General features: G+C 44.8%; 33 protein-coding genes and 2 pseudogenes (2 of these 35 only partly in view). 12 read left to right on the top strand and 23 right to left on the bottom strand.

What is annotated here, in order from left to right; translation table 11 throughout:
• From tssF to IJ23_RS12430, 12 genes are all read right to left on the bottom strand, one after another.
• On the bottom strand, positions 1 to 1,438 hold the 5' portion of the coding sequence (gene tssF / locus IJ23_RS12485) for a type VI secretion system baseplate subunit TssF (protein ID WP_033906410.1). The gene continues 311 nt to the left of window position 1, outside the view; the window shows 1,438 of its 1,749 coding nt (coding positions 1-1,438); its start codon is at positions 1,436 to 1,438; the stop codon falls past the left edge of the window.
• Positions 1,439 to 1,448: 10 nt separating this feature from the next.
• Positions 1,449 to 1,859, bottom strand: a complete 411-nt coding sequence (gene tssE / locus IJ23_RS12480; RefSeq protein ID WP_033906409.1) for a type VI secretion system baseplate subunit TssE — start codon at positions 1,857 to 1,859, stop codon at positions 1,449 to 1,451.
• Positions 1,860 to 1,920: 61 nt separating this feature from the next.
• Complete coding sequence (gene tssC / locus IJ23_RS12475; protein ID WP_005373378.1) at positions 1,921 to 3,396, bottom strand: type VI secretion system contractile sheath large subunit; 1,476 nt, start codon at positions 3,394 to 3,396, stop codon at positions 1,921 to 1,923.
• Positions 3,397 to 3,404: 8 nt separating this feature from the next.
• Positions 3,405 to 3,911, bottom strand: a complete 507-nt coding sequence (tssB, locus tag IJ23_RS12470; RefSeq protein ID WP_005373381.1) for a type VI secretion system contractile sheath small subunit — start codon at positions 3,909 to 3,911, stop codon at positions 3,405 to 3,407.
• Positions 3,912 to 3,937: 26 nt separating this feature from the next.
• The gene (tssA, locus tag IJ23_RS12465; protein ID WP_033906408.1) at positions 3,938 to 5,512 is read right to left on the bottom strand and encodes a type VI secretion system protein TssA; all 1,575 of its coding nucleotides are present in this window, start codon (positions 5,510 to 5,512) and stop codon (positions 3,938 to 3,940) included.
• Positions 5,499 to 7,499, bottom strand: coding sequence for a serine/threonine protein kinase (locus IJ23_RS12460; protein WP_033906407.1), 2,001 nt, complete (start codon positions 7,497 to 7,499; stop codon positions 5,499 to 5,501). Before IJ23_RS12460 ends, tssA begins: the two co-directional genes overlap by 14 nt.
• Before the next feature lie 237 nt (positions 7,500 to 7,736).
• Complete coding sequence (locus tag IJ23_RS12455; RefSeq protein WP_033906406.1) at positions 7,737 to 8,681, bottom strand: hypothetical protein; 945 nt, start codon at positions 8,679 to 8,681, stop codon at positions 7,737 to 7,739.
• On the bottom strand, positions 8,674 to 9,666 hold the full coding sequence (locus IJ23_RS12450) for a DUF2169 family type VI secretion system accessory protein (protein ID WP_033906405.1): 993 nt from the start codon (positions 9,664 to 9,666) through the stop codon (positions 8,674 to 8,676). Before IJ23_RS12450 ends, IJ23_RS12455 begins: the two co-directional genes overlap by 8 nt.
• Complete coding sequence (locus IJ23_RS12445; RefSeq protein ID WP_005373407.1) at positions 9,647 to 10,966, bottom strand: hypothetical protein; 1,320 nt, start codon at positions 10,964 to 10,966, stop codon at positions 9,647 to 9,649. Before IJ23_RS12445 ends, IJ23_RS12450 begins: the two co-directional genes overlap by 20 nt.
• A gap of 94 nt (positions 10,967 to 11,060) precedes the next feature.
• Complete coding sequence (locus tag IJ23_RS12440; protein ID WP_005373409.1) at positions 11,061 to 11,543, bottom strand: hypothetical protein; 483 nt, start codon at positions 11,541 to 11,543, stop codon at positions 11,061 to 11,063.
• A 2-nt stretch (positions 11,544 to 11,545) separates the two neighbouring features.
• Positions 11,546 to 13,624 (bottom strand): type VI secretion system Vgr family protein, encoded by a 2,079-nt coding sequence (gene tssI / locus IJ23_RS12435; RefSeq protein WP_005373412.1) that lies wholly within the window; start codon positions 13,622 to 13,624, stop codon positions 11,546 to 11,548.
• Positions 13,625 to 13,696: 72 nt separating this feature from the next.
• A complete protein-coding gene (locus tag IJ23_RS12430; RefSeq protein ID WP_005373415.1) occupies positions 13,697 to 14,215 on the bottom strand; it encodes an Hcp family type VI secretion system effector in 519 nt (172 codons plus the stop codon).
• A 456-nt stretch (positions 14,216 to 14,671) separates the two neighbouring features.
• Between IJ23_RS12430 and tssH the strand changes: the two genes are divergently transcribed.
• Together tssH and IJ23_RS12420 are read left to right on the top strand one after the other, a co-directional pair.
• Complete coding sequence (gene tssH, locus IJ23_RS12425) at positions 14,672 to 17,350, top strand: type VI secretion system ATPase TssH (RefSeq protein WP_033906560.1); 2,679 nt, start codon at positions 14,672 to 14,674, stop codon at positions 17,348 to 17,350.
• The gene (locus IJ23_RS12420) at positions 17,337 to 18,968 is read left to right on the top strand and encodes a sigma-54-dependent Fis family transcriptional regulator (protein WP_033906404.1); all 1,632 of its coding nucleotides are present in this window, start codon (positions 17,337 to 17,339) and stop codon (positions 18,966 to 18,968) included. Before tssH ends, IJ23_RS12420 begins: the two co-directional genes overlap by 14 nt.
• Before the next feature lie 119 nt (positions 18,969 to 19,087).
• Here the strand turns inward: IJ23_RS12420 and IJ23_RS12415 are convergent, their stop codons facing one another.
• The 4 genes from IJ23_RS12415 to IJ23_RS12400 all read right to left on the bottom strand — a co-directional run bounded on the left by IJ23_RS12415 (position 19,088) and on the right by IJ23_RS12400 (position 37,358).
• Complete coding sequence (locus IJ23_RS12415) at positions 19,088 to 23,833, bottom strand: OmpA family protein (RefSeq protein ID WP_033906403.1); 4,746 nt, start codon at positions 23,831 to 23,833, stop codon at positions 19,088 to 19,090.
• A complete protein-coding gene (locus IJ23_RS12410; RefSeq protein WP_033906402.1) occupies positions 23,833 to 24,912 on the bottom strand; it encodes a hypothetical protein in 1,080 nt (359 codons plus the stop codon). The genes IJ23_RS12415 and IJ23_RS12410 overlap by 1 nt, the downstream gene beginning before the upstream one ends.
• 3 nt (positions 24,913 to 24,915) lie before the next feature.
• The gene (locus IJ23_RS12405) at positions 24,916 to 26,628 is read right to left on the bottom strand and encodes a hypothetical protein (RefSeq protein ID WP_033906401.1); all 1,713 of its coding nucleotides are present in this window, start codon (positions 26,626 to 26,628) and stop codon (positions 24,916 to 24,918) included.
• A 767-nt stretch (positions 26,629 to 27,395) separates the two neighbouring features.
• Positions 27,396 to 37,358, bottom strand: a complete 9,963-nt coding sequence (locus IJ23_RS12400) for a tandem large repeat (RefSeq protein WP_033906400.1) — start codon at positions 37,356 to 37,358, stop codon at positions 27,396 to 27,398.
• 253 nt (positions 37,359 to 37,611) lie between these two features.
• On the opposite strand from IJ23_RS12400, the gene IJ23_RS12395 reads away from it, so the two are divergent.
• Positions 37,612 to 38,586, top strand: coding sequence for a peptidoglycan DD-metalloendopeptidase family protein (locus IJ23_RS12395; RefSeq protein ID WP_033906399.1), 975 nt, complete (start codon positions 37,612 to 37,614; stop codon positions 38,584 to 38,586).
• 311 nt (positions 38,587 to 38,897) lie between these two features.
• Here the strand turns inward: IJ23_RS12395 and IJ23_RS12390 are convergent, their stop codons facing one another.
• From IJ23_RS12390 to IJ23_RS12370, 6 genes and pseudogenes are all read right to left on the bottom strand, one after another.
• Positions 38,898 to 39,473 carry a hypothetical protein gene (locus IJ23_RS12390; protein WP_033906398.1) on the bottom strand — a complete coding sequence of 192 codons (576 nt, stop codon included), beginning with the start codon at positions 39,471 to 39,473 and terminating at the stop codon, positions 38,898 to 38,900.
• A 544-nt stretch (positions 39,474 to 40,017) separates the two neighbouring features.
• A complete protein-coding gene (locus IJ23_RS25820; protein ID WP_372061284.1) occupies positions 40,018 to 40,158 on the bottom strand; it encodes a hypothetical protein in 141 nt (46 codons plus the stop codon).
• Between the two features lie 87 nt (positions 40,159 to 40,245).
• Positions 40,246 to 40,476: a mechanosensitive ion channel domain-containing protein gene (locus tag IJ23_RS25815; RefSeq protein WP_373924676.1), complete on the bottom strand. Its 231-nt coding sequence runs from the start codon at positions 40,474 to 40,476 to the stop codon at positions 40,246 to 40,248.
• 221 nt (positions 40,477 to 40,697) lie between these two features.
• Positions 40,698 to 41,348 (bottom strand): annotated as a pseudogene (locus tag IJ23_RS12380) (sodium:calcium antiporter); the annotation flags it as partial.
• 316 nt (positions 41,349 to 41,664) lie between these two features.
• Positions 41,665 to 42,444, bottom strand: a pseudogene (locus IJ23_RS12375) (IS5 family transposase).
• 132 nt (positions 42,445 to 42,576) lie between these two features.
• Positions 42,577 to 44,445 (bottom strand): fructose-specific PTS transporter subunit EIIC, encoded by a 1,869-nt coding sequence (locus tag IJ23_RS12370; protein ID WP_033906397.1) that lies wholly within the window; start codon positions 44,443 to 44,445, stop codon positions 42,577 to 42,579.
• A gap of 267 nt (positions 44,446 to 44,712) precedes the next feature.
• Between IJ23_RS12370 and IJ23_RS12365 the strand changes: the two genes are divergently transcribed.
• Both IJ23_RS12365 and IJ23_RS12360 read left to right on the top strand, forming a co-directional pair.
• Positions 44,713 to 45,015, top strand: coding sequence for a PTS fructose transporter subunit IIB (locus IJ23_RS12365; RefSeq protein ID WP_005463048.1), 303 nt, complete (start codon positions 44,713 to 44,715; stop codon positions 45,013 to 45,015).
• A gap of 8 nt (positions 45,016 to 45,023) precedes the next feature.
• Entirely contained in the window at positions 45,024 to 45,800 is a 777-nt protein-coding gene (locus IJ23_RS12360) for a PTS sugar transporter subunit IIA (protein ID WP_033906396.1), read from the top strand.
• Positions 45,801 to 45,834: 34 nt separating this feature from the next.
• On the opposite strand, the gene IJ23_RS12355 is transcribed toward IJ23_RS12360, so the two are convergent.
• Positions 45,835 to 46,677, bottom strand: a complete 843-nt coding sequence (locus IJ23_RS12355) for a helix-turn-helix transcriptional regulator (protein WP_029802624.1) — start codon at positions 46,675 to 46,677, stop codon at positions 45,835 to 45,837.
• A 385-nt stretch (positions 46,678 to 47,062) separates the two neighbouring features.
• Here IJ23_RS12355 and IJ23_RS12350 point away from each other — a divergent pair, with 385 nt between their 5' ends.
• From IJ23_RS12350 to IJ23_RS12320, 7 genes are all read left to right on the top strand, one after another.
• Positions 47,063 to 48,970, top strand: coding sequence for a PTS fructose transporter subunit IIABC (locus IJ23_RS12350; protein WP_033906395.1), 1,908 nt, complete (start codon positions 47,063 to 47,065; stop codon positions 48,968 to 48,970).
• A 76-nt stretch (positions 48,971 to 49,046) separates the two neighbouring features.
• Complete coding sequence (manA, locus tag IJ23_RS12345) at positions 49,047 to 50,279, top strand: mannose-6-phosphate isomerase, class I (RefSeq protein ID WP_033906394.1); 1,233 nt, start codon at positions 49,047 to 49,049, stop codon at positions 50,277 to 50,279.
• A 233-nt stretch (positions 50,280 to 50,512) separates the two neighbouring features.
• Positions 50,513 to 50,953, top strand: coding sequence for a PTS sugar transporter subunit IIA (locus tag IJ23_RS12340; RefSeq protein WP_009697925.1), 441 nt, complete (start codon positions 50,513 to 50,515; stop codon positions 50,951 to 50,953).
• 11 nt (positions 50,954 to 50,964) lie between these two features.
• Positions 50,965 to 52,365 carry a fructose-specific PTS transporter subunit EIIC gene (locus tag IJ23_RS12335; RefSeq protein ID WP_005453038.1) on the top strand — a complete coding sequence of 467 codons (1,401 nt, stop codon included), beginning with the start codon at positions 50,965 to 50,967 and terminating at the stop codon, positions 52,363 to 52,365.
• A 121-nt stretch (positions 52,366 to 52,486) separates the two neighbouring features.
• A complete protein-coding gene (locus IJ23_RS12330; RefSeq protein ID WP_152560924.1) occupies positions 52,487 to 53,785 on the top strand; it encodes a glycoside hydrolase domain-containing protein in 1,299 nt (432 codons plus the stop codon).
• Between the two features lie 47 nt (positions 53,786 to 53,832).
• The gene (locus tag IJ23_RS12325) at positions 53,833 to 56,538 is read left to right on the top strand and encodes a GH92 family glycosyl hydrolase (protein WP_033906392.1); all 2,706 of its coding nucleotides are present in this window, start codon (positions 53,833 to 53,835) and stop codon (positions 56,536 to 56,538) included.
• A 72-nt stretch (positions 56,539 to 56,610) separates the two neighbouring features.
• Positions 56,611 to 57,671, top strand: partial view of a GH92 family glycosyl hydrolase gene (locus IJ23_RS12320; protein ID WP_033906391.1) — the beginning only. 1,396 nt of this gene lie beyond the right edge of the window; the window shows 1,061 of its 2,457 coding nt (coding positions 1-1,061); it begins with the start codon at positions 56,611 to 56,613; the stop codon falls past the right edge of the window.

Below are 57,671 nucleotides of genomic sequence, written 5' to 3'. Positions count from 1 at the left end.
AGTCGTAAGTCGAGAGCAACACTTTCAACACATCGATATTGGCCAAAGACAAGTAGTTGAGCGACATGTTGGCAATCAACTGCCATTGAAGTTCACCATTAACCTGAGGACTTACTGACTGTGTTGGCTTAGTAATGTTTTTAAACGTCGCATACGTTGGCGATTTGTGCGTCGCGTACGTGATGTCCCCTACTGACAGGCGCTCCGCTAAGTCCGCGTTACTGCATTGCAGTTTCATCAATACGGTTTCAGTCCCTAAATCCGCGATGTCGCCATTGTGAGTATGGAATGAGATATAGCGCTCTAACCCTCTTCCGCTTACTCGCTCGCCCACTTTGGATTTGTAGAACTCTCGCTTATCACGCTGGTTGATTTGGTGCTCAAACGATTCAAATTCAATCAGTGGTTTTCGGCGACGCTCGTCTTTACTCCAACTCTCCACTTGCTCAATGGAATAAACCTCGTAATGCTCCTGAGTGTTACTTTGTGGACGCACCTTGTACTCGTTTCGTCGATGCTCTAAACGGATTGGATCGCCGTCTTTTTCAAACAAGTTAACCGCAGGTGTGCAGTGCAACCTTAAGTGTTTATCTTTAAGCACCACCTCTGAAGGCAAAGCACGCTTAAAGTGGAATTTGATTTTGACCGTACTGCGCTGTGGAATGCCTTTTAGCCACTCTAAGCCTTTAATGTCGAAGAACATGAACTTATCTGGCAAAGAGAAGAATTCTTGCAGCAAACGGTAGCCTGCAAAGGAGTTTTTGCTGTAGGGCAACAGCGCCTCGTCCTCTTCATGCCCGACTGGCTTAACGTATTCTGGCCCTAAACGATGTTTGTAGCCGCCACCAACATCCAACTCGAAGTAATCTAGATAACGGAACAGCCATAAGAAGACAGTGCGAGTAATATGAATCTCACCATGCAGGTGCAATCGCAGCGTGTCTAAACCTATCCGAGACAGCTCAAGGCCATGCTCCGTCGATAACGTTACATCAATCATCGAACTGGTGCGGCTGTTAGTTTGTTCAATGTTAGTAATCGTAATTGGGTATAGATTGACGTCATAACAAGTACGGAACAAACACTGCGTGCCTTCTACCTGCTCGCTAGCCATTTCCGCACCACGTTTCACCACGGTTTTCTCAGTAACACTTCCGGTATGCGGTTTTAGTTCGCTAATGCACAAAGACGGGATCGAACGCATGTAATGTGGCCACAGCAAAGTCATCAGAGATTGCGTTAGCTCAGGAAGTTCATCGTCAATCTTTTCGCGGATGCGTCCGGTCAAAAAAGCAAAACCTTCCAGCAATCGTTCGACATCTGGATCAAAAGTTCCTTCAGAGAGAAAGTGAGTTAACTTCGGATGATATTTGGCAAACTCACTACCCGACTCGCGTAAATACGTGAGTTCATCTTGAAAGTATTTACTGTTACTCAAGTGGCACCTACTAAACGTTAAATTGGCCGTCGGTTCCCATGTAGACATCGATCGACATTGGGACTTTACCGCCGTTATGGGAAACTTCGCCGCGAATACCAAAGCCGAGTTGTAATGGATTATGGTGGTCTTCACGGTAATGAACCTCGACATTAAACAGTCGGGGCTCAAAGCGTTCTATGGTTGACGTGATGTTTTTTTGAATATGGCGAACGAGGTTTGTGTTGTTAGAAAGTACGTCGTTAAAATCTGGCAGACCATACTCATTGTCGATCATTGCGTTGCCGGAGTGCGTATTCAACAAGTCAGCGAGATGCGAGTGAATGGATTCAATCAAATGCTTATGAGACACCACTTTCTCGTAGCAGTTTTTTGGTTCTCCTAGCTCGATCCGCTCTAAAAGACGGTAACCTTTTTCCATATGCGATCCTACGAAAAAAGCAGCCAGTCTTCACTGGCTGCTTGATGGTTTCAGTAATGGGTTATTGGTCTAGCTTACCAACTAGAGACAAGTCGAAGCTTGCGCCCATGTACTTGAAGTGAGGACGTACAGACATCGATACTTTGTACCAGCCTGGATCGCCTTCTACGTCTGATACTTCAACCTTCGCAGCACGAAGCGGACGGCGACCACGAACTTCCGCTGGCGGGTTCTCTTGGTCAGAAACGTATTGACGAATCCACTTGTTCAATTCGATTTCTAGGTCAGAACGCTCTTTCCAAGAACCAATTTGCTCACGCTGTAGCACTTTGATGTAGTGCGCTAAACGGTTGATAATGAACATGTAAGGAAGCTGAGTACCTAGCTTGTAGTTCATCTCGGCTTGTTTGCCTTCCGGCGTATTCGCAAACACTTTCGGCTTTTGAACAGAGTTTGCAGAGAAGAACGCCGCGTTGTCAGAACCTTTACGCATGGTTAGCGCAATGAAGCCTTCTTCTGCTAGCTCATACTCACGACGGTCAGAAACCAGGATCTCGGTTGGGATCTTAGTCTCGATTTGACCCATAGCTTCAAAGTTGTAAACCGGTAGATCTTGTACAGTACCACCGCTTTGAGGACCAATAATGTTCGGACACCAACGGTACTTAGCAAATGATTCACTGATCTTAGACGCCATCGCGTACGCTGAGTTGCCCCATAGGTAGTTATCATGGCTGTCTGTCACTTGCTCATCGTAGTCAAACGCCTTAATTGGGTTATCTTCTACAGAGTAAGGCGTACGTAACATAAAGCGAGACGTACATAGACCTAGGTAACGTGCATCTTCGTGCTCACGCAGACCACGCCATTTCGCGTACTGTGGACCTTCGAATACAGACTTCAGATCTTTTAGGTTTGGCAGCTCTTCATAGCTGTCTAGGCCAAAGAATTTAGCCGATGCCGACGTGATGAATGGTGCGTGAGACATTGCGCCTACGTTCGCCATGTATTCCATCAGTTTGATGTCAGGCGAAGAGGCAGACATAGCGTAATCACAAATGACGGCGCCAACAGGTTTACCACCGAACTGGCCGTATTCACGTGTGTAGATTTGCTTGTACAGGCCAGACTTCACCACCTCTGGAGCGTCTTCGAAGTCATCAAGAACTTCGTCTTTCTTCGCAGAGATCAGTTCAATTTGAATGTTCTCGCGGAAGTCAGTGTGATCAACCAGGTACTTAAGGCCACGCCACGTTGATTCAATCGCTTGAACTTCTTCGTTGTGAAGAATTGCATCAACTTGCTTAGACAATTTTTGGTCGATTTCAGAGATCATCAGATCAACCAGAGATTGGTCGACTTTCTCTGTGTTCGAACTGCTTAGTAGCTCACTGATGAATGCTTCTACGCCGCGTTTTGCAACGTCAAAACCTTCATCACTTGGCTTTAAACGTGTTTCGTTAAGAATGCTATCCAGAAGTGAGCCTGATTCAACTAAGGCTGCTTCTTGTTCTGGCGCTTGTGCTTCTGCAGACATGATATCCCTTACTCTTCTTTCGCGTCTTGGTCGTTGCCAATGCTTAGTTCATCCAACAGTTTCTTTCTCGCTTCTTCATCTTGAAGAACCGATGCGATCTTCTTACGGAACGCAGGCACGTTTCCTAGAGGACCTTTAAGTGCAACCAAGGCTTCGCGAAGCTCAAGTAGGCTGTTTAGTTCAGGTACACTTTTCGCGATCGCTTCAGGTGAGAAGTCCTTCATGTTTTGGAACGTCAGATCAACACCAATCTGGCCGCCTTCTTCATCAGAAAGACGGTTTTCAACGTTGACTTTAACGTTTGGAGACATGCCCTCTAGCACTTCGTTAAAGTTGTCTTTGTCGATGTTAATTGGAGTACGTTCTTCAATTGGTGTCTCATCTGCACGCGCAGTAAAGTCGCCAACTACCATCATGCTTAGCGGCAGCTCTACGTCTTCTTGCGTATCGCCAGTTGCTGGAACATAACGGATATTAATTCGCTCTTTAGGAGCCACCGAGCCGTCACGTGACATAATTCGTTCCTTATCTAACTCTTTAATTAGTCGTAAATTGCTTTCCACTCTTCATACTTCTCAGGTAGAAGATCCTTGCTTCCAAATAACCGATGGAGTGTTTTTCGAATTAGGTCTTCTAACTGTGACGATAAGTGGGGTTCCCAGCTCGCGAGATTAAACGCTTTTTGTACTTCCCACCCCTTCTCAAGATACGGTAAACACAACGGGTATAATCCAACAGACTGGTAAGCTGCTATCAATTGTAAATACAGCATGAACTGCCCTCGTCCCGAGCTATCCAGCTCAAGTTTGTGGGCAAGCTCTGCGGCACATTCCCCTAGATTTTCTAGAGTGATATCCTCCATTGGCAGCGAGTCTTCCTGCGAAATCACAACCGTTTGAACAACGGGTTGAGAAGTCGAAGAAGTAGTATCTTGAGTCGATAACCAGCTCAAGGTCGCTTCATCTGCAAATGGTATAGAATTCTTAAATGAGAGGTGCTCGATGCCCTCTAGCGATTCAACAAAACGCGTCACTTCTTGTTTCACAGCAAGCGCTGCATCATCAAAGCCCAAGTTATTAAGCATCGAATACACGAAGTAATGGCCCGTCAGCCAAAACGGCGCATCCGTTAATGTGCGCTCCAAACGCTTAATGGTGTCGATGTCGCTTTCTTGTTCAGCTTTATCTCGGTATTCCGCTTGTTGATCGGACGACACTGCCAAGCTCAAAGGCGTTTGATTATTTTGGTGGTCGGGTAGACCATCAATGTCATCCCAAGTCAGATGACGATAAATCCGGTAAGCCAGCGGATCACTTGGGTTCGCATGAAGCATGACTTCCGCAACCTTCTTCAAGGTGCGCTTAGAAGCCGTAGGCGAAGAGAAGTCCGTATCGACATCGACTTCTTTTGCTACCGCTTTCTTAACTGGCGCAGGTTTAGGGGCCGGCGGAACCGCCTTCACCGGTGCGGTTTGCACTTCATTCTGCGCTGGCGTTTCTTCGGCAGCAGACTGCGTAGCTGGTGCAGGCGCCGCTTGTTCAACGTTAACGACTGCATCATCGCTCTGCTCATCAGCCGCCGCTTGTTGAGATAAAACATTGAGTTGAGTGCGAATCTCAAAGAAATCCGCTTCTGAGTCTTGGTAAACCTCGTCGTACTGGCGCTGCACTTCTTCAATAGTCGAAATGCAGTTTGATACCAAATCCCATGACTGAGCGCTTTCCGCTAACTTGCTGCTGACCAGTTTAAACTGATGGTTCAACCATTCGACCGCGCCATCTCGACCCCGCTTTCGCGAAGGATACAATTCAACGCCAAAGCGACTTAACGCCTCACTAAGCAGCTTTAGACCTTGTTCAAAGCCTTGCAGACCAAACTCTTCTGTTAGCGCGCGAACGAGGTAACAAATGGCTTTTAAGTCTTTACTGTGGTGCTCTAGAACTTCAGTCGCGTGCGTTTTTACCACGCTCCAATCTACTGTTTCGCCAAACAAGGAACCGAATTTCTTCACTTCGGACTCCATCATTTCGTAGCAAAACTCGTAACGGGCATCGTTTCCCACTGGAGATTCATCAGAAATAGGATTAAGCAGACGATCGATATCAATGTTGGACAAAATTCACGTCTCCTTCAGTCAAGTAATCTCTCAACGCACGCGCTACCGCAATTGCGCCATTTGCTGGCTTAGATAATCGATGGCTCTGCTCAATCGCATCTGACGCCATGCTATCTAGAATTTTCGTGATTTCTGTAAATTTACTTGGTGCATTCCGTTCTAAATCGGCAAGGGATTCATGTAGCTTTTGTTTGTCGTAAACGGATTGCTCCATCACGGTGCTAAACAAAATAAATTCGCTTCTTGCGACGATTAAATCCTTTATTTTTTTGTCTAGTTCTGGCGTATTACCGAAGTAGGCTTTGGCTAATTCGGCTTCTTCAATTGCTTTGGTGTAAAAGTGCGCCTCTGCATGTTTATCGATGGAGTCATTAATATTTTCCATCACAGCCTTTGGTAAGATTTGGTTGTAGAAATAGGCTTGTGACTGGTTTAACAACCATGTCTCTTTCATTTCATTTTCTGCGAGCTTAGCTTCACCATCTAAAATTAAGCGAGCAATCTGCTTATCTCGACTGCCAGCTATGGCAGATACTTTCATGGAATCGATAGACGCGACATTTAACCCAGACATCACTTTAGTCAACGCCTCATCCGCATATGGAAACAGAGCACCGTCACTAACAAGGGTTTCTCGCAAGGTGACAAGCTCCTTACGTAATTCGACTAATGCCATTGGTAAGCCATCCGCTAACGATTGATACGACGTTAACTGAGCCTGTTTTTCTTCATATAAATTCGAGAGGCTTAACTGCTGAGCTTGATATGCTGTTCGATAAGCTACTGTCATATCAATACTCTGAGTAGCTTGAGACAATTCTTCTTTGATTTTCCATGGAGGCTGAGCCAAAAAAGAAGCCGTTTCAGAGGGCGTAATAACGTGAGTTACAGTAGTGACACCTCGGGAAAAAATGGCATCCAATTGATCTTTATTCTGTTGATACAAATAACTTCCTGCTGTTGCCAGCACACTCAACACTAAGCTCGCCTCTAATATTTTAAAGCGACCATACGCCGTTTTATCATTTGGCTTACAGTGTGTAAGCAGCAAGTCCGCGTTACGCAAGCTACTGAAAATTGGTGCGTTAGAATTTGAGCTAATTGATTGCGTATCGATTCGCGCTAACTGTTGAGCAAAAGAAATAGCGGTATAGCCATGCCCTCTTGGTTTGTTGATGACTTCTTTCAGCAATTTCCAAATATGAGCCGGGATCAAAGCCGGACGCTTTCGATCTTTTAACTGCTTATTCCAAGCATCACCAAATATTGATCCTAAAAATAGGTGTCCAGCGAGCAAAGCGAGAGAGTAAACATCATCTTGCGGTTCCGCGATGCCAGTTTCTATATAAAGAGGGGAAGCGTAGCTCAAGCTTGCTTCTGCGTAAGGTTCTGTCTCTCCAATGTAACGAGCAGCGCCGAAATCAATGAGCTTAACGTAATCGCCTTCACTCACTAATACGTTAGATGGTTTAATATCAAGATGGCAGATACCTCTTGTATGCATAAACTCTAGAGCGCCAGCGAGTTGATACACCAACCAAGCGATGTGGTCGTGGCGGAAGCCTTTAGAAGAATGACGCTCCATTTTTTCTGCCAGTGATTCACCTTGGATCCACTCGTACATCAAATATGGGCGTTCGAATTCGTTGCCGATTTTTACAAAGTTAGCCACGCTAGGGTGTTGAGAAAGCTCCAGCCTGCTCGCTTCGTTAATCAACATTTTGCTCGCAAATTCTGGCGAGTCATCATTGATAACTTTGCAACAGATTTGCTTCTCTGGCTGCCCTTTTTTTGCAAGATGGTAAACCGTTGTCTTACCATTTTTAGAAGGAAGCTTGTCTAATACATCAAACTGTGAAAAAAGCACGTACTCAAGCTTCGGCTTATTTTTTTCTGCTAGCCTTTGCTCATTCAGTTTCTTTTTCTCAATAGCTTTAACAACCAACTGATCGATATATCCTTTGGCTGTACTCTGATTATTAGACACTTAGTACTCTTTCATAGAATAAATATTATTAGAGTTGAATAATATTTTCTTGAACGTACTTGTATCAAGGTTGGTATTTAAAACAAACAGTAAGCCTATTATTTTAGTTATTATTACTAACTTATTAGACCTTTTTACTTACGCTTTCACTGCATGAGTTATACGCTTTTTCGTGTTACAAACTTCAACCTAATAATATGAGTATATTTTCATTGCCATTTGATCGATGAGTGCCCACTAACATTGCAGTAATTGGAGAACTCCTTTGTCACCATGAAAGTCGAACATTAACAATGTAGTTGGTTGCTTAAAGTGGTGCTCTCTGACCGCAAAGGCAATTAAAGCGAGAGAAGAACAACTACCCATTGTGCCCCACAACTCATTGATAAGCTGCGGTTGTTCTGGGTTCGTGAATCGTTCTGCTTTCGCCCCCAGAGCAAAGCCGTAATCTTCCGAATGCATGCGCAGGTTCGTCATATCGGAATACACTTCACCAAATGAATCGAGCTTTTTACTCGCACGTTGAACAAGTCGAAACATGCCTCTTCGGTCTGAAGTGTTTAATTCCGTATCAATGTAGCCAAGCTGCGCTTGAGGCTTAAGTTTCAATGTTTCTACGGTGTTTTTTCGACAAAGAATTAAACCCGCCCCACCCTCGCTCGGAATAACGCCCCATGGATTATTGGTACTCATTACCATCGCATCGTCGATGAGTGTTTGCATCGAACTCACCAAGGAATCGACACTGATACACATCATAGCATCATATTTATCCAATGATTTCATGGCCTGGAGAACGAAACTGGGCCCACTGGCATGAACAGCATTCACCACAGAGAGAAATTCAGCATAGTTACTTTCACCAAGCCATTCTTGCACCTTTACTAGTGAAACAGACGCAGGCACAGCTATAAGCAAAGGTATTGGTCTCAATGAACGTGGTAACTGTGCTAACAATGAATCAAGCAAGTGGGTGATTAACTCACACGTTTTCTCAAACTGCTCACTTTCTTTGGTGTATTCGATTTTGGCGTAAGTAAAACGCTCGATACCATCATCCCCTACACATTGGTCGAATCTTCCTAAATCAGCATACGAAACTGCACTAGCAATATCTAAATTCATACCGGTTGGCGTCATCACTTCCATCCCTAGCACGTAACGGCCTGTTGAATTATGCATGCTCGCTTACCTCTTCCAACTTAGTGATCGATGTCGACACCAACAAATGCTCCTTGCCCTGACAAGGAAACGCAGCCGTGTAACTGATTGATATAGTTTTCTTTTCCGCATCAACGAATAAGGTGTACATCGCCATATCAGCTTGATAACTTTGACCTTTAAACGTCGCGATCGCACGGTATTTTTCTTTAGGAATTCGAAATGAAAGCGTGTCATCATGACAAAAACCACTCATCATCAAACGCTCCCCCCCACGAAGAAAGCCTTTGCACTGTTGATCAATAGGCGCGCTTTGGAAGAACCGCTTATCAAAATCGAGTGGCAACATTGGCTTGCGATTCTCAATCCAATCGTCATCGAACGTGCCGGCCAGCTTCTGGCGCGCCTCAAAGAACGGAGGCACTGGCCCGAACCCCGCAACGCGTAGTTTTTTCGCGGCGGCACTCCAGTCCTCTCGGGGATAAAAAATCGAGGGCACTTTCTGTTCAAGCAATTCTTTGTTGGAGTCGGCAACCCCACCACCTATTCGGTTACGTAAATCACCGCCTACCGCGCAAGTGTAATCAATGTCTTTTTCAATAAATGGGACTGGATTGCTCAGCGTGATACTGCCAGCATGCTCAACCCATACGCGATCCCCGTGAATAGCGAGAGTCTTATCGATATGACCATCAATCAACACACGACACTCTTGGTATGTCACTGGCTTTTTCGCGTAGCTGCGCGCTTTGCCGTAAACAAGCACATCTGTATTGTCTTTGGTATACGCAAACTCGTGGTCAACTTTCATCGCAGAGAAACCTTCTTCGCCCAAATATTGGGGATCATCAAAGATTTCACTTTCACCTAATTCGTGCCAAACCACACCATCGAATTGCCAAGTACGTTTAGCGACCACAACCCACACTTCATCGCCGTTTTCGTCACGTTGAAAACGACCTTTAAGTGATAGCTCAGGGTGCGCCTCAATATCCCATAACTGCATTGCTATTCCTTAAGTTGAATCGTTCGCTCGCAGAAGGTGCGGCCTTTAAATTGTTAAAGTTCCAGTCTTGTTGATGAATCGGCATTGCCATATCCCAAGGCACGTAGGCTCTGGATTGAATACAGATTTGGCGCCATAGCCAGTCGCGGAACAGCACATCAACGTTAGAATCTTGCATCGCAGCTAACGTAGACTCGAAGCTCAATGCGTAACCCAAGCGGCTTGGTAGATTTTGGATATATTTTTCATCTTCCACCCACTCATTGAGCAGATCGACGATCTCTTCCCATTCATACTCGACACCAACATCTTGGGGAGTCAGAGGAAGAAGCTTTCCGTAGACGACATACAAGGCATGAAGCCAAATTTCACCTTCAGCTTCCTCCAGACTTTCCAAGTGCTCGATGATTTGGGGCACCAGTTTCCAATCACCACTCAGCGCAAAATCAACAGGTGCTAATGAAGAAGAGATATCAAACGCCTCAAACTCTTTTAACTCAAGCAACTTGGCATAAGTGAGCACTTGCGCTGATGGTAATCCATTTGGTTCGATGCCAAAGCACTGACGGAACCAAGTGCCTCTGTCACGTTTGGTAATCAAACGTTCAAATAGATATTGTTCGCTGCCTGCATTGTCATTGAGCCAATCAATCCCCTCTTTCACGTCTTGTAAAGCGAGCAGTGGCAAAGCAACATGAGAGCTAATGATGCTGGCTTTGTGCCAGCGCTTGATGAGAGAAACACTTAATGTTTGACGTACACGTAAGCATTCAAAGTAAAACGCACTGGATGTCGCATTACCCTCAATAAGCTCCGAAAGCGTGCTATCCATAGATTCAACCGGAGATTGTACGGCAATGACCATTGCGGTTTTAGCGTCAATATCTTCGAGTAAAATCAAGCCGCACAAAAGGTTATCCAACTCTGAGCCCAACTCGCCCTGCAGCATCAGCCAGCTGTAGATTTCTGGCTCTTGGCCTCTTAATTGATGAATCAAGCCCGGTGCTAATCGATAAAACGACAAGTAGACCTGCTTGAGCTCTTCAATTTGACGTTCAATAAGTTTGAGATACTCCAACTCACGACTTGGATAACCCCTTTTGTGAATTTGAACTCGCTGCCTGATTAAAAACCCGATACTTTCAGAAGCAATGGACAGCTTTTCATTACAGAAATCCAGCCATGTTACTGGCAACTGGGAAAGGTCATTCACAGCGCGCTCAGCTTTTGCTAACGCACCTTCGACTTCTTGATTGGTTATGGGTGCCTTTAGGTGCTCAACACCGATTCTTTGTCGCATCTAGTTATCCGTTATTAGCGTGCCATAACGCGATTGCAATTAGTTAATACAAAGTAATTAGCTAACTCGACGTAAATTAGCTAATGCTAGGTAATTAGTTAATTGCGATCGTTCCGCCTTGAATTTTTTGTGCTTTTTCTGCTTGAGAAGTGACATACTTTGCTTTAGTGGTAATTCGTCCATCGCGCCCGCTATAGCGAGTTTCTGTCTCACCACTTTTGACTACCAACTCTTGTTCTGTCTCGATAACCATCTTCTTCGCTCGCAATACAAACTCGTCAGAGTCATCCAGAATGGAGAAGAGAATGTCCGTCACAAGAGGCAAGCTTAAGTCGTCGTTCAAAAACTCAACTCGACAACTTAATCGATTATCGATAGCCATTTGCAGTTCAGAACGACGAAAGCCACGTCCTAGTCTCGCAGTGAGTGGCTGCTTAAATGGGTTACCATCAAAATCAACTCGCACACTGCCCATAGACTCATTGATAGCCACTATTCTTCCAAAACGCGAAAAGCAAGCCGTTGATTCGGCTTGCTGCTCTGATATTACTTCTGTTGTAAGAGGTTGTTTTTCCATTGTTAGTTAACCACTACGTTGCCACCTTTCACGACGACTTTGTCACTGCCTTCGATCGTAATAGCCGAGCCTGATAACTTTATTGAACCATCACTGTTCATCACTAAAGAGGAGCCACCCGTTTTCAATACAATCTTGTCGCCACTGATAATTTGCGTTGCACCATCAGCTTTATAAGCGGTGTTCCCTTTCACTGATACCGTTAAGTTGCCACCAACCGTCTGGTTATCATCCGCACCAATATCTGAACTCTTAGACGCACCGATAGTAAGGTTACTGTTTTCGCCTATATCTAAGTCATCATTTTTACCGATCTTAGTCGTACGGTTATCACCAATTTCTAAGTCAGAATTGTTTTTCACATACTGGGCTTCGTTCGCGTTGTATGTGACGGTAACGTCTTGCTCGACTGTCTCGGTAAACGTACTGTTTACCTGTGTCGTTTTATGCCCATGAATGGTTTCTTTATGGTCACCATGAACTTCATTCGTTTGGTGACGTGCAACCTTCAAGAATTCATCTTGACCGATATCACGGTAACGGTTGTTGAGCACCTTGGTCGACATGTCTTTTTGAGCGTGAATATAGACTTCTTCTTGGTTCGCTTCGTCTTCAAAACTCAACTCGTTGTAACCTGTTCCTTTGTGCGTTTGCGTGCGGAACGTGGTACGAGTTTTGTTTTCTGGCAAAGAGTAAGGTGGGAAATGCAAACCGTTGTAAACTGCGCCCGTAACTAACGGACGATCTGGATCCCCCTCAAGGAAAGTTACTACGACTTCGTGGCCAATACGCGGCAAATAAACTGCGCCCCATGTTGGCGCCGCCATGGATTGGCTTACACGAATCCAACAGCTTGAATGCTCGTTGTTATCACCGTAGCGATCCCAATGGAACTGTACTTTCACTCGACCAAGCTTGTCGGTGTAAATCTCTTCACCTTCTGGTCCTACAACAACCGCCGTTTGAGGGCCATCAACCACTGGTGCTGCTAGTTTAGGCGCTTTAAACACCACATCACGTGGAATACATGAGAACTGGTTGTAGTAAGTGGTTGGCATACCACTCGCTTCATCTTCATGCACTTGCGGATCTTGACCTGTGTGCATTACAGACAACATAAGGTAATCGCGGTTAATCTCAGAACGCGGGTGGTCACTGACGTTAAAGCTGTAACCAGATGCTAAGCGCATTACGTCACTCGTTGCTTCCACTTGTTGATTATCGACTATGTGTTCCGACATCCACTCCGTGGTTCTCACCTGACCCATCAGCGGGTCAACGTATCGTCCAGGATAATCAAACTGCTTGAGATCTTGGTCTAGCTCGCCAGCCTGTGTCATCTCTTGTGGAATTTTAGGGTGTTCGTAGTTGTAATCTGTGTACGTAACCTGTCCTGTTCTAACGCGGTTAACTAACTCGAGATCAGAGATATGTTCGCGATCGGCAACACCGCCACCATCGGCATGATAAACAATCGGCCCAATGTAAGAAGCATTTAGTGGCGAGCTTATCAAAGGTGCAATCGCGTCATTACTGTCGACAATGACCATCGTATGATTTGAATCGCTATGGTCAAAGTAATACCACATACCGTGTTCAGCCATCATACGCTGCACGAAGTGCAAGTCAGACTCACGGTATTGCAGAACGTATTCTTTTGGAGGATAAGTACCCGACACTTCAAATCGGTAATCGGTGACTGCCCCATCATCGAGTACTTCTGTGATGATGTCTTGCGCTGACTTTTGCTGGAAAATACGACAATCTTGGCGCTGAGATAAGAACCAAGCTTGAGGAACCAAGACTAATTGATAACGAGAAAAACGACGCCCAGTCCCTAAGTAACGAACTTCATTCACCACTCCGTTGAACACACGCGCAGCCCCAACACCTTGTCCGTAAAGTGTCAATGTTCCTGCTTTACGTATTAACTCATCGAACGAGATATCTGGATCAAGTGAAAGTAATGAGAGATTGATGTGGAAAGGCTTAGATAACTCTTCATGAACATGAAAGCTCTCAACCCGAAATTCATGCCCACATCCAGGCACTTCAAATTTAAATTCTACGTCATTCACCATATCTTTTACCTGATACAAATAATCGAATTAGGGCCAACAATCGTTGGCCCTGAATCTTTACGCGACGAGCAATTAAGCTTCGCGTGGAGCACGCCAGTCGTCGTTACCCGCAGTACCACAGTTTTCGTGAGTTACTTCGATCGCACGGTAAGTGAACTTAAGCACTTCTTCTGTCACGCGGTCAGCTGTTGCTGCGTCTTGACAGTGGTTCATACGAGTTTGGATATCGACAAGTAGCGCATCAATCAATTTGATTGAGTAGTAGTGCTCTTGTTTACCTTGAACTGAAGTGCGGTAGAAGCGGATCACACACTCAGGAAGTTTTTCGCCAGATACTAGTGCGTTGAATAGTAGTGGAGATGAGCGATCTTGAACTTTAGTTACAACAAGTGGACGGTGTACACGTTGACCAGTTGGCTGACCACTTTGTGGATCACGTGGAACAGTTAGCACGTGATCAAGTTCTTGTACTAGGAACTCATCAACGTGAGCTTCTTGCCATGTGTTACCTACTGAATCTGCAGAGTAAGTATCTTTAGTAATATGGCCTTGAGTCTCACCTTGGATAGACATATATGCTGGAGTTGGCATCGCTATTTCCTTTTCTAAAATCTGTTTTGTTTAAATCACCAAATCGCTTATCACCGCGACTAGTTGGTATAATCAAAGTCCGTGCCAACTTTAAAAATCAAACAAAAACAACAACTTAAGCAATTCCAGACATTGTTCACTAATATATTGAGTACAATTTATTGGATAAAAAACCAAAAAGTTGGATTAAGATAATAATAAATTGTTCTAACTTTAAAAAGTGAAAATAACCATATAAAACCGTGTAAATAAAGTCATTAAAACTAATAAATCCGACACTTTTACTATCAATTAATTTAGAATAACAACGCCATTAAAATAACCACAAACATTAATGTCACAATAATCATTAAAAATAACCAACAAACGATAGTCAAAATATCTTGATAAAAAAAGAACGCAATTACTTTTAGTATAATAGCCGCTACCTCTTTTCCTCTAAAGAATAAAATGGCTATGATAAATATAAACCTTTCTTCATTAATTCAGCGTCTACACCCGATTGCAAAAGTAGCATTAGAAGACGCCGCTGCACTTGCAGTCTCTGAAAAAGCAAACGAAGTTCAAATTGAGCATTATTTACTGAGTCTATTAGAAAGGCCAAATAGTGATTTTGACGTCTTATTAAGTCATTTTGATTGTTCTGAGAACTTATTAAGACAATCGGTTCGATCCACACTCGACACCAACGCCAAAGGAAATGGCAGCAAACCTGTTTTTTCTGCGTTATTAATCGAATGGTTACAAGAAAGCTGGCTGGTTTCTTCTTTAGATCTATCCGAAACACAAATCCGCTCTGGTGCCCTACTCCTTACTCTTGTTAGCAACCCTCTCCGTTACGGCCAACATGGTTACGCCTCTATCCTTGAATCGGTAAACCCTGACAGCCTTAAGCGTAACTTTGCAGAGCTAACAAGCCAATCTATTGAGGCGCAAGTTGCTACTTCAGAGAAAACACAAGCTCGTGAGGATGGCTCAGCACTGAGCAAGTTCACAACAGACTTCACTGGTAAAGCACGCAAAGGCGAAATCGATCCTGTTTTCTGCCGCGACCAAGAAATCCGCCAAATCGTGGACATTCTTGCTCGTCGCCGTAAAAACAACCCTATTGCTGTTGGTGAACCGGGCGTTGGTAAAACCGCAGTAGTAGAAGGCTTGGCACTTAAGATTGTACAAGGTGACGTACCAGACAACCTCAAAGGTGTTGAGCTTTACGGGCTAGATATGGGTCTTCTGCAAGCTGGTGCAAGCGTAAAAGGTGAATTCGAAAAACGCCTAAACGCGGTATTGGATGAAGTGAAAAACTCGCCAACCCCTATCATTCTTTTCATCGATGAAGCACACACCCTTGTTGGCGGTGGTAACCAAGCGGGCGGCAGCGACGCGGCAAACTTGCTAAAACCAGCCCTAGCGCGTGGTGAAGTGAAAACCATCGCCGCAACAACATGGTCGGAATACAAGAAGTACTTCGAGAAAGATCCTGCCCTTGCACGTCGTTTCCAATTGGTGAAACTCGACGAACCGTCTCCTGAGCAAGCAGCATTGATCATTCGTGGTCTGCGCCCAGCATACGAGAAGTCACACAACGTTTACGTGCGTGACGATGCTATCACTGCTGCGGCAGCACTTTCTGCTCGTTACATCTCTGGTCGTCAACTGCCAGACAAAGCGATCGATGTACTAGATACGGCGTGTGCTCGAGTGAACATCAGCCTTAATGCCATTCCTGCTTCTGTTGAGACTCTGCAACAAGAACTTGCAGCTCAACAGCGCGAGCTTGAAGCACTTGAGCGTGATGCTCTGCAGCAAACTGGCGACAAGCACAGCCTTGCTAACATTCCAGACCTAAAACTGGCAATGGAAACAACGAAAGAAGAGCTAGCAGAACAAGAAGCGCAATGGCACAAAGAAAAAGAGCAGATCCAAGAGATGATTGCTCTACGCTCTCGCTTACATGAACTGGTCTTTGGCGAAACAAATGAAGAAGAGCTTGTTGCAGACGAAGATTCAGAACAAGAGCAAGACGTTTCTCCATATACAGAAATGGACGAAGAAGCCGTTCGCATTGCAATTTCGGCCTGCCAAGAGCAGCTAGATGTAATCCGCAATGGCAACCCACTGGTTCACTTTGAAGTGGGCCCAGATGAAGTCAGCCATGTGATCTCGGACTGGACTGGTATTCCAATGGGTAAGATGCTTCAAGACGAAGCAGAAACCACGCTAAAACTGAAAGAAAGCCTAACACAAAGCATCAAAGGCCAAGAATACGCTATCGATGCACTGTCTGAAGGCATTCAAACTGCGAAAGCTGGTCTAGGTAACCCAGACGCACCAACAGGCGTATTCCTGCTGGTTGGCCCAAGTGGCGTGGGTAAAACCGAAACGGCTCGTGCGATCGCTGATCAAATGTTTGGTGGTGAGCGCTTTATGACGACCATTAACATGTCTGAGTTCCAAGAGAAGCACACGGTATCTCGCCTAATCGGTTCACCTCCGGGTTACGTAGGTTACGGTGAAGGCGGCATGCTGACAGAAGCGGTTCGTCAACGTCCATATTCTGTTGTTCTTCTTGATGAAGTGGAAAAAGCCGACCCTGAAGTGTTGAACCTGTTCTACCAAGTGTTCGACAAAGGCACGCTGAACGACGGCGAAGGCCGCACAATCGACTTCAAGAACACGCTGATCATCATGACCAGTAACCTTGCGACGCATGAGGTCGAATCTTTGGTTCATCAATCCAAAGACATCGATGCAAACATCATCGCAGAAGCTATTCGCCCTACTTTGAACCAACACTTCAAGCCGGCGCTGTTGGCACGTATGTCAGTACTACCATTTGTTCCGCTGTCTGATGAAGCAATGACAGAAATTATTCACCACAAGCTGAACAAAGTTTCTCAGCGTCTACAGAGCCATCACAAATTGTCTCTGAGCTACGAAGAAAGCTTGGTTGAGTTCGTACTAGGTAACTGTCGCCTTGCTGAAACGGGCGCGCGTAACATCGACGCGGTCATCAACCGTCAGTTGCTGCCGCAACTATCGACTCAGCTATTAGTGCATGACAAGGATGATTCACATACGCAAATCGAAGTGTCTGTCGATGAGCAAGGAACACTAACCTATGCGTTCAGCTAACCATAGCGAACTTAGTAACGCCCTACTTGCGATCAGTCAGTCTTTGGCTGATCGCAGCCAGCTTACCCAAACGTTGGATGCTGTGTTGACCGCTGCGAGACAAATGACCCTCGCAAAGCACGGCATCATTTACGTTTTGGACCAAACTGGGCAGGCGTTGATTCCAAGTACCGCTCACCATAACGATAAAACGATTGTTTCCCACCCTTGGGAAGCATTACAGTTAGACTCAGCCAGTGAGAACGACCCATTTAACTTTGCCATTCGTAATGGTGAAGTGGTGTTGATTAACGAGTTGTATAAGTACAACGGCTATGACTGCGAAAGCATCTATCAAACTGAGCAGACACTGGGATTAAAAAGCGAGAACTTATTGGCTTGGCCTTTGATTGATAGCGAAAGCAAAACCATTGGACTGTTAGTCTTACTCGATTTAAGTGTTATCGACAATGAAGCTGCATTGACTGAGTTTTGTCGTATGGCCGCGAGTAATATTCGCCAAGCTGTGTGGTTAGAGCAATACGGGCAAGTAATAAAAAATCTCAATGCCGACAATCAAGCCCTAGTGCGCGAGAACACTCAGCTCAAAAAACGTACCCAGAAAGCCTATCAAGGTCCTATTGCAGAGAGCGAAGAAATGCTCAATGTCTTGAATCGTCTTGATAAGGTGCTATCTCTTCCTGTCGACGTTCTGTTGCGTGGTGAAACGGGCGCTGGTAAAGAAGTGATCGCGAAATACATTCACGAAAACTCTAATCGTTCAGAACAGCCTTTGATCGTTCAGAACTGTGCGGCTATTCCAGAGCAGTTATTGGAATCTGAGCTTTTTGGGCATAAGAAAGGTTCATTTACGGGCGCAGACAAAGACAAAGTCGGTTTGTTTGAAGCAGCCAACGGCGGCACGCTTTTCCTAGATGAAATTGGCGATATGCCAATGCTACTGCAGGCAAAGTTACTGCGTGTACTACAAGAACGCAAAGTTCGCCCTATCGGTACCAGCAAAGAGATTGAGGTGGACGTTCGCGTTATCGCGGCAACACACTGTAACCTTATGCAGCAAATCAAAGATGGCGGATTCCGTGCCGACTTGTTCTATCGCTTGAATGTATTCCCGATTACATTGCCGCCCCTGAGAGCCCGTAAGTCGGACATTATTCCCCTTGCCGAACATTTCGTGCAACACACCACCAACACGCTAGGTTTGCCGCAAGCGCCAGGGTTAAGTGCCAACGTACGTAAACAGCTGCTTGCCTACCAATACCCAGGGAACGTGCGTGAGCTTAAGAACATCATTGAGCGCTCGGTGCTACTGTCCGATTTTGAAACCATTACTCACATTGAGTTTGGCGAACAAATCCCAGAAGATGTACCAAGTATCGACATGAAAGCAGCTTCACCTACCCCAGAGCAACCTGCTTACGAGCAGCAAGCACAAGCGGATTTAGAAGACGTTTCAAAGAGCCTTAAGGACGTTGTCAGCCAATACGAGCGCACAGTGATCATCGATTGCTTAAATGCTTGCAATTGGCACACAAAGAAAGCAGCTGAGCAATTGGCACTTCCAATGAGCACACTCAACCATAAAATGAAGAAATACGATATTTCTGCAGCTGGTTAAGCGAGAAGCGAGAAGCGAGAAGCGAGAAGCGAGAAGCGAGAAGCGAGAAGCGAGAAAATCTTACTTCGGTTTGCATTGATAAGAAAAGAAAAACCGCCCGAAGGCGGTTTTTTTATTTGTTATTTTGCCTGTAAAAGAGCGATTTCCGGAGCATTAAGAGAAGACGCTTGTTTCTTTATCCAGTTCTCAACATATCGTTTCTGCTCGTTCTGTACCTCTAGGTTTTTCCAGTGCAAATGATTCGCCTCACTTGTCGGCTTTTCCTTTTCAACCGTTTCTATCCATGGCTTACCCGTCATGAAGTCTTTCACCGCAGGAACTCGAAGCTCAAACTTCGGTAGTTCATAACCTTCACTCGTATCCATTTGTTCAAATGAAGCCAACTCGAGTCTGATAGGTTTTAGATCATTACCATCTAAAACATCACCAAAAGGTCTTAAACCATTAACTAATTTGCCTGTAGGCGACACATAAGAGTAATCAAAACGAACGATATAAAGGTGTTTTTTCTCGCTTGAAGTTAATAAACCGGAGAAATTAGCGTCATTCTGATCAATAAATTGAACGGCGCTTTGCTCCAGACCTGTAAGCTTAGTAGCGTCGCTATCGTCAAGGTCTAGATCAAAAACGGTTCTTGTTTCTATTCCGTGATACCCAGTATTTGACTTCTCGGTAACAAGACGAGAACGAATGTTGACCACTCCAGCATAATGCATCACGTCATGTTTAACTGGACCATCTTTGATCTGCAGTTTCACCCCACATTCAATGGCATTGAGTAACATTGTATCGTAATCGTCACTCGCACGATCATCCCCTAACACCGCAAAACAAAGTGAGAACCGTTGCTCTTTCGACCAATCAAACTTGTTGCTTATCAGTTTATTCGCATTGCTTTCACCCCAAGCAAGGTCACCGTCAATTTCAACACCAGGCAAAATAATAAGGTTGCCATCGATCACCTTCGGTGTAGTGTCTCGGGATGATGCAGACTCACTCATGACAAACTCTTCGATTAAAAAGTCAGTGTCTGTGAGTTTCGTCTTTTCCAATGTTCGACCGTTAAAGTTTTTCGCTTCTTGTGCAGGGCTTTGACCATCGATACCAAAGTTAACTTCAGTAATATCTAGAGTGTAATTTTTATATGTACCCAAGCCCTCTAACTTACCCGCTAGCAAATCATGTCCTCCTAGTGAGAAGACATATCTCATCTGCTCAAAAGCACCAGTGTCTCGAACATATTCAAACACGCTTTGACCTGTAAAGAAGGCTTTCACCTCATCTATGACTTTAACATTTGGACATAACGGCTTGATGCCATGGATTAAAAACTCACCAAATTCATATGTTGGTTCAAATTCAAGACCATGCAATTCCTCAACACGCTTACTCTTAAAGTGTTCTTTAATCGCTTCATCAGGGTCTTCGAATTGAGAAGCATCCATTTTTGTAAACAACACATCAAAGGTTGGCCCATGAGAGTCCAAACCAACAACAGCGGCGCGATAAGCGACCTCCTGTAAAAACAGTGCCTTAGATGAGACATTGTCTTTTAAAACCACCTGTAGTTTCACGCGAGTTTGTGGGCGTAGCTTTCGTCCATTCTGCGCAAATGCCCACTCTACATATGGCGTCCATTTAGCACCGTCTTGAACCAGCAAGCGGCTGAACTCTATATCATCATGCCCAAGTTCTACTGTAGCTAAGTTGAAGTCGTGACAAAATGCCTTTAGGCCTTCTCGGATAGAAGCTCTTTCTTGCAAGGACTCATCTGATTTTCGGTCCAAGAATAGACGTGTTTGTACAGGGAATCCCGTATTAAATGCCCCCCCTATTTTTTCACCGTAACTCCATTGTAACGAGCTATTGGCATCTGATTTAGAGAACAAACCAGATTTTTTAAAGCGGTTTACCCAGTTCAGGGCCAGTGTATTACCATCATTGACTGGAATTTCCCAGTTATCACTCATGACATACAGCTGAATAAACTCGTCAACTCGATAATCCTCAATGAAATCATCAAAGTCCCCCGTCAGGCTCCACTTAGCGCGGAGAAGCGTTAGTAACTCAATCAATGAATTCAAAGCATAAGAGCGCAACAAAAAGCGCTTCAACAATTCATCATGATTCGCCTGTTTTTTGAGAAAGTCAGCTAAGCCAACAGCATCAATGACCTGAGGTTGAAGGTCTTGACTTATCCCTTTGTACAGAGAGATAAGCTCTTTGTTGATGCTACTGAGTGTCTTTAGCATGCTTTTGTTGTTGTACTGAGCTTTGATCTCCTTAAACGTCGCATCACCAAAAAGGTCGCCATAGAAATCAGTTGCAGCGCCCAAAAGATCTGCACCCACTTTACCGGCAAAATAATAGGCAGCCACTGGTGCGGCAGGCGTCCAGATTGCGACACTTGCCATTGCATCAACGGCAGCAATAATCAACTTATCTTGAGCTTCCTTTGCCGCAAGCTGATGCCCTTCCCAAATTTGATGCGCGCGATTTAATGCCATCGTTCCCGAGCGGCTCGGTGGTAGGGAAACCGCAAAGTCAGGGATGATCAACCTAACCTCTACACGTCGGTTCACAGCGATATCAGCAGTATCTGATCGGTCGTTAACGTCGGCATAACCTTCGATATCATCAATCAGTTGTGACTTACCCTTAAATTCAATCCACAACCTTGATTCTAGATTCGCTCGTTCTTTTTCGCTTGCTTTGGCAAGGATGGCCTCTTTAACGACATCCGCACGCAATCTGGAAATTTTTAAGTTATTTTCATGCGTTCCTATTGGCCCTGCATGGCCAATAATGGCAACTTGGTAATCAGGGTTTTTGGATAAAAGCTGGCATAATTTTTTACATACTTCTATATAGTCGATATGCAGTACTTGAACTTCGTTCTCAAACTCAGCAGAGTTAAACTTGAAGTTCATTCGAACAACGACCCCTTGACCATCAACAAAGATCTGAGCATTCCCTTCTTTACCAAGCGCTTCCTGCACCGCTTCTGCCTTTTTTTGCCAATGTTCTGGATTATCAAAGCGACGAACAAACGTTAAAGAAGAAAGATAGTTTTCAGAGTATTTGCTTAAAGTTTCTTGCGCTTCTTTCGCATTTTTAATTTGTTCAGAGAACGCCGAATATTGCTCTAACGCTTCCTTGCCACTTGCGATAACTCCAATTGCTGGTAGCGCGCGATTTGTTCCGCTCAAAAAATCACTGCTTAAACGTCCAACGCCACGCATGATTTTTGACTCTGGGCCTGCCGCTTTAAAAGCACGTTTGATATAAGGAATATCGATTACATGCTTTCTAAACACTAACGCTTGTGCTTGTTTCAGCGTTAGCTCTTTACGCGCAAAAACCTTTGCAAGGCTGACGCTCTTTTTAACACCACTGGTGGCGGCAAGTGCCGAATGTAACGCGATACCACTCATCAGAAATGGAGGTAAAGCCCCTGATTCACTGTTTTCCCATAGCGCCTGCCCGATGGTTTTCGCCATATCCGCAGGTGGGCCAAAAAGCTTAGCACCGTCAATGGAGAGAAAATCACTGCTCAACGATTCGTAGGTTTTGTTGATCGCAGCATGCAAAGATAACGGTGCGACGCCCGGCTTTTGCTTAGTTTGATAGGTTAACCCCTTTGTCGCGTAGTCTGAATAAGATGGCAACTGATTAGGAAATTGTTGGATGAGCGCTTCCTCTAAGGTGATCATGTCACCACACACGCACGCCATTTTGCCAATGCCCGCTGTCTCGATAAACGTCAGCTTTTCATGCAGCTCATAAGTATATACATTCTGCTCCACATCAGTTTTAGGGTGTTTCATAAACTGCTTTGTGGCATTGGCCTTCAACACACTTTCAGGTAACTTTTTACGTGTTTCATCGAGTGCTTTCCATTCAGTTTCCCAAAATTGGATGCGCAACAAATAAAAACCATCTTCAACTTGGCTAGGGTCAAGGTTAAACAATGCACTTGGTAAAACGTTTTTTTCACCAACTTCAATTGCCCATCTTGCAACGTTGGTATCGACTACCTTCACATTAATCACTTCTTCTGCGGCGCTCTCTAAATCGCCCGCTTTGAGCTGCTTAACCGGTCTAACTAGCGAAACTTCCGCGCCACGATAAAGATTATCAGTGAACAACACTGCACAACTGTGCGTTCTTGGCACAACAAAACCTTTCAGGGGTTTGTTTCTTTTTTTCTGACGCTCTAACCAATCATTGTAACTTTGTTGTTCTGGCGAAAGGTCACCACCAGCATAGGCAGGAGCAAGTTGGTTTACTGCAATTTCAGTAAGTTGGAACTTCACACCCGTTTGGTTTGTTTTGTTGGTCCCATCATCAATGTACTGGGCAAAATGCTTAATGTTTTCTGCAAGACTTACTAGATTTTTTGCGCCCCCAGTACTTTCTGGATCATTCAGCGGCGCAATCATCTGCGCCAACAAACGCAATGGTGGAAAGCTTAATTCATAGCTTTTCCCTTTGCAGATCCCTTCCGGTCGGTTGCCCAACTTGAGTACTTCGTAATTGTTGACATCACTCGGTACAGAACTTTCAGAGTCGACCTTTTCTCCCGATAAAGGTTGCTTACCCATTGCTTGTGGTGGCTCGCCTAAACCTAACTCGACCAATTTTCCCTCTCTGGTGGTGCCCCACAGTGCGGGTTCACCTCCCGACAAGGCATTGACCATCACTGGAGTCAAAGGTATGGGACGAATCTTACCCTCTAGCTCATTTACTTGAGTGAGATCTGGCTGGGAATGCCAGTCCGGCCACACTTCCACACCATCATCGTTCTTTACGGCACTAAAGAAAGCTCCAAACAGATAGACTTCATTATCAAACGTAAAAGCCATTAGTTCGCCTCCTTAAACCAATTTCCTTGATTTGCGGAGAGGTTATACACAATTGCAGGATCTAACGTGCGCCCATAACCCAATGGAGACCAGCTCCACGCTTGTTTAGTATGGTTTTTCTGCACCGACATCAGCATCGCGTTGTAATTTGTTAGCGAAAAACGATTATTTAAACCGATGGCATATTGCATTGCCCCATCACGCTTAATCTGTTTACCTTTCGCTAGGTCGACGACAAACACATTGTGATAGTTGCGATTAGCCGCCCAGACAATGTCCCCTTCTGGACTTATGGCTTTATAATCCGCTTTTGATTTATTCGTCGCTAAGTCCTTATCCCAAAAAACTGCTTTTGCTTTTTGATTTGTATTTGCATCGTAAATAAGCGCAGCAAAATCATTTACCTGATATCTTTTCCCGTCCTTTATGAAGCCAGTATCACTGATGTAAAGATCGGTCTTTTCCGCCTCACCTTTAGCAATATCCCACTTATAAACCACACGACCAACCTTACCAGTGCGGTAATAAACGTAGCTGCTATCTTCCGCCCATAAAAATCCGGAAGGGCCTTCAATATCATGTGGCAGCTTAATCAGCTTCTGGTTTTTGATATCAAAAAGGTAGTTAGTCAAACCAAAACCGACTGCAACGTAACGATTGTTTGGCGAGCGACTGGTTTTATCAACAGTTATGTCACCATCGCCAAGCCATGGCAAATCGGTCACCAAACGTAAATCGGTGCCATCAGTCTTCATACTCCAAATTTTGGTTCGTCCTTCGTATTCATTATACATAGGGTCTGGCTCATAGCCTGAGTCGTTTGATAAGTTGGCCCAAGTAAACTGAACGCGTGGCAAATCGTAAGAGCTCGCGTCATTTAAGTCTTCCCTTGGCCATTCTTTGGCGCGATGGATAAAGTAACGAGGAAAGTCACGTTGTTGGTATGTCGCAGAGTCAGATTTAAAGATCTCACTTGGCTCCATGGTGTAATAGTTGTGTTCACCAATGTAAGTGCGGCCGTCATCTTTACAACCCGCTATCGATAAAGCAGCAAGCAACAGTAATAGTATTTTCTTCATGGTTTAACCTAGCAATTCTGAAATGGGTACATTTTCTTCTACAACGACAAGACGTTGGCTACCGGTGGAGAGGCTCGAATGAACACCTCGAACAATATCGACGCTCTTGACCTCTTCCGGCGGGAATGCGAACCGAAGCGTCATATAACCATCGTCATCTTTCATTGCTGAACGAAAGTACGATTTGTGAATCCAATCCTGTTCTATGTTACGAAGCCCAAAGAAATCGTCCGGCTGATCTGTCAAAGGCTCGTGAAGGTAACGTATAGAAGGCAATGCGCCTCTTGGAGCCAACTTAAGCCCCGCGATATTGCTCTCTTTGTGTTCGTTGATGACTCCACTGCCGATGCCTGTCGATGCGGTACCGGAAACTGGAATAATATTCTCGCCCGCATTATTAAAGCTTTGGGATGAGGAGTATATTTGCAACTCTGAAAGAGACTTAGCAATTGAAGCAGGATCACTCTCTAGCTCAGACAGTTCCGTGTTTGTCAAAGCCAACTCGGAGTAATGGATATAACATTCTTGTGCTTTTCCCGCGACTTTGTATGGCACCCAAATATGCGGTAGAGGAACGCCTTGCGCAATACGCAAACCATCTTTGCCAGCTTTATAAGGGCTTAGCACCGTTTTAACAGTGATAGGATCAATATCTAATTCTGGAAAAACAACATCTACTTCCTCATCTACAAAGCGGAATACCCTAGCACCTTGATCAAGGCTTAGATGTCCCGAATACACTTTCTGACCGGATTGATAAATCTCAAATGCTTCTTCGCCAATATAGTAGTCTGGTACAAGGTTGGCCCCATCAATGTTGACATGTCGTGTTTTCATCGAGGATTCAGGATCATTATTTCTGTAGTACTCTAAATCGACATCAGCAAAGTAGCCTTTTGGTGTAACTTCAACCTCTCGCCAAACTTTGTTATTCCAGATTACATAGAAATAACCTTCTGCAACCAACTCATGTCCATTTGGGCCCTCTAGCATAGGTAGTACAGGCACCAACACGTTATCCCACTCATCCATTTGAATTTCTTTATCAACGGGTTGCATATCTTCGGCGAGTTTAAGCAAAATTGGCTGAGGCTGATCAGTGCAAGGGATTTTGATATAGAGCGTTTTGCCCTCAGCTTCGAGATCTTTAAATGTCGCGAGGCTGCGGTGTTTGTTTTCTGTATCAGCCTTGCCTACAGTCACTTTTTCTTTTTGAGCTTCCGTTTTTCCCAACATCAAACATGCCGCGTTGCTAGACCACTGCCCTGCAAACTCGACAACGATTTTTTGATCTAGACTTGGCTCAGAGGGGACATGCGTGTAACTACGAACTAAAGCAACATCGTCGGTAACCTGCTTGTATCCTGCTTTAAAAGCTTTGCTTTCATTCGAAGCAGATACAGAGTCAACGAGTGATTTAAGTCTAGGGAAGCTTTGCAGCTGAGAGTCCGTCAATGGCGACCGACGAGCAACGGTAGATAATGACACCCAATTGCCTTTTCCCAATTCGATTCTTATAGCAGCTAGCAATGCGCTGGTCGTTTTTTTGGCAGAGATGGAAATCTTTTGCGCCAACTCTTTAGGGAGGTTTCTAAGGATGTCATCTGAATTTCGCAAACGCGAAAGCTGCCCTATACACTCGTCCGGTGTAAGAACATAAGATAGCTCGTTGGAGGATAGCTTCGAGCTAGGTATAAATTTGCAAACTAAATGCATTTGAATTCTCCACAACCAACATCGTAAATATGGCTGCGGTGACAATTAAGCTGATAAGGCTTACAAGTACGATTTGGTCTGCGTATCCTACTTACTTAGCCATTTATTTTCAACGAGATAGAAAAATCGCCCGAAATCAAAAACACCAAAAAAATGGTGACTTTTGCTATCAAAACATGCGATTTGACCACAACAAAAGCCAGTAACATCACGCACTCTGTCAAAATGGTAAAATCGTACTATCTAAAAAAATTTAATTTATGGACTGAAGTTAACAAAAATCGTAGTAACGTGCGCTTCAGGTAAGCACGAGGAAATTCAGAAGTTTATGAGGTGCCCTCCTCAGCAACAAACAACAAATTGACTGTTACTGAGGAAGTTTAAATAAAAAGGTGAGCGCATTACGCACTCACAAAAGTAACTGCTCTGAAGCTTGCTAGGATTAAATTTGCTTCATCGCGAGTTAAAGAGGTGAGGTATTACCCATCGACCTCATGCAGAACACTATACTCAGAGTATAGAAACGAGCGTAAATATATAATATTTAAAAAGATTTTCAACGCGACACATTCACCACAGCACCTGCCGAGCGACCATCACAATCACGTCATACACACCTAAAAGCAACATTGGCCTAGTTATTATAGTTATTCAGCCTTGTATTAAGACGATTCATTAATTCGAGTAACTTATCAATAAAGGCAATTATTTTGATAAATATCACAAAAAGTCCCAAAGAAATAAAGCGAGCTAAACGCTCGCTTTATTTATGCCGCATTTTTTAAAGTTTTGTTCTCACTAAAATATCGGTTGTAAACAGCACCTAAGGAGGCTGTACTTGCGAAACGATCATAGTTAAATGTTGCTTGAGCCTCTTCGGCAGAGGCGGAAAGCTTGTTGGTACCATTTACATAAATCGTCACTACCCCCTCCTTCAGTCCTGAAAGATCTAAATCAGTCGTCCATGAGTCTGAAAGCACGGTAGCCATACCTGTGGCTTCTGTACCATCAGCGTCGACTGCTTTAATATCTATGAACTCACCATCTTCAAACCGTTCACTGCTACCACTTACTGTCATGCTTTCCACTCCAGTAACATCGTTGATAACGTCTAGGTGTATTGTCGGTGTAATTGGCATGGAGTAAGCCGTGCTCTGGCTACCGGTATTCCCTGATAAGTCTTGGTAGTCACGAACAAGCAACGCCACATTGAGCTCCGACGTACTTGGTATCACCACATCACCAGTCCAAACACTTGGGTCTGCGGTTGCCATTAATGAAGTGATCGTGGTACCACCTAACTCCGCCGCGGCGGACTGCAGATCTTTATCGAACTCTAGCGTTACCGTCACGCTTTGGCCGATGGCTTGGTGCTCAGGCGTAAACGTCACGTTAGTCAGCGTTGGCAGAGACTGCGCCAGTGTAAAGCTCTGGCTTTCACTCACTTCAATGCCCGCTGAGTTCGTCCCCGTCACCATCACGGTATAAGTGCCATTGGTTTGGTGACTCATATCCATTGCGTCACTGATCCAAGTGCCACCAGCTTGTACCGTTGCACTGCTGCTTTTTAGTACCGTCGCGCTGCCTTGGCCTTTCACTTCAAGACGCAGGGACTGACCATCAAAGCGTGTCGACGTGCCTTCGAATTGTAGCGTGGCGGCATGCGTTTCATCCACATTGCCCACTGGCGTGATGGCTAAGGTCGGCGTGATCGGCATGGAGTAAGCCGTGCTCTGGCTACCGGTGTTTCCTGATAAGTCTTGGTAGTCACGAACTAGTAACGCCACATTGAGCTCTGACGTGCTTGGTACCACCACATCACCAGTCCAAACACTTGGGTCCGCGGTTGCCATTAATGAAGTGATCGTTGTACCACCTAACTCCGCCGCTGCAGACTGCAGATCTTTATCGAATTCTAGCGTTACCGTCACGCTTTGGCCGATGGCTTGGTGCTCAGGCGTAAACGTCACGTTAGTCAGCGTTGGCAGAGACTGCGCTAGTGTAAAGCTCTGGCTTTCACTCACTTCAATGCCCGCTGAGTTCGTCCCCGTCACCATCACGGTATAAGTGCCATTGGTTTGGTGACTCATGTCCATTGCGTCACTGATCCAAGTGCCACCGGCTTGTACTGTTGCACTGCTGCTTTTCAATACCGTCACGCTGCCTTGAGCTTTCACTTCAAGACGCAAGGACTGACCGTCAAAACGTGTCGACGTACCTTCGAATTGTAGCGTGGCGGCTTGCGTTTCATCCACATTACCCACTGGCGTAATAACTAAAGTTGGCGTGATCGGCATGGAGTAAGCCGTGTTCTGGCTACCGGTATTTCCTGATAAGTCTTGGTAGTCACGAACAAGCAACGCCACATTCAGCTCTGACGTGCTTGGTACCACCACATCACCAGTCCAAACACTTGGGTCCGCGGTTGCCACTAATGAAGTGATCGTCGTACCACCTAACTCTGCTGCGGCGGATTGCAGATCTTTATCGAATTCCAGCGTCACCGTCACGCTTTGGCCGATGGCTTGGTGCTCAGGCGTAAACGTCGCGTTAGTCAGCGTTGGCAGAGACTGCGCCAGTGTAAAGCTCTGGCTTTCACTCACTTCAATGCCCGCTGAGTTCGTCCCCGTCACCATCACAGTATAAGTACCATTGGTTTGGTGACTCATGTCCATTGCGTCACTGATCCAAGTGCCACCGGCTTGTACTGTCGCGCTGCCGCTTTTTAGTACCGTCGCGCTGCCTTGGGCTTTCACTTCAAGACGCAGGGACTGACCATCAAAACGAGTTGACGTACCTTCGAATTGTAGCGTGGCGGCATGCGTTTCATCCACATTGCCCACTGGCGTGATGGCTAAGGTCGGCGTGATCGGTAATTCGTGAGCAGTATTATCCTCACCTATGTTGCCAGTCAAATCTTTAAATTGACTAACAACCAAGTCGACACTTAACAGCGCGGTGCTCGGAACTTGTACATCACCAATCCAGACCTTTTTATCTGCCGTTGCTGATAGAGAACTAATGCGATTGCCGCCAAGCGTAGCGGTCGCCTCTTGGAGCTCTTTATCAAACTCAAGCGAGACACTCACGCTTTGCCCCACGCTCTGATGCTCGGGGTTAAATGTCACATTGGTCAGTTTTGGTAAGGTTCCTTCAACCGCGATACTTAAACTGCTTCCTTTTCCAGGAATGGTGTTGGTACTTTGGTAGCTATCATCCTCTACCTGTATTGTTATGTTTTTATCTTGCTTTTCTGGACTGATGTAATTAACCGTCCACGTAATATTGTCTGAAGTCGACCAAGTATCTTGTTTTAACGTTCCTGTTACACCGCTATCACTAGCGACAAGATGGACATCTGAGATATCAAAGTTCGTAACTTCTTCTGTAAAGTTAAACGCAAGCGTAATCTCTTCGCCTCCAAAAAGAGGGGCGCTTGAGGCGGTAGAGATACTTAGCCCGGGAACGGTTGCCGCTTCCACATGCGCGTCAATAGAACTTTCACTCTTGTTATCCACCTTGTCTGTTGCTGCCACCGTGATCGTATGATCGCCTTTCGGTAACAAATAGCTTATGACATAAGGCCCCGCTTCGGTTGTCGGCTCAGTAATCGCTTGAGGAGCTACTGTGCTACCACCACTCACCGCTTTTGACGTGACGAGATTTAAATTTTTATCTGTAATGTATGCACTAATTTCTAGTTGATACTTATCGTTTGTCGGCACCTTAGAGGTTTGATTAGCACTTAAGCCCGAAATACTTGGAGCGTCATAATCAACAATAGATTCGATAACCTTTCCATCATAACTTTTGCCTAGTAATTCAAAGCTTGTATTCTCTCTTCCAACTGAGTCCGTCACCGTCACCTTAAGGGTATATGACCCTTGGTTATCGACGGCAAAGTTCATCATTCCATTACCACTAGATGAGATAACATCACCTGAGTAACGCAAGGAATCACCGAGGCTTGGAATAAGCTCCACAGAATATTGTGAAGCTTTCACTCTTTCTCCTTCCACCGTAGATACCGTAAACGGCTGGCTTGCCTTGGTTAAGAACAGTTTCCCACCCTGCAAACTCGTAATTCCATCGAAATCAACTGTGACTTTAGGAACACTAATATCAATGACTTTTCTGATATCAGAATACAGTCCGACGCTATCTGTCGCTTTGATGTCTACTGTGATTGAACCACGCCCCTCTAACTGAGATTTCGGTAGTTCAAAGTACGTAGATGAACCATTCCCATCCTCTACTCTTTCTTCTTGATAACTCGGGTTTAAAACCGAGTAGTTTACTGTTGCCAGGCTGCTACCAGTGTCCGTTATGTCAAAACGAAAACGAACATTATCAGGATTTGTTGGCGATTCGGTTACGATAATCTCATCGCCAACACTTGGAGGTGTGTTGTCAACTTTAATATCAACGGTCGCTTCACCGACTCTCGACCACACATCCGTTGCGGTAATCGTTGTCCTGATCGTTTTTCCATCCGCATCGCTAGGAAGTTCACTTGTAAATGTTGAACACTTGTAGGTTGGGTCATCTGCACACACCTCTAATTGTGCAAACTTCTCCGGATTATCTTTATAGTTGTAGGATTCCGTTCCAAACCTGGCCATCACATTGTCTAGTCTAGAGTTTTCATACAGCTTAATTCTGAATTTGGCGACAAGCTGCTGACCATTAATGGTTGTGTTTCCGACCGGATCAGTAATTTCAACGACTACCGAACCTTTAGGTAATTCAAGCATTAGATCGTGCTCTGGCGTCAAGTTTCCTGCTAAATCAGATAAGTTCTTGATTTTGTATTCTTGAGTTGTACTCAGGCCATCAATAATATCGGCATACGATTCAGAATACGTACACTTGATATTTCCAACACCTTTGGCACAAGTCGTTGGTGTATAAGCTTTGTTGCCAAGATTACGAACCAACTTTGGATATTCATCTGAACTTTCGGTATTCACGCCTGATAAAGCATCATTAAAAGAGAGCTCAAATGTGAGCATCTTCTTCTTCAAAGCTTCATCAAACCAAACATCACTTCCTTTAAAACTGTATGAGTTACCATCCACGACTGTCGGTGCATCAATATCCACCATCGAGAAATTGAACTTGTTGATCGTTTCACGCCCATTTGTACCCAAGGTTTTAGTGATCAAAGTAACAGGTGCTTTGGTCATGTTTTGCCCAACATTGACACTACAACTGTAAGGTTCTTGCGATACGTTGATAACACCAGAAGTTGGTTGCCCATTAGTTGGTGGCGCATCTAGAGAGTTGTATTCTTCACGAACCCAACACTCTAACGTTTTGGCTTTGACCGCACTCAATGTAGTAAAGGTGACATCAAGAACACCATCAGATAAGTAATTTTGGAAGTCCAGCGGGCTTTCAACTGTTAGAACCACGCCTTCACGCTGTACGCTAAAGGTTTGGTTTACTTTTCCAACCTTTCGGTCTTTTTCATCAAGGTAACGAACTTTGTTATAAACTTTGATATCAAGTTCATAATTACCATCTTTGGCAATTTGTGTAGAAAGCAACGTTGCAGTCCAAGTGCCATCTGCGGTTTCTGAGAACGTAAAGTTAGTCCCGTTTTGCTCTCCAGAGAATCTATAAGTTGAGTCAATTCGATCAACGCCACTATCATCAACAATATCAAGCGTCAGTACGATATTTCCATCTTGATAGATGGTGTTGTTTGTAATTGGCGTTCCATCCGTGTAACTCATCGCCAGCGTCACCTGCGGGATTGAGTTGTACACTTTGACGGTAAAATCTTGCTCATCACTGGTTAAGGTTGTGTTGCCACGAACATCAGACCCTTTTAAACGAACCTTGTGTGTACCCGTACCTAAATCACCAAGGCTCACTTTGAGATCCTCATTGATTTTTGTACCGGGAGAGCCAGGTAATGGTTCCAGATCGCTAAACGTCCAATACTCTAGGCTTTCTCGATTTACGCCATTAATTGAAACATCACCGTTTGCATTTAGGTCTAGCGCCGTTAGGTCAAAGACATAGTTACCTAAGTAGTAGTCATTCGCATTGAAACCACTTAAGCCTAATGTTGGCCCATCACGATCAAGAATAACCTTGTGCGTGTTAGAACTAGACTCAAAACCATAAATATCGGTTGCTTTTACATACAATGACGTTGTTTTTTCATCTTCAGAAATGTCTATTTTATCTGTGTCACTCTTGATAAGAGACATGACAAACTCTTTAGATGAATCCGTTGGCACAATTGTCTTAATTGGCGAATCTTTACCACTTTGATACAGCGAGACTTGCTCAAGGTCTGAATCGTCTATTACGGATTTAAATCGCACGTTGAACTCACGCCCTATAACATAGTTCTCTTTGGACAATGTGTCTTCAACCCAAGGCGTATTTAGGATGATTTCAGGGCCTTTGTTATCGACTTGGAAGGTAAATTTCCCTGTTGTACTAACATTGGCAGGGTAAGCGTTGTCCGTCGCAGTGACGTAAAATTCATTCCATTCATCGTAATCAAATGCTTTTGAAACCAGTTGGACTTTGACGTCAGGCTGTTCACCAACTAGGTATGGTACGTCACACGCCTCTGTTAGAGGGTCACAGCTTTCTAATGTCAGAGCCTGACCAGATCCGCGGCGCAAATCTATTTTTACGTTATTGCCAGAGCTTAACGTCCCCCAATCAATGACAGGTGTCCATTGGTTATTACCACCTAAACGGCTTTGAACCTGCTCACTTTTTACAATAGGGGCTTCAGAGTCGATACGAATATTGAATCTCGGAGCGGTGCTAGTTAACTCTGAAACGGAGTTACCTAAGTTGTCCTCTGCTGCTGCAACAACTAACCAATCTCCATCACCAGGATAAATCGTAGAGCCTTGATTTGAACATATCTCGCCCGTACATAGTTTGACTTTAAACGCGTCTTTCGAGTTACTTGCAAAGTTTTCTGGTGTGTATGTTACTTTTTCACCGGTTTGCTGGTAGAAAACAAGGCCCCTCGAGGCAAGCTTATCACCAACAATATCCTCAACCTTGAAGGTTAATTCATGAGTATTGTTCGCATTTAAATAAATACCGTTTTCTACAGGTTTACCATCGACATCATTGGGTGGAAGGTAACTGGCCTTAGGGAAGTCGTTATCAATAAACACCGATTCTATAAACGGAGATTTACCATTGTAACCATACGCATTGCCATGTGGGTCCATAGCACTGGTCTCCACGGCAAACTCTATAATATCTTTTAGTTCACTAGACTGGGAGTTAAGGGTGAAGAAGTACTCTTTTCGATAAGCATTGCTGCTGTCTGAGTTTTCTACGATGTTGATGTCCAGTGGTATTTCAATATTTGGCTCATTGGCTTGATACCACATCGTGCTAAACTTCGGGCCGTGAGCGTCGGTTCCTACAATACCAGAAGGATCGTCTAGGACAATTTTAGAAACAACCTCGCCAGCGATATAAAGCCTATTACCAACCATCGTCTCTCTACCGCTTTCAATGGTTAATTTTGGCTGCGGAGGCAAGGTATCGATACTGCTACCCTCTGTATCAAAAATGTTCTTACCATTTAAGTCAGGATTAGCCATCGAAATATCATCAGCATAGAGCTGCGCGATATTGGTCTCAATACCGTATTTGCTCGCCATGATTTCATAATACGATTGCGCCAGGTCTTTTCGGTAAGTTTCAGCGCCAAACGTGTAAGAATCGAGCGTAACTTGACTTCCTCCTGCCCCTACACCATTTGCTTTTCCATCGTAGCTAAAATCATCGTAAATAGCAGATGCAAAATCTAATGAGTTATTTCTTGGCATTCTCTCGGCAATACTATCAATTGCTTCAACAAGGAATCGGTGTAGATAGTCATTTGATGGCTTGTCTGGAATCGCTTTAGTCGTAAACATTTCATTGGTTGCATAAGACACAACCGTTGGGTCAAACCCAAAGAATGAGTTGTTATTCGTACCTGATAACGCGTAGCGCACCTCATCAAGAATTTGAATCGCACGTTCTGAAGTTTTCTCTCCCGCTGTCACTTGATCCCACTGGAAATCAAACAAACCAGTCTGATATGTCGATAGTTCAGTAATATAGTAAGTTTGAGAACCTTTGAGCTTAAAATACACACCAATATTGGCCTTGTTTAAGTCAACCGTTACTTTCTTGGTCCCTGGATCTCTTTTCCATTGGTAATAGTATGGCTCACTGCCTTCGATACCAATTAAACGAACACGCATGAAATCATAATTCACTACGTCAGTTGTGGTTTCACAACTCGCTACGTCAAGAGCCATGGACTGGTCACTTTCCAGTTGCTGGATAGTGGTACAACTTGCAAGTGAAGTGAATTCACCACTTGGGCTCAACCCTTCAAGTTGAGCTCGCGCACCAATAAATGGTGTCACCACTTTTATGGTTGGTAGGTCAAAGCTACTTCTAAAATATACTTCTCTTGGAGTGCTTTCGTTATCAGACTCATCGATGGTTTGAATGACTAACTTTTGACTACTGTTTTCTGATACCGATTTAAAGCTGTCACCCAAAATATCTCTTACAAAAGGAATGTAATAGATGACATCCTCTACTCGCCCATTGCTATCTAACAGCGTTTCGTGCGGAATTTTTGCGATGTAATCGTCATCGGATGCGGTTGTGTCAATAACTTGCTGAAGTGAGTAGTTGTTATCGTTGTTTTGGCTTACGTAGTACTTGACGACGAGCTTAAGCTTATTAGCGTTGGAGCCTAAAACCGTATCGGTGTTTACGTCTGAAACTTTCACACGAACATAAGGGATTTTATTCTCTTTCAATAAATTAGCGTTGAAGTTACTAAAATCTATCCCTTTTAATGAGTTCTGAATCCCTAAACTTGCGTACGCATAATCAATCTTCAGGAAATCGCGGCTTGCTTGAACATTGTCTGGGGTGTACGTATCTTGAGAGTAGATACCATCGTAAGTGGTTCGTTCACCATCTAAACCCACATTTACGTACGTCATTGAGGTACCTTCAGGATAGGTTATCGTCTGTGCTGGCGCTTGATCGTCACGACTTACTGCATGCTGCGCAGAGCCCGTATTGCCTTTGCTATCCTTCGCTCGAACCTCAAAGACCGTCGTAGATAGGAATTCATCAGTTGGGTAAGCCTTACTAAACTCACAAGCATTTCCAGACTCTACAGTGACAGGAGAACATGTGACGCCCTCATGTAAGCCATCTTTAAATGAAATACTGACCGAACTAATCTCTTGCGAGCTTTCTTTTACAACCCCTTTCAGAACGTATTCTTTAAGTTGGTTATTAATTGCACTCGCCGATGTAATATCGATAACAGGCGCATCGTTATCCCATTCAAAGTTGATATGAAGACCCGAATGGCTGCCTGGAATTAACTCATTACCCAGTACATCCGCTGTATATAAGACTAACCGTGCTGCTGTTACGTTTGAGAGCCCTGTGGCAGGGTTCATATCTACACTATCGATCTCTTTGGTATTAATGTTAACTTTAACGTTGGTCTCTCGAAGGCCAACTTCAAAATCATCAAATTCAACCGAACAGAATGTGCTTCCAAAATCTTGTATGTCGTTACATTGAAATTCACCAGACCAAGAGCCATTAATCTGATACTGAATAAAGGCGGATACGTCTTCTACACCGATATCATCAACAATTTTTAGGTCAACTTTATCGGTGCCTGCCAGTACATCACGGTCAATGCGTGTCACGATAGGCGCTGTGGTATCAATCTCCGTCCCATCTCGCGGTGGAATGACGCCATCTGTACTGCCATATGTACCTAAGTCATTAAGCTTCTTACTAAAGTCGACATAGTCGGCAGCATCAGTACCTGAAATATTGATACTTGGGTCGTTTACCACGATCAAAACGTGCTGAGATAAGTCACGTGTGTAAACGTCGCTGTTTATCTTTTTCTGTCCAAAGCTAAGGGGAGTCACTGCTCCTGAAGTCTTGCTCACTTCAAGACCATCAAGAACACCATCTGCAATAACATCCCGATATTGGATGTCAGCGAAGTGCATCGAAGTGTAGACGTTATCGCTGTTGCCGTATTTTTTTATAAGATCGTAAGAGTAAGACGAGTATGCTGTTAATAAAGCACCGTATTGATGCCCTACACTAGCAAAGCTGCTTTGCCCACCTTTGGTAATATCAATAGGTTTGGTCTCATTTACGTCAAACCCATACATGCTATTGATACTATCCAAAGCGGTTGAAAAGGCACTTTCATCTGTGGCCCCCTGAGAAATTTTGTACTTTGCCAAGCCTGCTGCCAAGTTCGACAGCGGAGTAAGCATTAACTTTTGCTCACTCCCCTCTTTAAAGTTCACAACACCTTCAAATTTAAGTGTCTTCGCATTACTCACAGATACCGTTTCATTTGTAAACGGATCGGTATAACTCCCCTCTTTTGCAACAACAAAAAGAGGCATTGACGACGATTCAAACTCTAGCAGATAGTTTCCGAAGGCATCAGACGTCGTGTTAGCCAACTTCCGACCTAAGTTTCCATTTTTGAACTCGAAAACCTCAATCTTGGCGCCATTGACTGGGGCGTCAAACACCATACCGGAAATGCTTCCTTTGCTTCTAGCTGGAGGTGTGTTGTCTCCTCCATCACCACCACCACATGCACTCAATAAAAGAGATGTAAGCGTAAGACCTAATGTTAATTTCAGCGTATTTTTAGCGAACATAGTAATTTGGCAAAATATATTTTCCCGAGATTATATTATTGAAAAATATTTTCTCAACGTGACATTAACACCAACAAAATAGGCATAAACACCAAGCCAACCGTCACTTTGACTGAATTATTAAAATTATTTTTACATCCTATAATCATTAACTTAGTTAAAACAGAGGAATCACTCATGCTTTAATGCTAGTTTTTATTTAAAATATTATACTCTACGCACAACTGTCAGTATTGATAAACCAACAAAACTAATGACTATTTTAATAATAAAAAGGAGTGTGCAAGCTCCTACCGTAGCCCTTATCACTACTGCGTTAATCATATTGATTAGCGTATCGCTTTCTCACTACTTCCTCACTCCTGTGGATAGGCTACCTACCATCAAGCCTTTAGAATTCGCAAGTGAGAATGTGCAGCCATCAATTAAAAAGAAGACTCGTAGGCAAAAAATCACTATCGGTGTTGTTGAATACTCTTTTGTCGCTTCATTATTAAAATCAGGAGTGAGTCAAAAAGAGATCAACTTGCTATTAGCACTTATCAAAAGCAAGTTTAATATTATTGACTCTATTAAAAGAGGTGATAACTTTATCTTAAGAACTAAATTAAATAGTAAAAATGAAACTTACATTAGTTCTTTTTACTATTTAGGCAGTAAAACTGATTTATTTATTATCAATGATGGTCACGGTAACGTATTTGATGAGCATGGTGTGTCGATAAATAATCAGTTCATGTTTTCTTCACCCTTTGATAAAAACTACAGAGTGAGCTCTGACTATGACTTAAAGCGAACACATCCAGTGACCAATATAACGACTCCGCACTTAGGCACTGATTATGCCACACCTGTAGGTACACCGATTCGTAGTATTGCTGATGGCATCGTTTTAAAGTCCCGCTACAACCGTTTTGCGGGCAACTATATTAATATCCGCCACACAAATGGCTCTGTATCACGCTACCTACACTTATCTCAGCGCAACGTCCATGTTGGTGAGAAGATCAGCCGAGGACAAGTGATAGGGAAAACGGGTAACACAGGAAGAACAACAGGGCCGCATTTACATCTTGAACTGCACATCAATGGTGTTCCTGTTGATTACGAGCAATACATTCAAAGGCACCCAAACACTGACGTAAATATAGAAATGCTGATTGCAGCGAGAAAAGAAAAAGCAGAGTTAACAGCGGAATGGCAACGGTATGAGCAGTCAAATAGGTAACAACATCCACTTCGATTCGCTCTTTCTTCATTTATCTGAAGCGAGTCCTCGTAACCCTCTGAGCGCTTCGTAGTCTGTCGCCACTAACCAATTTCATGATCAAAAAGAGCCGCTACATGCGGCTCTTAATGATTCTAATCTTTATTTACATACCCATGAATTGATACTTTGTGACATCACGTTTCAAACTCAGAAATTCAACAATAAACGTTATTACATAAAAGAAACTCATAACTAGTATTACTAAGTAGTCACAGAAAAAATCAATTGGTAACTACGAGACAATAAAAATGAAACGGCTTACTAGTATACTAGTAGTCGAACACATCTAGTAGATCGAGATCGAATTCGACACCACGCAGGTCATGTTCATTACACAAGTTCTTTAGCTTATCATCGCAATACAGCAAGTTACACCCTTGCATCAACGACTTAAAAACATACTTATCTGCAACGCTCAACTCGATGAACTTAAGCGACGTCAAGCCAACCGGATGCTCATCAATATATTCGTGTTTCGTATTTTCCTGGTCTTCTTCTCCAAAGCTCATGACATTGAAAACCTGAAACTTCTCACCATCAATCACTATAGGTAAAAACTCACCATCTGTTTCAATGTATGGTTTAAGCACTTCAGCCGCTCGCAGCGTCAGCACTAAACACGTTCCCCAAACAGATATGTCAGGGGTTTTTACCGATGTCTTGTAGTGAGCCGTAAATTGAACACTCTCTTCTACCCAAACATCAGACAAGCCCTCTGCTCTTACTGGCTCATTGAAAAGCCTATTCAACAGATCATCATCGCCCGCATCTATGGCCCTCTGATACGGATCATGCTCAAGAACTTTAAAGTAACGATTGAGGTTTCTTACCTGATATATACTCATTAAGCTAGTTTCCAAACTGGTTCTTTCTTCACAAGAATTTGAAGATAATGACAAATATTATCTTCATGATACTTAATTCTAGTCCCAAAAACGCGTTTACAGTTTCAAATTTCGACTAATATTCCAACCTATCTCTAAAAACCGTTGCATGTATACACGAATACATCGCCGCTAAGAAAACTGAGACAAAAAGAGCGCTACTTACGGCTCATAATGATTCGAACCTCCTATCGAAACAACCATAAAGTGATATCTACGATTTCTTTCACTTCAATAGCTTACTCAAAAAGCAACCATTTGTTGATATCACTTAAAGGAACCATAAGTTGATATTTTTGTGAACCCGACAGTTTACTAAAAAACCATAGGTAAGAAAGTTACCTTCAGTATTACTGTACAACCACTTCATGTAAAGATTTCTCTGCGGGAAAAGGAATATAGCTAACCCAGCCGTATTGATATTTAGCTTCACTTGCTTCTGCACCGACCAATAGGTTTCTCAGTATTTATCCGTTGGACGTCAGACGCAAAGCTGGAGGCCAATCTAACTATCAGCCAGCATGCGAACAATTACTTGAGACTCAGGATCTTTAAGAATATGCGCTTGGGATAACGCCAGTTCTTTAAGTACGTTCAACCCGACCTCGACTAAATATTGGTAAGAGATACCAACCATGATATACATACGACGTTTGTTGCTATGACTAAAATTACAAACAGTTGAGCTCCAAATAACACTGTTCTAACTAGAAATGTAAAGGCCATCTGCCGTCTAAAACACGGGAGTGAATAAACCAATATCAACCAAGCTACCTGAGCAGCTTCCGAATTCAACAAACCCACCTTTTTTGTTCGGCTTCAGAAATAAAATCATGATACCTGCGGCAGTGTTGCTCAGGGTGCCTTTCAGAGCTAAACCAATCGCTAAACCCGCTGCACCCACTAAAGCTATCAAACTGGCAACATCTACAAGTGCGACTAAACAAACCGCATAAGAAGCCACTTGAGACAGCGAGCGATAATTTCATCTCCACCACTGACTTTGTCTGTCTTTTTGAATATCCCGAGGTTGACGAGCTTGGATACCACATAAGCCAAGATAAAATTGTCAAGAGCGTATTTTGCAAGATCAGCACAACGAGTGCCTAACGCGTATCATAAAAAACCGTAATGTGTTCCATCTTACTGCGTGACTCAATAAGTTCACTGTTCAATATTTATGTATTAAAGCGCTCCATAGATTAGAGAACTGTTGTATCCCAAATAACACACCAACAGAACAACGCCTTCACTGCGAGAAATCGTCTGTGATTTGCCAAAACGAGCGGCGGTCAACCGCAGTAATCCCGTGACAAAAAGCATCGATGTCCAGTCACGCCAGAAGACTTCAGCACCAATATTGGCAATAGGTGCAATGGTGCCCGCAATACCGATGACTGCTAAGGAGTTAAACATATTTGAGCCTACCACATTACCCACAGCTATATCATGCTCGCCTTTACGAGCCGCCACTATAGATGCCGCTAATTCGGGTAATGACGTTCCTAAAGCCACAATAGTTAGGCCAATCAATAAATCGCTGACACCGAGTTGTTGTGCGATTTCCACAGCTCCCCACACCAAAATGCGCGAGCTGATAATCAGTAACACTAACCCTGTAAACAGCCAGAAAATGGAAGACTTCTGTGACATACGTTGGCTAGACAGTTCGTAGCCCGCCTCTTGCTCTAAGTAGTCTCCCTTTGAGCGTAGTGCGCTCCAGATTGACCAACCAATCAAAAGCATGAATCCACCAATCAAAGTCCAGGCTTCTAACGTGCTGATATGGTGATTCCATAGCATTGCACCAACGTCAAGCGTAATGACTAAAAGTATGGAAAAAGTCCCTTACGAGAGTATTCAGTATCAATGGATCAGAACAAATTCATTGCACCGTAAACACTAAACTCAATTTGAACTGGTAATACCACGTGTTTCGAATCAATCTTAAATACTTTGTTAAATAGCTAGGCGAAACCTATAAACCTATATCTCGATTCATTTTCTCTCCTCTGCCAAATTTATTTGATTCTGTTTTAGCTAACTCTTCATATTCTTCACATCGGTAGTCCAGACGAGTGCTTTTAGAACCAAACGGGTCTTTGTTTCGTAATTCGGTCAGAGCACCAAACAGCCTGAAGTTGAGCAATTCTCATACTGCACACTGAGTTTCAGACATACCAAACCCTGTAAGTTTGTTCAACTCTTTAATCATGGCGTAAGTTTCATCAACCTGAACATTGTAGTTTCTCAGGCTTAACCGCTCAACTAACAACTTCTTCACTCGATACATTGCTGTCTCTGATAGTGAGCGTTTATGGTAGCCGTATCGTTTTTTTCCACTTACACTTGGATACGTATGACATCGTGACAATCCCCTGTGTCATAAGCGCCATCACCTAATATCGCTATGATTTTACGACTTGTTTGCTTGAGCAAGTAAGGGAGGACTTCTGCATAGGTAACATTAGATAAAATCAGTTCTGCCGCAACGATTTCGTAAGTGCTGGTATCGATAGCTCAATGCCATTTTCTCCAGACTCTACACTTCCCGCCAGTTACATGCTTCTTGACCTTCCGTTTACCTTCACCATAGACCTTGAGACCTGCCGCATCGAGGGCTAGATGATATATTACACCTCTAGTCTTTGGTTTAAATAAAACCTCGACTTGCTTAGCTCTTCGACTGATACAACTGTAATGTGGACAGGCTATAGGGACGTTAGCCAATGAAAAAAACAGAATCGATAAACCCTTGCAATGTTCTCAACGGTATTGAGAAAACTCGTTTCACTATAAGCACAGTGATAATGGCTAAGCCGCTGATCTAAAAAGGTTTACCACGTTTACCTTGCTTATTCTGCTTCCACTTGCGAATGGCTTCTTCATCAATCCAGAAAGTGAGAGAACCACGGTTGATTAGAGATGTCATCCATGGCCAAACTGGTTTCAAGATCGTACTACTCTGAGGTAGTGCTCGATAGTCCAAATTGGAGCCAGTTTACCGACTTAGTCGACCAAATATATAGTAAATTTAACGAAGAAAGTGCTAACTAAAAGATAGCTATTCATTCTTGTTTTGCAATAAAGCAATTGGATGAAGCAAGGCATCCTTAGTACTGACATCCAACACTTTTACTTTTCGAAAACGTTCCGGTTCTTTGATCGCGACATCATGAGCAAATATCACAAACTTCGCTTTCTCGATGTCTTTCTCGGTAATTCGATTGATGACGCCATTCGCCCCTTGAGTTTCGACTTTAATCTTAATGCCGAGTGCACAAGCCGCTTTTTCCAATGACTTCGCCGCTAAGAACGTATGTGCCACACCTGATGGACAAGATGTAACCGCCAAAACATCTGCCTCACCTTCGCCTTGAACGGAACCATATACTTGAGAATGACCAGTGTAGCTTTCATCTTCGGTGACGGTTTTCTTTAGTGCAATCACGATCAATGCAGTGGTAACTGAGCCCGTAATCGTGCCGATGATGTAACCAATTTTTCCATCCACGACAGGGAGAACAATCCAACCGCCCCAAGGGGCATGGTTCATTACGTGGAACATAAAGCCAATCACGTTACCAACAATGCCACCAGCAACAATCGCAGGCAGGACGCGAGCTGGGTCGCCCGCCGCAAACGGAATCGCTCCTTCGCTGATACCAATTATGCCCATGATGCCCGCTGCTTTACCAGCTTCACGTTCATCACGTTTAAATTTACTTGGCGATAGGAAAGTCGCTAACGCCATGCCCAGCGGCGGAGTACAGATCGCAATACCGACACCACCCATTAGCCACGGTTGAGTATTTACTTGTGTCTGAGCAAACAAAGTCGCCACTTTGTTGATAGGACCGCCCATATCAAACGCGGTCATTGCACCTAGTACGGTACCCAACATCACTTTGCCCGAGCCCGCCATCCCCGTCAGCACATCATTCATGGTCGTCATTGCGCTGGCGATAGGCGCACCAATCACCCACATCACTGCGCCGCAGGTAACAAACGTACCAACCAGTGGGTAGATAAAGATCGAGCCGAGCGAACTCATGCTGTCCGGCAGTTGAATTTTCTTCAGCAACCAAACCACAAAGCCGGCGAAAAAGCCGACCACAATTGCACCTAAAAAACCCGTATTGTAATGACTGACCGCAATCCAAGACCCAATCATACCCGGCGCAAGGCCCGGCTTGTCGGCAATGGAATAAGCAATGTAACCGCCAAGAACGGCAGTAAACAATGTCAGGCCAGCAATCCCCATTTGGGCAATATCGGCCAGAATGCCCTCCTGTGGTACACCACCGTGTCCAGAGATCATCACCGACAACGACAACAACACACCACCCGCAACAATAAACGGGATCATGTGGGATGTGCCAAACAGCAGGTGCTCTTTAATGCGGCCAAGTTTTTGCGCCCAAGGGCTCAGGGGGTCTGATGCAAATTCTAAAGAAGTCGGGAGAAATTCATTGGATTGGGTTTGAATATCAGTCAGCATCTCAAGCGCTTCTTCTCGCGATTGAGCCAGCTTGAGCTTTTCAACAAAGCCGTCTTCGATAAGTTTGGTGGAAATTTGTGCCAATACTTCAATGTGATGATGATCATCACCATCTGGAGACGCCAGCATGAAAAACACATCGGACAGCTCGCCATCTTCGGCGCCATAATCAATCCCATTACGGCTGATCCCGACCGCGACAGCTGGTTGCGCTACAGCATCACTTTTGGCATGAGGGATCGCAATACCATCATCAAATCCTGTGTTACCGATCTCTTCTCGTTTCCAGATATCTGCCAAGAACTGGCTTTGACTGTTGAGCTTGCCAGCGGCCTCTAGCATATCGACCAGCTCTTTGAGCGCTTCATCTTTGGTTTGAGCTTTTAGATCTAAACATATCGTTTCCAGCTCAATTAGGTTTGTGATGTCCATTGCTTTACCTTCCAATATTCACGCTCGAATATATACCCAAGTGAGTTTGAGATACAGGATCCCCTGGCTCGTATGCGTTCCTACTCATTTTATTTGGGCATAGATTAACCAGTGCCTACCCTTTGATATATAGGACTAAAAGTGCATTAACTGGATTAATGTAACATGAGATTCAAACTGTGATAGAGCTCTTGCGTTAATCCAGCTCAAATCAATTCAATCTGCGGTGGCTGTGTTAATATCCACAAAAAATAAAATGGATAGAACATGAAAATCGTAGCGGTGACAGCATGCCCTACAGGCATCGCTCATACCTATATGGCGGCAGATGCACTCATGAAAGCTGCGCCAAAACATAACGTGCAAATTAAAGTAGAAACGCAAGGTGCGATGGGGATAGAGAATCAGCTCACTCCTCACGATATTGCTCAAGCGGATCGGGTTTTGATCGTGTCGGATATTGAGATAGAACAACCAGGCCGATTCGAAGGGACGCGCAAAATTCAAATCCCCATTGAAGAGGTTTTGCTGAACGTCGACAAAGTATTCCTCGTCCACTGCCGCGACTAAATTTGCAGATGAACGAATACCAAATCACCTTTTTCGTCGATAATGCAAATGCCAGTGCGCACCTTGCTCAGCCACTCAATCGAGTGGCAAAGAAGTTCAAAAGTACCTTACATATCATTAATGTAACGCAAAATCGTGTTGCGGAACTCACCAAGTCCGTGGCGATTTTGCAAGCAGGTCTACAACAAGGTGATTTGTGTCAAATCACAGCGATTGGCATTGACGCAGAGCTGGCCTGCTTCGTCATCAAAGACATGATTGCTGAACACTTTACGGTGGTGGGATCTCATATCAACTATGAGTTTTCTAGCCAACTGGCCGAGCGTTTACCGCAAATTTGCCCACCTTGTGAAATCAAATGGCACTACGCCAAAGCGCATACCGAGCTCACCAAGTTTGAATGTCTTAAAGGATTAGCTCAGCTGATCCACCCCATTCATCCCGACGAACTGATTCTTGCTTTTATTAAACGCGAAGAACGTTCATCAACTTGCGTGACTCCGGGGATCGCTCTACCGCATGTGATGTTTTCAGGTGTTGACCACATTTCCATTGCCGTTATTGCAAATGAAAAGTCGATGGATTGGGCTTCAAAGATGGGTGATGTTCATCTGACTATAGCACTGGTGATGCCAGAAAGGCCGACCCGAGATCAGATCATTGCGGCTACTAACCTCACACGAAATCTGCTTACCGATCAAATAGCGGAACGCCTACTACTAACAAAAAGCAGCGTCGACTTACAAGCGCTGCTGATGTACGCCATGTCGAGGCTGCTCGCCTAAACTTCTCTATAATTTACGCACTCTGACTGAAGGCTTAAATCGAACCACGATATTCCGTCGGCGTTCTGCCTGTACGGTTCTTAAATACTCGGCAGAAATAGTTCACGTCTTTAAATCCACAGCGCACTGACACGTCATTGAGTTTGAAGTTGTATTTTTTGAGCATAAACTTCGCACGATCCACGCGTACCCAAGTAATGTAGTCTGCCAAGGTCATGTGCCCCTGCTGACGGAACAAGCGCGACAAATGGTTCGAGGAAATACTGAATCTCAACGCAATGCTGTCACGTGTGATTGGGCGATGGAAGTTCTCTTGAATGTAGATACAAATCCCTTGATAGAGATCTTGCACACGGCTATGTGACTGCTGCTCGACTGGTGCATCCAACATCGTCTTCGCGTATTGCAGTAATGCTTGCAGTAAAAGCTCATCCATTGGTTTTTTAGTATTCTCACGAGCCAGTGAGCTCAACGCTTCTAAGATGTTATCTATCGCAAATCCTGAGCGTGTTTGGATGCTATGCTTTTGAATATCGTAAAAGTTTGCCTCACCTTTGCGTTTGCTCACCAAACTTAACCCAAGTTGTCGACGCCCAAACAAAATACTTAACACTGAGCAATCGGTATCCCAGTCTGGTTTATTCCAACAGTTAGGTGGAATAAATATCGCGTCGCCTTTTTTAGCAACGATGTGCGTTACTTTTCGATCATGACTTTCCATTTCATTAATATATTCCCCATCCAGAACTAACTCTAGGCGAGGGAAATTAACTTGATAGCTAAATTCAGGCGGCGTATGAAAATCTCCTGCAAACCAAATATTATGAAATGGCTCTCTTTCATTTAATACCGCTGAAATTAAATCATGAAAAATCATTGTCTCACACTCTATATATGCATCAATGATGCTATTTACTATAGATATACACCGGACTGGATTTTTGTGCTATTGAGCAAAATCACACTTCCATTTTAATGTTACAAAAACCCAGTTAACGCATCAATTTTCCAGTAACAAAAACTCTATCAAAAACACTCAATCCCTTTTTAAATGGGAGCAAAGCCACATTTCACTTATCGTTTAGCTTCTTATCCATCATGTCACAGATATGCAGCTAGATTTGTCCAGTGAACGATCTAAATCACACTATAGTTAGTCGGTTACAATCCTCCAGTAAATGCATTTTTTATTCACTACAGTCTTTTTCTCAGTAATTTAAAAATACCTCTGAAATAAAAATTATATTTATAGGGGTTCGATAATGATCACCAAACTAATAAATGAATACTTAATTAAGCTTGATCTTAAAGCGTCTTCAAAAGAAGACGTATTTAAAGAACTGGTTGCCGTTCTTCATGCCCAAGGTCGTATTTCTGACCAAACACAATTTCTTTCAGATATAAAAGCACGTGAAGAATTAGGAAATACCGGATTTGAAGATGGCGTGGCAATTCCACACGCGAAAAGCTCTGCTGTGATTGAACCGGCGGTTGTGATCGGCGTAAGCAAATCAGGTATCGAATACGGCGCGGAAGACGGTTTGCCTTCAAAACTGTTCTTCATGATCGCTTCTCCAGACGGTGGCGATAACCACCATATCGAAGTACTTGCAGAGCTGTCCTCAAAACTGATTGAAGATGGTTTCATTGATGCGTTCTTAGGTGCAGCAAACAGCCAAGACGCACTGGCACTTCTACTTGCTAAAGAAGAGCCTCAAGCAGTGACAGACGCACCAGCAAACCAAGGCTTCATCATTGGTGTTACTGGTTGTCCTGCGGGCGTAGCGCACACTTACCTAGCGGCAGAAGCGCTAGAGAAAGGTGCAGCGGCGATGGGTTACGAAATCAAGGTTGAAACGAACGGTTCAATCGGTGTGAAAAACAGCCCAACCGCAGAAGAAATCGAGCGTGCAGACGCAATCATCGTGGCATGTGACAAACAAGTCGACATGAACCGCTTTGCCGGCAAACGCGTGGTTAAAACCAACGTAAAAGCCCCTATTCGCGATGCTCAAGGTCTGATTAACGAAGCGTTAAGCGCTCCAGAATACCAAGCAGAAGCAAGCAGCAATGCACAAGCGTCTGTTGCAAACAAAGCCTCTCAGGCTCGCTCTGACCTCTACCGCTACTTGATGAACGGTGTATCACACATGATCCCATTCGTTGTAACGGGTGGTCTGTTGATTGCACTTGCTCTTGCAGTCGGTGGTCAGCCAAGTGAAGCGGGCATGGCAATTCCTGAAGGCAGCATGTGGAACCAAATTCTCAACGTTGGTGTGGTTGCCTTTACGCTGATGATCCCAATCCTAGCCGGTTACATTGCTTACGCGATTGCTGACCGTCCTGCTCTAGCTCCTGGCTTGATCGGTGGTTGGATTGCAAACAACGGTTCTTTCTACGGCGCAGACGCAGGTACAGGCTTTATCGGTGCCATCATCGCTGGTCTGCTTGTGGGTTACTTCGTGAAGTGGATTACGTCGATTAACTACCACAAATTCATTCAACCTTTGGTGCCAATCATGATTGCGCCAATCACAGGTTCGCTATTCATCGCTGGTCTTTTCATCTTCGTTATCGGCGCGCCAATCGCAAGCCTAATGGACGGTCTGACTGCGCTACTAACGAGCATGAGTACAGGTAACGTCGTTCTACTAGGCATCGTACTTGGTGGTATGGCTGGCTTCGATATGGGTGGTCCATTCAACAAGGTCGCATTCCTATTCTCTGTGGGCATGATTGCGAGCGGCCAAACTCAATTTATGGGTGCGATGGCGTGTGCAATCCCAGTTGCACCTCTAGGCATGGCACTGGCAACGGCGCTTGGTCGTAAGTTCGACCTGTTCGAAGAATCAGAAACCGAAGCGGGTAAAGCAGCAGGCGCAATGGGTCTAGTTGGTATCTCTGAAGGTGCGATTCCATTCGCAGCGCAAGATCCAATGTCAGTGATTCCTGCAAACGTACTTGGCTCAATGGTGGCGGCAGTAATGGCGTTCTCATTCGGCATTACCAACAGTGTTGCTCACGGCGGTCCAGTTGTCGCTCTTCTTGGCGCGATGAACCACCCAGTACTTGCTCTGATTTGTATGGCAGCTGGCGCAGTAGTTACCGCAGTAACGTGTGTAACTCTGAAGAAAGTTCGCAAAGCAAAAATGTTGCAAGCAGCCGCTTAATCACCCCTACCCCCAATGGCTCCTATGGCTTGGGCAATGTCGCCCAAGCCATGATTTTCTCTCATGGTGACACTCTATGTCTGATTTAACGATGTCCGATACACAAACGATTCAAACTCAAGCTAAGCATCCGATGTTTTTCCTGATGAACAACGTGATTCAAAACTACGCTTGGGGCAGTACTACTTCTGTTAACCAACTGTTTGGCATTGAAAACCCAACGGGCGAACCACAAGCAGAAGTATGGATGGGCGCGCATCCCAACGGTTGCTCATTGGTGATGGTAAACGGTGAGGAGACCAAACTGTCTTCACTGATTACTCAAGACATGAATGCCTTTCTGAGTGAAGAAGTCGCAAACCGTTTTGGTGAACTTCCATACCTGTTTAAAGTGCTTGCTGCTGAGAAAGCGCTGTCGATTCAGGTTCACCCAAACAAACAACAAGCAGAATTAGGCTTTGCACTGGAAGAAAAACAAGGCATCCCCCTAACCGCTGCAAACCGTAACTACAAAGATCCAAACCACAAACCTGAGTTGGTTTACGCGCTAACCGAATACCAAGCGATGAATGGCTTCCGCCCAACAAGTGAAATCATCAGCTTCTTCTCTGAGCTGGCGATTCCTGAGCTGCAAGGCTTGGTGGATGATCTTATCGCAAACCAAACACCAACGGGCTTGGCGACGTTCTTCTCGGGTCTACTGTCACTAGAGGGCGAACAGAAAGAGATGGCGTTGACGGTGCTATTGGCTCAAGCTCGCATCACCGACTTACCTCTGTTCAACCTCATTCTTGAACTAGAGAAGCAATACCCTGGCGATATTGGTTTGTTTGCGCCACTTATGCTTAATGTGATTACCCTACAACCGGGTGATGCCATGTTCTTGGATGCAGAAACGCCACACGCTTACTTGAAGGGTACGGGGCTTGAGATCATGGCAAACTCAGACAACGTACTGCGCGCGGGTCTGACACCAAAATACATGGACGTGAAAGAGCTTGTTGCGTGTACACGCTTCAACGAGAAGCCGTTCGACAGCCTATTGCTTGCACCGAATGAAATCGACGATATGTTGGAATACCCAATCCCAGTCGACGATTTCAAATTCGCCATCGTTAAACAAGCTCACCAGCGTACTCTTGACGTTCAAACCGCTGAGATCCTTATGCCTCTGGATAACAAGCTTGTGCTAACTCACGCAAACGGCGAAACATGCGTGGTTGAAAAAGGACAATCTGTTTTCATTCCGGCTTACGCAAAACAGGTCACTTTGGATTGTGAAGGTCGTGTTGTGCGCGCTTACAGTTAGTGAACGCTAATTAAGCTTCCTTCATACTGTTACATTTTATAGTTCAGCCAATAACCGCCGTTATTGGCTTTTGATATTCATTCATCCTAGTTTTATATTGATATATTGGAGAGCTAAATCACACTTAAGCTTGTGTGATACAAAAATATAGTTATTGGATTTTTTTTACTATTTCAGAAAACCGTAACATTAATTAAATTTGCCTCATTACTTCAGTACCAATGAGTCAAAAAATGATAACAGAACTAACAAACGTCAATTTAATTAAAGGCAACCTTCAAGCTAATAATAAAAAAGAAGTCTTTGAAGAGCTAGCGCAAATGCTATTCGAAAATAATCGAATCAGCAGCAGAGAGGCTTTTTTAACCGACATCGAAGCGCGTGAAGCATTAAGCGTAACTTCAATGGACGGCATCGCTTACCCACACGCAAAAAGCAAAGCGGTTACAGAGCCTGCAATCGCTGTTGGCGTAAAGCGCGAAGGCATCGAGTATGGCGACGAAGAGGGAGTCAAACCGACCGTATTCTTCATGATTGCCTCACCAGATAACGGTGCCGACCACCATATTTATGTTCTTCAAGAATTATTCGGTAAATTTAGCGAAGAGTTTATTGAAGATATTCATAACGCAAAAGACGAAAACCAAATACTAAATATTTTAATTAATTCATAAGGCGTGAAATTATGAGTACAATCACAGCTCAAGCTAGTAATAATAGCGATTTCAAAAAAATCCTAAGTACCATGAAAGGTCACCTTTTATTCGGTACTTCTCACATGCTTCCATTTATCGTTGCGGGTGGTGTACTACTGGCGCTAGCGGTAATGGCATCAGGTAAAGGTGCGGTTCCTGCGGACGGTTTATTGGCTGATATTTCTAATATCGGTATTAAAGGTCTGGTGCTGTTCCCAATTATTCTTGGTGGCTTCATCGGTTACTCAATTGCAGACAAACCAGCACTAGCTCCAGCGATGATCTCTTCTGGCATCATGGCTGACATGGGCGGCGGCTTCCTTGGTTGTATCGTAGCGGGCTTCATCGCTGGTGGTGTGGTATTCCAACTTAAGAAGATCCCTCTTTCTGCTAACATGACTGCGTTGGGCGCTTACTTCATCTACCCTCTACTAGGTACGCTTATCTCTGCAGGTATCGTTCTATGGGGTATCGGTGAGCCAATCAAGATCTTCATGGCTTCTATGAACGAATTCCTAGCTTCTATGGCTGGCGCTTCTAAAGTGGTTCTAGGTACGATTCTTGGTGGTATGACTGCTTTCGATATGGGCGGTCCAATCAACAAAGTAGCAACGCTATTCGCTCAAACTCAAGTTGATACTCAACCATGGCTAATGGGTGGTGTTGGTATCGCAATCTGTACGCCTCCTCTAGGTATGGCGCTAGCAACATTCCTATTCAAGAAGAAGTTCACTAAGCAAGAACAAGAAGCAGGTAAAGCAGCAGCAATCATGGGTTCTATCGGTATCTCTGAAGGTGCTATCCCATTCGCAGCAAACGACCCTGTACGCGTTCTTCCTTCAATCGTTGCTGGCGGTATCGTTGGCTGTGTGTTCGGCTTCCTAACAGACGTACTACTACACGCACCATGGGGCGGTCTAATCACAGCTCCTGTATCAAGCAACATCCCAATGTACGTTGTGGGTATCGCACTAGGCTCACTAACAACAGCAGTTATCGTTGGCTTCTGGAAACCAGTTGCTGAAGAAGAAGCAGAAGACGAAATCGTTGAAGCAGCACCTGCACAAGCTCAAGCGGCTCCAGCAGCAGGCGAAGGCGAGTACGACATCGTAGCAGTAACATGTTGCCCATCTGGCGTAGCACACACATTCATGGCAGCGAAAGCACTAGAGAAAGCAGGTGCGGCAGCTGGTCTGAAAATCAAAGTAGAAACTCAAGGTCAAAACGGTATCCAGAACCGCATCACTGACCTAGATGTAGCAAACGCGAAGCTGGTTATTCTAGCTCACGATATCCAAGTAAAAGACGCTCACCGCTTTGCAAAAGCAAACGTTGTTGAGTGTTCAACGAAAGAAGCGATGCGTAACGCAGCGACTCTTGTGAAAGCTTAAACCTTAAGCTCCTCCCCCTAAGAGCCCTTTCCCCCAAAGGGCTCTATTTCAAGTTTTTAAGTTTTAGTAATACCCCTGATTTTTTTAATTATATAACCCTACAATTTACAAGGCTTTAAAAATGAAATTCAAACCTTCCCTACTCGCTTGCGCAGTTCTCAGTGGTCTAGTCGGTCTGACTGGCTGTAACGACGACACAACCAACATTTATGAAGGCGGTGACACCAACCCTGCACTGCCGGATATTCCTGACGGCGGCAAGCCAGTATGTCCTCCAGTTGGCGATGGCGACTGTGATGACAAGCCAAACCCAGAAACACCTGAAATCGACATGGGCGTTCACATCCCGGTAGATTTCGCCGATATGGACGTAACACGCTACGTCAACCCATTCATCGGCACAGGTAACCTAGGCAACACCTACCCTGGTGCAACCACACCACACGGCATGGTGCAGCTTTCTCCAAACAACGGTTCTAACGGCTGGGAATACATTTCAGGCTACTACTACCACGACGCACGTACTTCCGGTTTCTCTCATACCCACCTTTCCGGAGCAGGTGCTGGCGACTTGAACGACATTCTCGTCATGCCAATCAACTCGCGTTCGGATTACATGATTGATGAAGGTTCGGCAACGCTAAACCTAGAAGCGTCTCGCTTCCAACATCGTGACGAGCAAGCGACAGCAGGTTACTACAAAGTCGATCTATTGGATTACGACATCAAAGCCGAGTTGACGGCGTCTGATCGCGTTGGTGTACACCGCTACACCTTCCCTCGTGATGAGAAGTCAGAAATCATCGTGAACACTGGCTTCAAAATTAACTGGGACTACACCTCAGATTCTTACTTGAAATGGGACAAAGACAATAACCGTCTAGAAGGTCACCGTTTCTCTGACGGCTGGGCACCAAGCCAAAAAGAATTCTTCGTGATGGAATTCGACCAACCAATCAAAAACGTTCGCTTTGCTTACTACGATAAAGAGCAAGGTCGTTACATGGACGTGCCAGAAGGCATTACAGAAATCGGTAACGAAACACGCGGCAAGTACCAATACGCACGCGCTTACGTAGAGTTCGACACCTCAAAAGACGGCTTAACGGTTGAAGCAAAATTGGCGCTATCAAACGTTGAGATCGGCGAGAACGGCAAGTCAGGTGCTTTTCTTAACATGACAGAAGTTGCGGGCATGAACTTCGACCAAGCGACGGTAGACATTGGTTCTGGCACCTTCACGGTAACGGCTGAGAACAACGGTCCAGACAACATGTACATCAAAGAAGTGACCATCAACGGCAAGCCTCTGGATGTGTACAACACCTTCCAGCACAGCGAATTCAAAGCAGGCGGCGAACTGCACTTCGTGATGACGGCTGACAAGTCTGAAGCAATGCAAGCCAACCTAGGCGAATAATGATTTTGAGGGGACCTCGTGTCCCCTTTTCTCGTGGAATAAAAACAATGAAACTAAAAAGAACCCTACTCTCTACCGCAGTGTTAACCGCCATGCTTGGTCTTGCTGGTTGTGGCAGCGACTCTGATCCAGAAGCTCCAGTTATCTCTACCCCTACTTTGGAATTCGTTGATACCTTGATCGGCACTAAAGGTCTTGGCAACGTCAACCCATCGCCAGTGATGCCAGAAGGTATGATTCAACCGTCACCAGATAACTTCGATCCAAACGGTTGGAATGGTAAAGGCTCACCTGTCGAATACGATCCTGTGCACAGCTTGCTTTCTGGCTTCTCAATGACCCACATTTCTGGCGCAGGTAAAGGCGACCTAAACGACTTCGCTTTCTTGCCATACACAGGCTTTAATACCGATGCCGTGACCATGGATAAAAGCTCGGAAGTGGCAGAGGTTGGTTACTACTCGGTTGACCTTGTAGAAACCGGTGTAAAAGCTGAGCTGTCGGCAACCGACCGCGTGGCGTTCCAGCGTTACACTTTCAAACCGGGTGAAGACCGCAAAGTACGTATCGACCTGCAACACGAACTGTTGGAGCAATACGGCAACCATTCTCGCAGCATCTACTACAAACGCGTTAACGATACTACCGTCGTAGGCGCGCGTACCTCAAACGAATGGGGTCAATGGCAAACCGTGTTCTTCGCGGCAGAATTCTCTGATCCAATCATTGAAGAAAACCTGTACACCAAGCTGGCTTCTGAAAGCAAACTGACTCCAACCGACGCTACGGAAGTCGGATTAGAAGATTACCGTGGTTACGCAGAGCACAAACCAATGCCGGGCGAACCAGAACCTGATCCAGAACGTTTGGCAAAACGCGCAAACGATGTCCTGACTCACTTGAACTTTGGTAAGAGCGATGAGCCATTGGTGGTCAAAGTAGCGATTTCTGGCACTGGCGTTGACGGCGCACTGAAAAACCTAGAAGCAGACACTAACGGTTGGGACTTCGACAATGTCGTACAACAAAACCGCGTGGCTTGGGAAAACATCCTTGGCGAGTTTGAACTGGAAGGTGGCAACAAAGCCGACAAAACCATGTTCTACACCTCGCTCTACCGTACGTTTGTTGCTCCATTCCTATACCAAGATGTGGATGGCAAATACCGTGGCATGGATGGCAAAGTGCACCAAGCAGAAGATGGCTTAGTGAACTACTCAGTGTACTCAATGTGGGATACCTTCCGCGCCGCACACCCACTGAAAACCATCATCGATAAAGACCGCGCAATTGAACACGCACGCGATCTATTGAACAAATACCAAACGGGCGGCGTGCTGCCAAAATGGGAACTGCACTCGGATTACACCGGTGAAATGGTCGGTCATCCTGCGGTCTCGGTTATCGCCGATATCATGGTCAAACACCCAGAAGCCTTTACCGCAGCTGAGTTTGATTTGGCGTTGAAAGCCGCTGACGAAACGGTCAACTTCAACCTTGATAAAACCGAAAGCTGGGTGCCTTACCAAGACGCTTGGAACGGTGACAAACGCTTCACGGTCATGACTCGTCACAACGACTACCAAGAAGACGTCGGCTTTATTCCAGCCAACACCAAATGGGCGCCGGATTCTGGTGACAAACCGGGTTACGTAGAAGGCTTAAAAGTCGATAAGTACGACGAGCTTGTGAACGAATCGGTGTCTTACGGTCTTGAGAACGCTTACTACGACTGGTGTATCGCTCAGATCGCTAAACTTGCGGGCAACGACCAGCAGTACGACCGCTACATGGCACGCTCTGAATCGTTCAAGAACTACTTCGATTACAACCCAGAACAATACGGCAAGTTGCAAGACACCAAAGGCAACGCATTGGGTGCGACGGGCTTTATGCGTCCGGCTTACATGAACAGTGGCAGCAAGGTTTGGGCAAACAACCTGAAAGCCGAATGTTTGGACGAGAACATGGCGCTGTCTATCCCAGACGGTATGGACTACAACGCCTGTAAAGACCGCAAAGCACTCAACGAAAGCGATGTGTTCTGGCCTTACCGTGCTGAGCACCGTGGTGAAGACTTTACCGAAGGCAACACATGGCAATGGACATGGTTTGCACCGCACAACTTGAACGGTCTGGCCAACGTGATGGGCGGCGAGCACATCGACCGCACTGACTTCTCTCTTCCTGAAGACGTAACCGAACAAGGCAAAGCGGCATTCTTAGCCAACTTGAATGCGCTGTTTAATGCGGACTCCAACGCCGATACAAGCCAGTCACACGACATGTCAGGCTATATCGGTCAGTTCGTGATGGGGAACGAGCCAGATCACCACGTACCTTACCTATACAACTGGACAGCAGAGCCATGGAAGACACAAGAAATTGTCGACCAAGCGATGAACGAGTTCTACCACCCAACGCATGAAGGTCTGATTGGTAACGAAGACGTCGGTCAGATGTCGGCGTGGTATGTGATGTCTGCATTGGGCTTCTATCAAGTCACTCCGGGAGAAGCAAGCTACACCATCGGTCGTCCTCTGTTCGACAAAGCCGTGATTCCAGTCGCGGACGGTAAATTCACCATCACCTCAGAATATAACAGCCAAGAGAGCATCTACGTGAAGTCGGTGACCATCAACGGCAAACAATTGAGTGACAACTTCAGCTTCGCGCACAGCGATTTGAAAGACGGTGGTGAACTGCATTTCGTTATGACTTCAGACAAATCTGAAGCGATGAAAGCGCAATAACCGATACCTATCCAAATAACGAAAGGGGGCATCTAGCCCCCTAAAAAACTTCACTTCAGTGGAACCATAAAAATGAAACTAAAAAGAACTCTTATCTCTACCGCTATACTCGCTGCCATGTTTGGTCTTGCTGGTTGTAACAGTGATGACGACAACAGCAAATCTGGTACTCCATCCCTCGACACCACACTAACTCAATACGTCAATCCATTGATTGGTACAGGCGCAGATGGTCACACCTTCCCAGGGGCGGTTGTGCCTTATGGTTTGGTACAACTATCTCCTGATACCGAAATGGAAGGTTGGGGCTCTGCCGCAGGTTACTTCGACCACGGCAAACTGACTGAAATCCCAGTGTATGGTTTTTCCCACACTCACCTTTCTGGCACAGGCATTACCGACCTTGGTGACATCTTAGTTCTGCCTTTCACCAAGAAAGAAAACGCCGTTTTCAACACCTTCGATAAAGACAACGAAACCGCAGAAGCGGGCTACTACGCGGTTGAACTGAACAAAGGCGAGATCAAAGCTGAGCTAACTACCACGCAACGTGTTGGCTTCCACCGCTACACCTTCAAAGAAGGCACCACGCCACACATCAAGTTCGATTTAGACCACACTCTCAACAAAGGTCACTTCAACAACCGCACCATGAAGGGTGATTTAGAGTTCATCGACGCTTACACCATTCGCGGTTTACGTAGCTCGAACGGTTGGGCGAACAACCAACACGTCTACTTCTACGCCACCTTCAACCAACCTATCGTCAAAGCCATTGCTCTAGTTGACGGCGCAGAAACGGAAATCGATGTAAACAACGACAACATCGACGCAGTGAAAACCATCGCTTACCTAGAATTCGCACCATCATCAACACCGCTAGAAATCCAAGTAGGCTTGTCACCAACAGGCACAGAAGGTGCAGAGAAGAACCTAGAAGCAGAAGCGAAAGACGTGTCATTTGATACTGCGCGCGCTCAAGCCAACGATGCATGGCACCAAGAGCTCAGCCGCATGATGGTATCTGGCGGCACGGAAGATCAAAAAGAGATCTTCTACACCGCTCTTTACCACGCTTCTATCGCGCCAATGATTTTCCAAGATGTCGACGGTCAATACCCTGCGATGCGTAC

The organism is Vibrio sp. OY15, from assembly GCF_000742455.1.
Taxonomy (GTDB): domain Bacteria; phylum Pseudomonadota; class Gammaproteobacteria; order Enterobacterales; family Vibrionaceae; genus Vibrio; species Vibrio alginolyticus.
The sequence above is the reverse complement of the archived record's forward strand: the minus strand, read 5'-3'. Positions and strand labels throughout refer to the sequence as shown.

What these genes read in the sequence shown, in the direction of transcription:
- tssE (WP_033906409.1), bottom strand. Translation starts at nt 1,859, where the DNA reads ATGGAAAAAGGTTACCGTCTTTTAGAGCGGATCGAGCTAGGAGAACCA.
- tssC (WP_005373378.1), bottom strand. Translation starts at nt 3,396, where the DNA reads ATGTCTGCAGAAGCACAAGCGCCAGAACAAGAAGCAGCCTTAGTTGAA.
- tssB (WP_005373381.1), bottom strand. Translation starts at nt 3,911, where the DNA reads ATGTCACGTGACGGCTCGGTGGCTCCTAAAGAGCGAATTAATATCCGT.
- IJ23_RS12455 (WP_033906406.1), bottom strand. Translation starts at nt 8,681, where the DNA reads ATGCATAATTCAACAGGCCGTTACGTGCTAGGGATGGAAGTGATGACG.
- IJ23_RS12450 (WP_033906405.1), bottom strand. Translation starts at nt 9,666, where the DNA reads ATGCAGTTATGGGATATTGAGGCGCACCCTGAGCTATCACTTAAAGGT.
- IJ23_RS12445 (WP_005373407.1), bottom strand. Translation starts at nt 10,966, where the DNA reads ATGCGACAAAGAATCGGTGTTGAGCACCTAAAGGCACCCATAACCAAT.
- IJ23_RS12440 (WP_005373409.1), bottom strand. Translation starts at nt 11,543, where the DNA reads ATGGAAAAACAACCTCTTACAACAGAAGTAATATCAGAGCAGCAAGCC.
- tssI (WP_005373412.1), bottom strand. Translation starts at nt 13,624, where the DNA reads ATGGTGAATGACGTAGAATTTAAATTTGAAGTGCCTGGATGTGGGCAT.
- IJ23_RS12430 (WP_005373415.1), bottom strand. Translation starts at nt 14,215, where the DNA reads ATGCCAACTCCAGCATATATGTCTATCCAAGGTGAGACTCAAGGCCAT.
- tssH (WP_033906560.1), top strand. Translation starts at nt 14,672, where the DNA reads ATGATAAATATAAACCTTTCTTCATTAATTCAGCGTCTACACCCGATT.
- IJ23_RS12420 (WP_033906404.1), top strand. Translation starts at nt 17,337, where the DNA reads ATGCGTTCAGCTAACCATAGCGAACTTAGTAACGCCCTACTTGCGATC.
- IJ23_RS12415 (WP_033906403.1), bottom strand. Translation starts at nt 23,833, where the DNA reads ATGGCTTTTACGTTTGATAATGAAGTCTATCTGTTTGGAGCTTTCTTT.
- IJ23_RS12410 (WP_033906402.1), bottom strand. Translation starts at nt 24,912, where the DNA reads ATGAAGAAAATACTATTACTGTTGCTTGCTGCTTTATCGATAGCGGGT.
- IJ23_RS12405 (WP_033906401.1), bottom strand. Translation starts at nt 26,628, where the DNA reads ATGCATTTAGTTTGCAAATTTATACCTAGCTCGAAGCTATCCTCCAAC.
- IJ23_RS12400 (WP_033906400.1), bottom strand. Translation starts at nt 37,358, where the DNA reads ATGTTCGCTAAAAATACGCTGAAATTAACATTAGGTCTTACGCTTACA.
- IJ23_RS12395 (WP_033906399.1), top strand. Translation starts at nt 37,612, where the DNA reads ATGACTATTTTAATAATAAAAAGGAGTGTGCAAGCTCCTACCGTAGCC.
- IJ23_RS12390 (WP_033906398.1), bottom strand. Translation starts at nt 39,473, where the DNA reads ATGAGTATATATCAGGTAAGAAACCTCAATCGTTACTTTAAAGTTCTT.
- IJ23_RS25820 (WP_372061284.1), bottom strand. Translation starts at nt 40,158, where the DNA reads ATGTATATCATGGTTGGTATCTCTTACCAATATTTAGTCGAGGTCGGG.
- IJ23_RS12370 (WP_033906397.1), bottom strand. Translation starts at nt 44,445, where the DNA reads ATGGACATCACAAACCTAATTGAGCTGGAAACGATATGTTTAGATCTA.
- IJ23_RS12365 (WP_005463048.1), top strand. Translation starts at nt 44,713, where the DNA reads ATGAAAATCGTAGCGGTGACAGCATGCCCTACAGGCATCGCTCATACC.
- IJ23_RS12360 (WP_033906396.1), top strand. Translation starts at nt 45,024, where the DNA reads ATGAACGAATACCAAATCACCTTTTTCGTCGATAATGCAAATGCCAGT.
- IJ23_RS12355 (WP_029802624.1), bottom strand. Translation starts at nt 46,677, where the DNA reads ATGATTTTTCATGATTTAATTTCAGCGGTATTAAATGAAAGAGAGCCA.
- IJ23_RS12350 (WP_033906395.1), top strand. Translation starts at nt 47,063, where the DNA reads ATGATCACCAAACTAATAAATGAATACTTAATTAAGCTTGATCTTAAA.
- manA (WP_033906394.1), top strand. Translation starts at nt 49,047, where the DNA reads ATGTCTGATTTAACGATGTCCGATACACAAACGATTCAAACTCAAGCT.
- IJ23_RS12340 (WP_009697925.1), top strand. Translation starts at nt 50,513, where the DNA reads ATGATAACAGAACTAACAAACGTCAATTTAATTAAAGGCAACCTTCAA.
- IJ23_RS12335 (WP_005453038.1), top strand. Translation starts at nt 50,965, where the DNA reads ATGAGTACAATCACAGCTCAAGCTAGTAATAATAGCGATTTCAAAAAA.
- IJ23_RS12330 (WP_152560924.1), top strand. Translation starts at nt 52,487, where the DNA reads ATGAAATTCAAACCTTCCCTACTCGCTTGCGCAGTTCTCAGTGGTCTA.
- IJ23_RS12325 (WP_033906392.1), top strand. Translation starts at nt 53,833, where the DNA reads ATGAAACTAAAAAGAACCCTACTCTCTACCGCAGTGTTAACCGCCATG.